This is a genomic window from Streptomyces sp. NPDC051243 (genome assembly GCF_044455405.1).
Classification (GTDB): domain Bacteria; phylum Actinomycetota; class Actinomycetes; order Streptomycetales; family Streptomycetaceae; genus Streptomyces.
On record NZ_JBITES010000017.1, the window covers coordinates 1 to 55099 of the forward strand.

The 55099-nt window shown below is 69.8% G+C and carries 53 protein-coding genes and 6 pseudogenes (1 of these 59 cut by a window edge); 16 read left to right on the top strand and 43 right to left on the bottom strand.

Annotation, left to right across the window (positions count from 1 at the left end):
* Positions 1-175: 175 nt before the first annotated feature.
* A complete protein-coding gene (locus ACIBAG_RS35370; protein ID WP_399110941.1) occupies positions 176-745 on the top strand; it encodes a MarR family winged helix-turn-helix transcriptional regulator in 570 nt (189 codons plus the stop codon).
* 34 nt (positions 746-779) lie between these two features.
* Here ACIBAG_RS35370 and ACIBAG_RS35375 read toward each other — a convergent pair whose 3' ends face one another.
* Positions 780-3140: a SpoIIE family protein phosphatase gene (locus ACIBAG_RS35375; RefSeq protein ID WP_399110943.1), complete on the bottom strand. Its 2361-nt coding sequence runs from the start codon at positions 3138-3140 to the stop codon at positions 780-782.
* A 37-nt stretch (positions 3141-3177) separates the two neighbouring features.
* Complete coding sequence (locus tag ACIBAG_RS35380) at positions 3178-3861, bottom strand: TetR/AcrR family transcriptional regulator (RefSeq protein ID WP_399110945.1); 684 nt, start codon at positions 3859-3861, stop codon at positions 3178-3180.
* A 119-nt stretch (positions 3862-3980) separates the two neighbouring features.
* Here ACIBAG_RS35380 and ACIBAG_RS35385 point away from each other — a divergent pair, with 119 nt between their 5' ends.
* Genes ACIBAG_RS35385 through ACIBAG_RS35395 form a run of 3 tightly spaced genes read left to right on the top strand, consistent with a single transcriptional unit; the run spans position 3981 to position 6842 of the window.
* Positions 3981-5102: an aminomethyltransferase family protein gene (locus tag ACIBAG_RS35385; protein ID WP_399110947.1), complete on the top strand. Its 1122-nt coding sequence runs from the start codon at positions 3981-3983 to the stop codon at positions 5100-5102.
* Between the two features lie 19 nt (positions 5103-5121).
* On the top strand, positions 5122-5967 hold the full coding sequence (gene purU / locus ACIBAG_RS35390; protein WP_399110948.1) for a formyltetrahydrofolate deformylase: 846 nt from the start codon (positions 5122-5124) through the stop codon (positions 5965-5967).
* Positions 5968-5987: 20 nt separating this feature from the next.
* Complete coding sequence (locus ACIBAG_RS35395) at positions 5988-6842, top strand: bifunctional methylenetetrahydrofolate dehydrogenase/methenyltetrahydrofolate cyclohydrolase (RefSeq protein WP_399110949.1); 855 nt, start codon at positions 5988-5990, stop codon at positions 6840-6842.
* Between the two features lie 35 nt (positions 6843-6877).
* Here ACIBAG_RS35395 and ACIBAG_RS35400 read toward each other — a convergent pair.
* The 10 genes and pseudogenes from ACIBAG_RS35400 to ACIBAG_RS35445 form a co-directional block, all read right to left on the bottom strand.
* Positions 6878-7183, bottom strand: a pseudogene (locus ACIBAG_RS35400) (alpha/beta fold hydrolase); the annotation flags it as partial.
* Positions 7184-7463: 280 nt separating this feature from the next.
* Positions 7464-8099 carry a CoA transferase subunit B gene (locus ACIBAG_RS35405; protein ID WP_399111251.1) on the bottom strand — a complete coding sequence of 212 codons (636 nt, stop codon included), beginning with the start codon at positions 8097-8099 and terminating at the stop codon, positions 7464-7466.
* A gap of 20 nt (positions 8100-8119) precedes the next feature.
* Positions 8120-8902: a CoA transferase subunit A gene (locus ACIBAG_RS35410; RefSeq protein ID WP_399110951.1), complete on the bottom strand. Its 783-nt coding sequence runs from the start codon at positions 8900-8902 to the stop codon at positions 8120-8122.
* 46 nt (positions 8903-8948) lie between these two features.
* Positions 8949-9698 carry an SDR family NAD(P)-dependent oxidoreductase gene (locus ACIBAG_RS35415; RefSeq protein ID WP_399110953.1) on the bottom strand — a complete coding sequence of 250 codons (750 nt, stop codon included), beginning with the start codon at positions 9696-9698 and terminating at the stop codon, positions 8949-8951.
* A complete protein-coding gene (locus ACIBAG_RS35420; RefSeq protein ID WP_399110955.1) occupies positions 9695-10666 on the bottom strand; it encodes a fumarylacetoacetate hydrolase family protein in 972 nt (323 codons plus the stop codon). The genes ACIBAG_RS35415 and ACIBAG_RS35420 overlap by 4 nt, the downstream gene beginning before the upstream one ends.
* A 114-nt stretch (positions 10667-10780) precedes the next feature.
* Positions 10781-11719, bottom strand: a complete 939-nt coding sequence (locus ACIBAG_RS35425; RefSeq protein WP_399110956.1) for a VOC family protein — start codon at positions 11717-11719, stop codon at positions 10781-10783.
* Positions 11720-11731: 12 nt separating this feature from the next.
* On the bottom strand, positions 11732-12742 hold the full coding sequence (locus tag ACIBAG_RS35430; RefSeq protein ID WP_399110958.1) for an amidohydrolase family protein: 1011 nt from the start codon (positions 12740-12742) through the stop codon (positions 11732-11734).
* A complete protein-coding gene (locus ACIBAG_RS35435; protein ID WP_399110960.1) occupies positions 12739-13875 on the bottom strand; it encodes an FAD-dependent oxidoreductase in 1137 nt (378 codons plus the stop codon). The genes ACIBAG_RS35430 and ACIBAG_RS35435 overlap by 4 nt, the downstream gene beginning before the upstream one ends.
* Positions 13876-14026: 151 nt before the next feature.
* Positions 14027-14989: a cyclase family protein gene (locus tag ACIBAG_RS35440; RefSeq protein ID WP_399110961.1), complete on the bottom strand. Its 963-nt coding sequence runs from the start codon at positions 14987-14989 to the stop codon at positions 14027-14029.
* The gene (locus ACIBAG_RS35445; protein WP_399110962.1) at positions 14986-15969 is read right to left on the bottom strand and encodes a fumarylacetoacetate hydrolase family protein; all 984 of its coding nucleotides are present in this window, start codon (positions 15967-15969) and stop codon (positions 14986-14988) included. The genes ACIBAG_RS35440 and ACIBAG_RS35445 overlap by 4 nt, the downstream gene beginning before the upstream one ends.
* A gap of 119 nt (positions 15970-16088) precedes the next feature.
* Here ACIBAG_RS35445 and ACIBAG_RS35450 point away from each other — a divergent pair, with 119 nt between their 5' ends.
* Positions 16089-17012 (top strand): LysR family transcriptional regulator, encoded by a 924-nt coding sequence (locus ACIBAG_RS35450; RefSeq protein ID WP_399110964.1) that lies wholly within the window; start codon positions 16089-16091, stop codon positions 17010-17012.
* Positions 17013-17128: 116 nt separating this feature from the next.
* Here the strand turns inward: ACIBAG_RS35450 and ACIBAG_RS35455 are convergent, their stop codons facing one another.
* Entirely contained in the window at positions 17129-18397 is a 1269-nt protein-coding gene (locus ACIBAG_RS35455; protein WP_399110966.1) for an MFS transporter, read from the bottom strand.
* 353 nt (positions 18398-18750) lie between these two features.
* The gene (locus ACIBAG_RS35460) at positions 18751-19209 is read right to left on the bottom strand and encodes a DUF6069 family protein (protein ID WP_399110968.1); all 459 of its coding nucleotides are present in this window, start codon (positions 19207-19209) and stop codon (positions 18751-18753) included.
* Positions 19210-19339: 130 nt separating this feature from the next.
* On the opposite strand from ACIBAG_RS35460, the gene ACIBAG_RS35465 reads away from it, so the two are divergent.
* Together ACIBAG_RS35465 and ACIBAG_RS35470 are read left to right on the top strand one after the other, a co-directional pair.
* On the top strand, positions 19340-19843 hold the full coding sequence (locus ACIBAG_RS35465) for a MarR family winged helix-turn-helix transcriptional regulator (RefSeq protein ID WP_399110970.1): 504 nt from the start codon (positions 19340-19342) through the stop codon (positions 19841-19843).
* A gap of 33 nt (positions 19844-19876) precedes the next feature.
* Positions 19877-20128 (top strand): annotated as a pseudogene (locus ACIBAG_RS35470) (transposase family protein); the annotation flags it as partial.
* 396 nt (positions 20129-20524) lie between these two features.
* Here ACIBAG_RS35470 and ACIBAG_RS35475 read toward each other — a convergent pair.
* The 3 genes from ACIBAG_RS35475 to ACIBAG_RS35485 all read right to left on the bottom strand — a co-directional run bounded on the left by ACIBAG_RS35475 (position 20525) and on the right by ACIBAG_RS35485 (position 23349).
* Positions 20525-20719, bottom strand: a complete 195-nt coding sequence (locus tag ACIBAG_RS35475) for a hypothetical protein (RefSeq protein WP_399110971.1) — start codon at positions 20717-20719, stop codon at positions 20525-20527.
* Positions 20720-21160: 441 nt separating this feature from the next.
* Entirely contained in the window at positions 21161-21862 is a 702-nt protein-coding gene (locus ACIBAG_RS35480) for a gamma-glutamyl-gamma-aminobutyrate hydrolase family protein (RefSeq protein ID WP_399110973.1), read from the bottom strand.
* Positions 21859-23349: an aldehyde dehydrogenase gene (locus tag ACIBAG_RS35485; RefSeq protein ID WP_399110975.1), complete on the bottom strand. Its 1491-nt coding sequence runs from the start codon at positions 23347-23349 to the stop codon at positions 21859-21861. The genes ACIBAG_RS35480 and ACIBAG_RS35485 overlap by 4 nt, the downstream gene beginning before the upstream one ends.
* A 111-nt stretch (positions 23350-23460) precedes the next feature.
* On the opposite strand from ACIBAG_RS35485, the gene ACIBAG_RS35490 reads away from it, so the two are divergent.
* A complete protein-coding gene (locus ACIBAG_RS35490; RefSeq protein WP_399110977.1) occupies positions 23461-24171 on the top strand; it encodes a type 1 glutamine amidotransferase in 711 nt (236 codons plus the stop codon).
* Between the two features lie 5 nt (positions 24172-24176).
* Here ACIBAG_RS35490 and ACIBAG_RS35495 read toward each other — a convergent pair whose 3' ends face one another.
* From ACIBAG_RS35495 to ACIBAG_RS35545, 11 genes are all read right to left on the bottom strand, one after another.
* A complete protein-coding gene (locus ACIBAG_RS35495; protein WP_399110979.1) occupies positions 24177-24335 on the bottom strand; it encodes a hypothetical protein in 159 nt (52 codons plus the stop codon).
* A 226-nt stretch (positions 24336-24561) separates the two neighbouring features.
* Positions 24562-26019 carry an APC family permease gene (locus ACIBAG_RS35500; RefSeq protein ID WP_399110980.1) on the bottom strand — a complete coding sequence of 486 codons (1458 nt, stop codon included), beginning with the start codon at positions 26017-26019 and terminating at the stop codon, positions 24562-24564.
* Between the two features lie 192 nt (positions 26020-26211).
* Positions 26212-26424 (bottom strand): ferredoxin, encoded by a 213-nt coding sequence (locus ACIBAG_RS35505; RefSeq protein WP_399110982.1) that lies wholly within the window; start codon positions 26422-26424, stop codon positions 26212-26214.
* 48 nt (positions 26425-26472) lie between these two features.
* Positions 26473-27654, bottom strand: coding sequence for a cytochrome P450 (locus tag ACIBAG_RS35510; RefSeq protein ID WP_399110984.1), 1182 nt, complete (start codon positions 27652-27654; stop codon positions 26473-26475).
* Positions 27655-27861: 207 nt separating this feature from the next.
* Positions 27862-28497: a TetR/AcrR family transcriptional regulator gene (locus tag ACIBAG_RS35515; protein WP_399110985.1), complete on the bottom strand. Its 636-nt coding sequence runs from the start codon at positions 28495-28497 to the stop codon at positions 27862-27864.
* Between the two features lie 82 nt (positions 28498-28579).
* Complete coding sequence (locus ACIBAG_RS35520; RefSeq protein ID WP_399110986.1) at positions 28580-29425, bottom strand: fumarylacetoacetate hydrolase family protein; 846 nt, start codon at positions 29423-29425, stop codon at positions 28580-28582.
* 10 nt (positions 29426-29435) lie between these two features.
* Positions 29436-30362 carry a 3,4-dihydroxyphenylacetate 2,3-dioxygenase gene (locus ACIBAG_RS35525; RefSeq protein ID WP_399110987.1) on the bottom strand — a complete coding sequence of 309 codons (927 nt, stop codon included), beginning with the start codon at positions 30360-30362 and terminating at the stop codon, positions 29436-29438.
* Positions 30355-31818 (bottom strand): aldehyde dehydrogenase, encoded by a 1464-nt coding sequence (locus ACIBAG_RS35530; RefSeq protein ID WP_399110989.1) that lies wholly within the window; start codon positions 31816-31818, stop codon positions 30355-30357. Before ACIBAG_RS35530 ends, ACIBAG_RS35525 begins: the two co-directional genes overlap by 8 nt.
* Positions 31819-31851: 33 nt before the next feature.
* Positions 31852-32658, bottom strand: a complete 807-nt coding sequence (locus ACIBAG_RS35535; RefSeq protein WP_399110991.1) for an acetoacetate decarboxylase family protein — start codon at positions 32656-32658, stop codon at positions 31852-31854.
* Positions 32659-32669: 11 nt separating this feature from the next.
* Entirely contained in the window at positions 32670-33890 is a 1221-nt protein-coding gene (locus ACIBAG_RS35540; protein WP_399110992.1) for an NAD(P)/FAD-dependent oxidoreductase, read from the bottom strand.
* A gap of 5 nt (positions 33891-33895) precedes the next feature.
* Positions 33896-34084, bottom strand: coding sequence for a ferredoxin (locus tag ACIBAG_RS35545; RefSeq protein WP_067252810.1), 189 nt, complete (start codon positions 34082-34084; stop codon positions 33896-33898).
* A gap of 355 nt (positions 34085-34439) precedes the next feature.
* On the opposite strand from ACIBAG_RS35545, the gene ACIBAG_RS35550 reads away from it, so the two are divergent.
* The 4 genes from ACIBAG_RS35550 (at position 34440) to npdG (ending at position 38997) form a co-directional block, all read left to right on the top strand.
* Positions 34440-35795, top strand: coding sequence for a glutamine synthetase family protein (locus ACIBAG_RS35550; protein ID WP_399110994.1), 1356 nt, complete (start codon positions 34440-34442; stop codon positions 35793-35795).
* 37 nt (positions 35796-35832) lie between these two features.
* Entirely contained in the window at positions 35833-37149 is a 1317-nt protein-coding gene (locus ACIBAG_RS35555) for a cytochrome P450 (protein ID WP_399110995.1), read from the top strand.
* An 80-nt stretch (positions 37150-37229) separates the two neighbouring features.
* Complete coding sequence (locus tag ACIBAG_RS35560; protein WP_399110997.1) at positions 37230-38168, top strand: TIGR03619 family F420-dependent LLM class oxidoreductase; 939 nt, start codon at positions 37230-37232, stop codon at positions 38166-38168.
* A gap of 100 nt (positions 38169-38268) precedes the next feature.
* Positions 38269-38997: an NADPH-dependent F420 reductase gene (npdG, locus tag ACIBAG_RS35565; protein WP_399110999.1), complete on the top strand. Its 729-nt coding sequence runs from the start codon at positions 38269-38271 to the stop codon at positions 38995-38997.
* A gap of 448 nt (positions 38998-39445) precedes the next feature.
* Here npdG and ACIBAG_RS35570 read toward each other — a convergent pair.
* From ACIBAG_RS35570 to ACIBAG_RS35585, 4 genes and pseudogenes are all read right to left on the bottom strand, one after another.
* Positions 39446-39682: pseudogene (locus tag ACIBAG_RS35570) on the bottom strand (transcriptional regulator NrdR); the annotation flags it as partial.
* Positions 39683-39741: 59 nt separating this feature from the next.
* Positions 39742-39831: a DUF3892 domain-containing protein gene (locus tag ACIBAG_RS35575; protein ID WP_399111000.1), complete on the bottom strand. Its 90-nt coding sequence runs from the start codon at positions 39829-39831 to the stop codon at positions 39742-39744.
* Positions 39825-40028 (bottom strand): hypothetical protein, encoded by a 204-nt coding sequence (locus ACIBAG_RS35580; protein ID WP_399111002.1) that lies wholly within the window; start codon positions 40026-40028, stop codon positions 39825-39827. Before ACIBAG_RS35580 ends, ACIBAG_RS35575 begins: the two co-directional genes overlap by 7 nt.
* Positions 40029-40134: 106 nt before the next feature.
* Positions 40135-40269 carry a hypothetical protein gene (locus ACIBAG_RS35585; protein WP_399111004.1) on the bottom strand — a complete coding sequence of 45 codons (135 nt, stop codon included), beginning with the start codon at positions 40267-40269 and terminating at the stop codon, positions 40135-40137.
* On the opposite strand from ACIBAG_RS35585, the gene ACIBAG_RS35590 reads away from it, so the two are divergent.
* Positions 40256-40858 (top strand): hypothetical protein, encoded by a 603-nt coding sequence (locus ACIBAG_RS35590; protein ID WP_399111005.1) that lies wholly within the window; start codon positions 40256-40258, stop codon positions 40856-40858. The two genes, ACIBAG_RS35585 and ACIBAG_RS35590, sit on opposite strands and share 14 nt — an antisense overlap.
* A gap of 88 nt (positions 40859-40946) precedes the next feature.
* Positions 40947-41936 (top strand): SDR family NAD(P)-dependent oxidoreductase, encoded by a 990-nt coding sequence (locus ACIBAG_RS35595; protein WP_399111007.1) that lies wholly within the window; start codon positions 40947-40949, stop codon positions 41934-41936.
* On the opposite strand, the pseudogene ACIBAG_RS35600 reads toward ACIBAG_RS35595, so the two are convergent.
* The 8 genes and pseudogenes from ACIBAG_RS35600 to ACIBAG_RS35635 all read right to left on the bottom strand — a co-directional run.
* Positions 41894-42052, bottom strand: a pseudogene (locus ACIBAG_RS35600) (hypothetical protein); the annotation flags it as partial. The gene ACIBAG_RS35595 and the pseudogene ACIBAG_RS35600 sit on opposite strands and share 43 nt — an antisense overlap.
* Before the next feature lie 66 nt (positions 42053-42118).
* Positions 42119-42316, bottom strand: a complete 198-nt coding sequence (locus tag ACIBAG_RS35605) for a hypothetical protein (RefSeq protein ID WP_399111009.1) — start codon at positions 42314-42316, stop codon at positions 42119-42121.
* A gap of 393 nt (positions 42317-42709) precedes the next feature.
* Positions 42710-43207 carry a hypothetical protein gene (locus ACIBAG_RS35610; protein WP_399111010.1) on the bottom strand — a complete coding sequence of 166 codons (498 nt, stop codon included), beginning with the start codon at positions 43205-43207 and terminating at the stop codon, positions 42710-42712.
* The gene (locus tag ACIBAG_RS35615; RefSeq protein ID WP_399111011.1) at positions 43204-44301 is read right to left on the bottom strand and encodes a hypothetical protein; all 1098 of its coding nucleotides are present in this window, start codon (positions 44299-44301) and stop codon (positions 43204-43206) included. The genes ACIBAG_RS35610 and ACIBAG_RS35615 overlap by 4 nt, the downstream gene beginning before the upstream one ends.
* A 248-nt stretch (positions 44302-44549) precedes the next feature.
* Positions 44550-45656: a ricin-type beta-trefoil lectin domain protein gene (locus tag ACIBAG_RS35620; RefSeq protein WP_399111012.1), complete on the bottom strand. Its 1107-nt coding sequence runs from the start codon at positions 45654-45656 to the stop codon at positions 44550-44552.
* Positions 45657-45916: 260 nt separating this feature from the next.
* Positions 45917-46078, bottom strand: a pseudogene (locus ACIBAG_RS35625) (hypothetical protein); the annotation flags it as partial.
* A gap of 366 nt (positions 46079-46444) precedes the next feature.
* Positions 46445-46597, bottom strand: coding sequence for a hypothetical protein (locus ACIBAG_RS35630; protein ID WP_399111014.1), 153 nt, complete (start codon positions 46595-46597; stop codon positions 46445-46447).
* 447 nt (positions 46598-47044) lie between these two features.
* Positions 47045-47326: a hypothetical protein gene (locus ACIBAG_RS35635; RefSeq protein WP_399111015.1), complete on the bottom strand. Its 282-nt coding sequence runs from the start codon at positions 47324-47326 to the stop codon at positions 47045-47047.
* 1102 nt (positions 47327-48428) lie between these two features.
* Between ACIBAG_RS35635 and ACIBAG_RS35640 the strand changes: the two are divergent.
* Positions 48429-48761, top strand: a pseudogene (locus ACIBAG_RS35640) (hypothetical protein); the annotation flags it as partial.
* A gap of 17 nt (positions 48762-48778) precedes the next feature.
* On the top strand, positions 48779-49276 hold the full coding sequence (locus ACIBAG_RS35645; protein WP_399111253.1) for a DUF6192 family protein: 498 nt from the start codon (positions 48779-48781) through the stop codon (positions 49274-49276).
* 339 nt (positions 49277-49615) lie between these two features.
* Here ACIBAG_RS35645 and ACIBAG_RS35650 read toward each other — a convergent pair whose 3' ends face one another.
* The 3 genes in view from ACIBAG_RS35650 to ACIBAG_RS35660 are tightly spaced (each overlapping or abutting the next) and all read right to left on the bottom strand, a layout consistent with a single transcriptional unit that may run on beyond the window.
* Entirely contained in the window at positions 49616-52900 is a 3285-nt protein-coding gene (locus tag ACIBAG_RS35650; protein WP_399111017.1) for an SAV_2336 N-terminal domain-related protein, read from the bottom strand.
* On the bottom strand, positions 52842-53771 hold the full coding sequence (locus ACIBAG_RS35655) for an AAA family ATPase (RefSeq protein WP_399111018.1): 930 nt from the start codon (positions 53769-53771) through the stop codon (positions 52842-52844). The genes ACIBAG_RS35650 and ACIBAG_RS35655 overlap by 59 nt, the downstream gene beginning before the upstream one ends.
* On the bottom strand, positions 53768-55099 hold the 3' portion of the coding sequence (locus ACIBAG_RS35660; protein WP_399111020.1) for a hypothetical protein. 738 nt of this gene lie beyond the right edge of the window; 1332 of the gene's 2070 nt are visible here — the last part of the coding sequence; its start codon lies off the right edge, out of view; the stop codon is at positions 53768-53770. The genes ACIBAG_RS35655 and ACIBAG_RS35660 overlap by 4 nt, the downstream gene beginning before the upstream one ends.

Sequence of the window (55099 nt, forward strand, 5' to 3'; positions counted from 1 at the left end):
CGCGCCGTACGTACAACAAGCCTCGAGTCTCTCCATGGGCCGGGTGGCGTAGAACACCACAAACGGCATAGCGACCACGACGCCGCTCGGCCAGGGGCAACGAGGCACCGTATAATTTGGGCCCGAACAATTCTCATGTCTCACGGCTTCTCAGGCGGCCCGAAGGAGCGTGCACGTGCCCGGCCATCGATCCATCACCGAAGCCGAGAAACTGGCAGCGGCCAGGCTCGGCGGTATCCCCATCAGGCATGACCAGATGGCAGTGGTCGCCAACATCTATCGCGCCGCCTCGGCGGTGCGCCAGCACCTGGAGAACTCCGTGCTGCGCGGCGTCGACCTGACCTGGACCGCCTTCGTGGTGCTCTGGGTCATCTGGATCTGGGGCGAGCCGGAGACGCGGCACGTGGCCGAAGAAGCCGGGATTTCCAAGGGCACGCTCACAGGGGTTGCCCGGACACTGGAAGGACGAGGGCTTGTGCAGCGAGCAGACCATCCCACCGACGGCAGGCTAGTGCTCCTGAGCCTGACCGACGAAGGGCAGGAGCTGATGCAGCGCCTCTTTCCGGCGTTCAACGAGGAGGAAGCCTTCGTCACCGGGCGGCTCAGCGACACGGACTGCCAGACCGTCGCCGACGGACTGCGCCGGGTGGTGCTGCAGGTGGAGGAGAACGGCGAGGAGCGCCGCCAGGATCTGTTGGGTGGTGCCGCCCCCGCGCCACGCCGCAGCGGCCGTCGTAAGGCCTGAGCCGCGACAGTCCCGGACGGCGGAGCCCGGATCGCTACAGGTCGAATTGCTCGCCTGCGAAGATTCCTGGCATCTGGGCTGGAACCGGCGACACCTCGGTCCAGATGGTCTTGCCCGTTGGCGTGTACCGGGTTCCCCACCGCTGCGTGAGCTGCGCGACCAGGAACAGACCTCGGCCGCCCTCGTCCTCCATCGCGGCCCGCCGCAGGTGGGGCGAGGTGTGCCCGCCGTCGGAGACCTCGACGATGAGGCCACGCTCCCGGATGAGCCGTAGACACACCGGAGCGCCGCCGTAGCGGATCGCGTTGGTGACCAGTTCACTGACGACGAGCTCGACGACGAACGACGCGGCTTCGTCGACTCCCCACGCGGCCAGCTGGTTGCAGGCCAGCGACCGCGCTCTTGCCACTTCTCCGGCGTCGGTGGCGACGTCCCACGTCGCCACCAGACTCTCGGCCAGGCCGTGGACGCGGAGCAGCAGCAGTGCGGCGTCGTCCTCGGGGGGCTGGGGCAGGAGTGTGGTGATGACCTTGTCGCATGTCTTGTCCAGTTGGCCGTCCTCGGGCCCAGCGAGTGCAGTACAGAGAGAGCTGACTCCGGCGTCGATGTCCGTGTGACGGTTTTCGACGAGTCCGTCGGTGTAGAGGGCGAGCGTGGCGCCTTCCGGAAGCTCGATGTCGGCGCATTCGAAGGGCAGGCCGCCCAGGCCGAGGGGCGGTCCGGCGGGAAGGTCCACGAGCTCGGCGTGTCCGTCGGGGGTGACGAGCACGGGCGGCAGGTGGCCCGCTCGCGCCATGACGCAGTGCCGGGAGACCGGATCATAGATCGCGTACAGGCAGGTGACTCCCAGTGCCTGGTCCTCGGCCTCGGCGGGCCCGGAAGGCGGGGCGCTGGTGCGCGCCACGAGGTCGTCGAGACGGGCGAGCAGTTCGTCCGGCGCGAGGTCGAGTGCCGCGAGCGCCGCGACGGTGGTGCGCACCCGGCCCATGGTGGCGGCCGCGCTCGTACCGTGTCCGGCGACGTCGCCCACCACCAGCCCGACGCGTGCCCCGGAGAGGGGGATGACGTCGTACCAGTCCCCTCCGACGCCGGCGGGCCCGGCCGCGGGCAGATAGCGGTGAGCGACCTCCACACCCGGTTGCTGGGGCAGAGTGCGCGGGAGGAGATCACGCTGGAGTGTGAGCGCGGTCGCGTGTTCTCGGGCGTAACGGCGGGCGTTGTCCAGGCAGACCGCGGTGCGGGAGACGAGCTCTTCGGCGAGCTGGATCTCCTCCTGGTCGAAGGGGTCGGCGTGTCGGGAGCGTGCGAAGGCCACCGCGCCCAGGGTGGCGCCACGGGCCTTGAGGGGAAGGGCGAGCGCATGGGTGGCCGCGTCGGTGGCCGGCGCGTTCTCGGCCAGGCACCGCAGGCGGACGGTGTCCAGTGCGTCGTACGCGGTGTCCTCGGCCGCGGCGTGATCGGTGCGGTGAGCCACCTGGCACAGGGTGGGGTGGGTGGCGAAGTGCTGTGGTTCCTGGCCGCTCAGGACGGCTTCGACGATGTCCACGGTGACGGCGTCGGCGAACTCGGGGACCACGAGTTCCGCCAGATCTTGGGCCGTGCGCCGAATGTCCAGGGTCCTTCCGATACTGCCGCTCGCCCGGCTGAGCAAGGCGAGACGCTGGCGCGCCACGTAGCGGTCGGTGATATCCAGGCCGGCCTCACAGACTCCGATCGGTCGGCCGTGCTCGTCCTGAAGTCGGAAGTAGGAACACGACCAGACGCGTTCGTGATGGGGGTCGAGGTGAGTGGAGCTGCGGTAGCGGACGTCGATCACAGGTGCGCCGGTGCGGGCCACGCGCTGGACGATCTCTTCAACGCTCGCGGCTGTCCCCTCCGCCTCCCCCAGCACCTCGCCCTGCGGCAGGATGTCCTTCAGGAACCTGTCGGCAGCGTCCTCCAGCGGGATTCCGAACTGTTTTTCGATCGCGGTGTTGATCCAGCGCACGCGGGCGTCCGTGTCGTAGACCACCAACTGGACGGGCGCTTCCCGGTCGAGTCCGTCAAGCATGGCCCGGCCGATGGCCTCCCGGTGCGCCAGCTCGGCGTCCATGGCCGTCAGCAGCCACCCGGTCGCGCCCGCCCCCAGGGCGAGCGGGGTGAGAGCCAAGGACACGGATACCGGGCGGCCGTCACCACGGCGGACCGGTCGGGGGCCGAGCGCCCCTGCCGCACCACCGTCACCAGCGGCTGAGGAGAGGCCGGCTCCCGTCTCGGCATCGGCCAGAACGGCGTCGGCGGACCGGCCGAGGACCTCTTCGGACGCCAAACCGAACAGCACCTCGGCTTCCCGGCTCCACCCCGCGAACCGCAGCTGCTGGTCCAGCACCGCGGTCGCGCCCAGAGGCGTCGGCATGGCCGAGGAAGACCTGCCGTGCGGCCGGACCGGCTGGTCACGCCCTTTGAAAATGCTCGTCATCGCCGCTCCCGAAGTGGGCGCAGGAGAGCTTCGGCTCATTCAATGTACCGCCGGTCGGCCTCGGTGACGCCTGCGCGCGATGGGCCGCCAGGAGCCGGCGCAAGGCGTCGACGCTCTCCTTGGTGCGGTCCGGTGCGCCGGACGTGACCTGGTGGAAGACCAGGCCGTCCAGAGCCGCGAAGACGATCTCCGTCATCTCCTGCGACACGTCGAAGCAGGCCAGTGCCTCGCGGACGGCATCGCGGTAGGCGTCGTAGAGCAGGTCGACGTGATGGCGCAGCTCCGGCCGCCGGCTGGATTCGAGCTTCAGCTCGTATTGGAACGCCTGCAGATCCGGATCGGCGGCGATGAAGGCGGCCAGCGTCGCGGCGAAGTCCTCCAGCCGGCCACTGGCGGGCACCAGCGACGACGTCTCGATGCTGCGCCGCACAGCCCAGCTCAAAACCTCTTCGAGCAGCGTGTCACGTGATCCGAAGTGGTGGACCACCAGGCCGTGGGTCACACCGGCCTCGGCAGCCACGGACCGGTACGTCAGCTTCCGCAGGCCCCCTCGCGCGACGACCTTGATGGCCGCGGCCATCAAGGCTTCCCGTCCCTGACCGTATCCGGGCCGATGGTCCTGGCCGCCGGTCCCCTCCTCGACCGCCGTCTCGGTCATGCACCCCCCTTTCCTCTCCACGTACGCACTCTCACAAGGGAATCTATCCTATTGACAAGTTATCCGAATGGATAGATTCTCGGGCGGTACCTCGCTTCCTCCGCCTCACTGGAGTTCCTATGGCCCTGCCCGAAGGACTGCGCAGCACCCCGTTCTCCCCGCGGTACGACGACCGCGTCGAGGAGTGGATGGACGTCTACGGCCATGCCGTGCCCCTGTTCATCACGGACCCGGCCGAGGAGTACGAGGCATTCCGCACCGCCGCCGGTGCGCTGGACTACTCGATGCTCTACAAGTGGCACGTCCAGGGCGAGGACGCGCTCGCCACCGTCGACGCCGTCTTCTCACGGAGCGTCCGCGGGCTCGGCGAGGGCCGCATCGCCTACGGCGTCGTCGTCGACACGGACGGCTTCATGATCGACGACGTGACCGTGGCCGTCCTCGCGCCCGGCCACGTGGTCGTCACAGGCGGCAACCCCGCCACCCAGCAATCTCTGACCGCGCACGCCCCCGACGGCACCACGGTCACCGAGCGTCGCGACGAATTCGCCGTACTGACCCTGCAGGGACCGCGCAGCCGCGAGGTTCTCCAGCGGCTCACGCACGTCGACGTCTCCAACTCCGCCTTCCCCTACTACACCTTCGTCCGGGACGTCCTGGTCGCCGGCATCAGTGCGCAGGTCAGCCGGATCGGGTTCACCGCCGAACTCGGCTACGAGATCCAGGTACCGCGCGAGCATGCGCTGGACCTGTGGGACGCGGTCCTCGACGCGGGAGCCGACCTCGGCGTGAAGGCCGCCGGCGCGCTCGCCCTCCTGACCTGCCGCACCGAGGCCGGGATGATCATGGGTGAGCTGGAGTACGACCACACCGTCACCCCGTTCGAATGCCGGATGGGCTGGGCGATCGACTTCGACAAGGGCCCCTTCCAGGGCCGCGACGCACTCCTCGCCAAGAAGAGCACCGCACAGGGGCGTGTGGTCAGCCTCGTCGTGGACGCCGCCCCCGAGGCGGCCGAGGGCTCGCGGCTGGAGCTGGACGGGCGCGCCGTCGGCTACGTGACGATGGCCGTGCCCTCGCCCGCACTCGACGGCGCCACCCTGGGGCTCGCCCGCGTGCACCGCGAAGCGGCGAAGTCGGGGACCGCGCTGACCGCGATCGGCACCGACGGTTCCAAGGCCGACGCCACTGTCCGGCCCACGCCCGTGTACGACCCCGAGCGCACTCGCGTACGGGCCTGAGCCGGAAGGCACCGCAGCCATGCAGCGCTACATCCTGACCGTCAGCTGCCCCGACCAGCCGGGCATAGTGCACGCCCTGTCCGGTGGCATCACCGAGGCCAAGGGCAACATTGTGGAGAGCGCCCAGTTCTCCGATCCCGGCACCGGCACTTTCACCATCCGGGTGCTCCTGGAGACCCCGCAGGCCGACGTCGAGAGCCTGCGGGACGAGCTCTCCCTGCGCCTGGCGCGCTTCGACCCCGTGCTGTCCCTGCGGCCGGAGCAGCAGCGACGCCGGGTCCTGCTGATGGTGTCGAAGTTCGACCACTGCCTGGTCGACCTCCTCTACCGCTGGCGTCTGGGCGAACTGCCCGTCGACATCCCGCTCATCGTCTCCAACCACCCCGACCTGGCGCCCGTCGCGCAGAGCTACGGCATCCCCTTCGTCCACCTCCCCATCACCCGCGACACCAAGCCGGAGGCGGAGGCCGAGCTGGTGCGGCTGGTCGCCGAACACCGGGTCGACTTCGTGGTCCTCGCCCGCTACATGCAGGTGCTCTCCGACGACCTGTGCCGCAAGCTGTCGGGGCGGGTCATCAACATCCACCACTCGTTCCTGCCGGGCTTCAAGGGCGCCAAGCCGTACCACCAGGCCCACGACCGGGGTGTCAAACTCATCGGCGCCACCGCCCACTTCGTGACCGCCGACCTGGACGAGGGCCCGATCATCGAGCAGGACGTCGTGCGCGTCGGACACCGGCACACCGCGCCGGAGCTGGTCGCCATCGGCCGCGACGTCGAACGGGTCGTCCTGGCGCGGGCGGTGCGCCTGCATGCCGAGGACCGGGTCGTGCTGACCGGCTCCCGCACCGTCGTGTTCTCCTGACCCGAGAGGTTCGTACGACCATGACCACCGCGACGCTGCTCGACGGCAAGGCCGCGGCAGCCGAGATCAAGGCCGAACTCGCTGTCCGCGTCCAGGCGTTGAAGGCAGGGGGCGTCACCCCGGGCCTGGGGACCATCCTGGTCGGCGACGACCCGGCCAGCCACTCCTACGTCGGCGGCAAGCACCGCGACTGCGCCCAGGTCGGCATCGCGTCGATCCGGCTGGAGCTGCCCGCCACCGCCTCCCAGGCCGACGTCGAAGCCGCCGTGCTCCGGCTCAACGCCGACCGGGCCTGCACCGGCTTCATCGTCCAGCTGCCGCTGCCGGCCCACATCGACACCCACGCCGTACTGGAGCTCGTCGATCCCACCAAGGACGCCGACGGGCTCCACCCGGCGAACCTCGGGCGCCTCGTGCTCGGCATTCCCGGGCCGCTGCCCTGCACGCCCCGCGGCATCATCGACCTGCTCCGCCGCAACCAGGTGGCCATCACCGGCAGACAGTTCTGCGTGATCGGCTGCGGCATCACGGTGGGCCGTCCGCTGGGCCTGATGCTGACCCGAAGCACCGAACACGCCACGGTCACCCTGTGCCACGAGGCCACCCAGGACATCGCGGCCCACGCCCGGGTCGCCGACGTGGTCGTGGCCGCGGCAGGCGTGGCCCACCTCGTCGGGCCCGACTGGATCAAGCCGGGCGCCACGGTCCTGTCCGTGGGAATCACCCGGACCGTGGAGGGCATCCTCGGGGACGTCCACCCGGACGTCGACCGGGTCGCCGGCTCCCTGGCCCCGCCGGTGGGCGGGGTGGGGCCGATGACCCGGGCCATGCTGCTGACCAACATCGTCGAAGCCGCCGAGCGCGGCCGGCCCTGACGGGAAAGCTGTGGGGCCGTGCCTGTCTGGGCTGTGCCGGACTGCGTGTGAACGTACGTCGTGACGAGTTCCCGTATCTTCCCGGTCACCAGCTCGGGCGCCTCGACCGGCGTCATGTGCCCGAGGCCGGGCACTTCGGTGACGCCGAGGCAGTTCGGCAGCGCGGCCGCCAGCGAGCGGGCGTGCACCGGCGGGGTCAGCCGGTCGGCCGTGCCGACGACGACCGCGGTCGGTGCCGCCAACTCCCGTACGCCATGGTCGAGATCGAGCAGGTCGAGCACATGCGACCAGGCGTACCGCACCTTGCGCGGGCAGGCGTGCACGATCCGCGCGCACGCCTCGCCCGTCGGCAGGGAAGGCACCGACGGCGCCGGGGCCGGTCAGGCAGTACGCGCGCATGCCCGCCGTCTGCCCCAGCCCACAGGGCCCGGCGAGCCGTACGCACGATCACAGAGGGCCGGCGTGGAAGGTTATCGGGCAGGCGGGCCGGTTTTCCCGGCCCGCCCCCCGAGGGGTGCGCAAGCTGCTCATCCGGCACGTGTACTCCTGCCAGGTGCCGGCTGATCCACCACGATCCGGCGGGCAGTAACCGTGGTCCCTGCCCGCCCGACGCGTCCAGGTTCACGACTTCCGGATCACAGGTGCATCGGTGCGGGCGGCGATGTCCTCGGCGGTGACATCCGGAGCGCATTCCACGAGAGCGAGGCCCTCGGGTGTGACGTCGAGGACGCCGAGGTCGGTGATGATGCGGTGGACGCACCGTTCGCCGGTGAGCGGCAGGGTGCATTCGGTGAGGATCTTCGGGCTGCCGTCCTTGGCGGTGTGTTCCATCAGGACGATGACGCGGCGGGCGCCGTGGACGAGGTCCATCGCGCCGCCCATGCCCTTGACCATCTTGCCCGGGATCATCCAGTTGGCCAGGTCGCCTGCGGCGGAGACCTGCATCGCACCGAGCACGGCAGTGTCGATGTGGCCGCCCCGGATCATGCCGAAGGACAGGGCCGAGTCGAAGAAGGAGGCCCCGGGCAGCACCGTGACGGTCTCCTTGCCCGCGTTGATCAGGTCGGGGTCGACCTCGGCCTCGGTCGGGTACGGGCCTGTGCCCAGGATGCCGTTCTCGGAGTGCAGGACCACATGGACGTCCGGGGGCAGGTGGCCGGGGATGAGGGTGGGCAGGCCGATGCCGAGGTTGACGTAGGAGCCGTCGGTGAGTTCGGCGGCGGCGCGGGCGGCCATCTGCTCCCGCGTCCAGCCCAGCTGCGTTCCGAGGGTGGTGCTCATGCGCGTACGGCCCCTTGTGTCGAAGACGCGGAAAGGGAAAGGTGCTCGATCTGCTTGTCGGCGGCCTCGGTCGGGGTGAGGACCACGATCCGCTGGACGAAGATGCCCGGCAGGTGGATTTCGTCCGGGCTCAGCGCGCCGGGCTCGACGAGCTCCTCCACCTCGGCGACGGTGATGCTGCCCGCCATCGCGGCCAGCGGGTTGAAGTTGGCGGCGGACTTACGGAAGACCAGGTTCCCGTGGCGGTCGCCGCGCCAGGCCCGTACGAGGGCGAAGTCGGTGGTGATGCCGTGCTCCAGGACGTACGCGCGGCCCGAGAAGTCGCGGGTCTCCTTGGGCGGGGAGGCCACCGCGACCGTGCCGTCGGGCCGGTAACGCCAGGGCAGCCCTCCCCTGGCCACCTGGGTGCCCACCCCTGCCGGGGTGTAGAAGGCGGGGATGCCCGCTCCCCCGGCCCGCAGCCGTTCGGCCAGCGTGCCCTGCGGCACCAGCTCCACCTCCAGCTCGCCCGACAGGTACTGACGGGCGAACTCCTTGTTCTCGCCCACGTAACTGCCCGTGACACGGGCGATCCGGCCGTCGGCCAGCAGGACTCCCAGTCCGCGCCCGTCCACACCGCAGTTGTTCGACACGACCTCCAGGCCGGTGGTGCCCTGGGCGTGGAGTGCCTGGATGAGCACGGCGGGGATGCCGCTGAGGCCGAAGCCGCCGACGGCCAGCGACGCGCCGTCGGGGATGTCGGCGACCGCCTCGGCGGCGCTCGCGCGGACCTTGTCCATGAGAGAGAGGGCCTTTCTGTCGTGGCTGTCCTGCGTGGTCGCCGGTTCAGGCGTCCGCGCGCAGGGCGTCGGAGATCGACTTGGCGCCGCCGTGCGCGGTGAGTCCGCCGTCGACCGGTATCTCGGCCCCCGTGATGAAGGACGCCTCGTCGGAGAGAAGGAAGACGACGAGCGGGCTGATCTCGTCGACGGTTCCGGTGCGGCCGAGCGGTGTCTCGCGGACGTTCGCCTCTCGGAAGCCGGGCGCCGCGGAGGCGGTCATGTCCGTTTCGATGAAGCCGGGGTGGACTATGTTCACGCGGATGCCGACGGGCCCCAGTTCCATGGCCGCGGTCCGCGACAGGCCGCGCAGCGCCCACTTGCCGGCCGTGTAGGCGACCGGGTAGTGGCCGGTGAGCGCCGCGGACGAGCCGACGTTCACGATCGAGGAGCCGGGTGGCATCAGTGGGGCAAGGTGCTGGATGCCCAGCAGCGGTCCGGTGACGTTGACCGCGTGGACCCGGGCCATGTCCTCGGGGCGTACGTCGTCGATCCGGGCCCGCCAGGTGATGCCCGCGTTGTTGACCAGGCCGTGCACCTGCCCGTACGCCTCACGCAGGTCGGCGGCGAGTTCCGCCCAGTGCTTCTCGTTCGTGACGTCGAGACGGCGGCAGCCGGGTGACTCCGAGAGGTCGGTGGCGATCACCCGGGCGCCCTCGCGGGTCAGCGCCTCGGCCTCCGCTGCGCCCTGGCCACCGGCCGCGCCCGTGACCACGACGACCCGGCCGAGGAGCCGTTTGGCATGGAGATCGGTCACGGCCGCTCCCTCGTGCGGCGTCGCGCGACGGGAACGGTCACGGGCTCCGGGCCGACCACCACGGTGTTGGAGACGGAGCCGATGCCCTCGACGGTGAGGGTGACCGTGTCGCCGGGCTTCAGGGGAGGCGGGGACTGCTCACCCCGTACACCCCACAGCTCGGCGAGGCAGCCGCCGTTTCCGCAGGTCCCGGAACCGAGGACGTCGCCGGGGCGGACGACGGTGCCGCGCGAGGCGTAGGCGGCCATCTCCTCGAAGGTCCAGCTCATGTTGGACAGCAGATCCTTCCCCACGACCTCGCCGTTGATCTCGGCGGTGAGCGCCAGGCGCAGGAAGCCGTCAGCGTCGCGGTACTTCTCCAGCTCGTCGGCGGTGACGAGGTACGGACCGAGCGTGGTGGCGGTGTCCTTGCCCTTGCAGGGGCCGAGGCCGACCTTCATCTCGGCGGACTGCAGGTCCCGGGCCGACCAGTCGTTGAAGACGGTGTAGCCGACGATGTGGTCGCGGGCCTGCTCGGGCGTGAGGTCGCGGCCCTCCTTTCCGATCACGGCGGCGACCTCCAGCTCGAAGTCGAGCACGCTCGACCCCGGCGGCATGGGGATGTCGTCGTGCGGCCCGTACATCGCGTAGGGGTTGCCGAAGTAGAACGTCGGGGCCGCGTACCACCGCTCCGGTACGCCGGCAGCCCCGTCCACGGACCGCCGTACGCCCTCGACGTGTTCCTCGAAGGTGACGAAGTCCCGCACGGTGGGCGGCTGGAGCGGCGCCAGCAGTCGTACGTCGGAGATGTGGGGGCCGGCCGGGAGGTCGAGGGTCGCGGAGCCCGCGTCGAGCAGTTCGGGCAGGCCGCCGCCCTCGGTGAGCAGGCCGGTCAGTGAGCTGACGCCGGGCAGGGGGTGGAGCGTGCCGTCCTCTGCGACGACGGCCACCTGGCGTCGGTTGTGGTACTCGTACGCGGCGAAACGCATGGCGGTTTCCTGTCGGCTGTCGGCGTGATTGGCGGCACGAAGGCCGGGGGTGCGGCAGGGGAGTCAGGGCAGTTGACAGGGCAACCGCACCCCCGGGGCTGAAGGCTGCGCCGATCAGACCGGCGGGGCGACGAAGACGCCGCGGTCGACGTCGTTGAAGGACTCCTTGGTGACCAGTTCGTTCATGGGGTTGGCGGTGCCCCACTGGTCGGTGACCTCGGGCTGGGAGAAGTCGTAGACGTGCGGGTGCCAGGTGTCCTCGTCCAGCAGCTCCAACTCCGTCGTGTACTCCACCGTGTTGCCGTGCGGGTCGAGGAAGTAGGTGAAGGTGTTGTCGCCCGCCATGTGCCGGCCCGGCCCCCAGATCTTCCGGAAGCCGGCGCGCATCACACGGCCGGAGCCGCGCATGTACTCGTCGATGCCGCGCATCTCGAAGGAGATGTGGTGCAGGGAGGTGTGCGGGCCCTTGGCGATGGCCATGGAGTGGTGCTGGTTGCTGATCCGCATGAAGTGCATGACGTCGCCGATGTGCGGATGGCCGAGCGTGTCGGAGAGCCGGAAGCCGAGGTGCTCCTCGTACCACGCCTTGGTCTTGTCCAGGTCCGGGGAGTTGAGGACGACGTGCGACAGCTTGACCGGGATCGACTCCTTCTCCTCGATCTTGCGGTGCTGCCGTACGTCGACGTCGGCCGAGACCTCGATGGTGCGGCCGTCGATGTCGAAGAAGCGGAAGCCGTAGCCGCCTCCGGGGGTGTCGACCTTGCCCGGCTGGGAGATCAACCGCACCCCGCCCGCGAGGAGTTGCTCGGCGAGCGTGTCCACGTCGGCGGCGCTCGCGGCGCCGTAGGAGACCAGGTCGAGGCGCTTCTCGTCGGCCTTGCGCAGCCGTACGACGTACTGCTCGGGCGAGCCTTCGGCGGCGAGGAAGGAGATGCCGGAGTCCTCGGCGACCTTGGTCAGGCCCCAGACGCCGGCGTAGAAGTCGAGTTGCTTGTCGTAGTCCGGCACGGCTAGGTCGACGTGGCGGAGGTGGGTGAGCAGGCGGTTATTCATGGGGGGTCCTCCTCAGACAAGGTTGAGCAGAGCGGCGGCGTTTCCGCCGCGGACGGAGTGGAAGTCGGTGTCGGGCAGGTCCGCGGCGCGCAGCGCGCCGAGCGGGTCGTCGGTGCCCATGTCGAAGGGGAAGTCGGAGCCGAGCAGCACCCGTTCCGGGCCGACCGCTCGCAGCAGCTCCCGCAGCACGCGAGGGTCGTGGACGAGGGAGTCGAAGTACAGCTGCCGCAGATAGCTGCTCGGTTCCCGCTCACAGCCCCGGGCGTCGGGACGGGCCCGCCAGGCGTGGTCGGAGCGGCCGATGTGGGTGGGCAGGTAGCCGCCGCCGTGCGCCGCGATCAGCTTCAGGCCCGGATGACGGTCCAGGACGCCGGAGAAGATCAGGTGGGAGAGGGCGACCGCGTTCTCGGTGGGCTGGCCGACGGTGTTGGACAGGTACCACCGGTCCAGCCGCTCGTCGAGGGAGCAGCCGAACGGGTGCAGGAAGACCAGGGCGCCTGCCTCCTCCGCACGGGACCAGAAGGCTTCGTACGCCGGGTCCGACAGTTCGTGGCCGGGCGCGTGCGAGGAGATCTCCACCCCACTCAGCCCTTGCTCCAGGGCGTGGTCGAGCAGGCCGACCGCGAGGTCGGGATGCTGGAGCGGGACCAGGCCCAGGCCGTGCAGGCGGTCGGGAGCCTTCGCACAGTGTGCGGCGGTGCCCTCGTTGGCCAGTCGGCAGACCTTCTCGGCCAGTCGGGGCTCGGCCCAGTAGTGGTAGTGGGACGGCGAGGGGCTGACCAACTGGATGTCCACGCCCTGCGCGTCCATGGCCGTCAGGCGCACCGCGGCGTCCGTCAGCTTCGGCACGCGCGCGCCGACCATCGGACCGTTCACGGCGAGGGCCGCCGGGCCGTTGCGGCGCGCGTCGAGGGCGCGGGCCTCGGCGAGACCGGGATGACCGGCCACGGCCTCCTCGATCTCCGGGAGCAGGAGGTGGGCGTGGACGTCGATGGTCGGCGCGGAGGATGCGGTGGTGGTCACGGGCGCTCCTTGAGGACGTTCATGGTGCGGCCGACCAGCCCGGCCATGTCGGCGTCGCGCACACCGTCCAGCTGCCACTGGCCGATCTGCACCGACGCGTCGACGACGGTGCGCACCCGGGGGACACGGCGGTCGTAGTAGCTCTGGAGCAGCTCACCGTCCCACTCCCGACCGCTGGTCAGCAGCTCGGCGAGCACCAGGGCGTCCTCCAGGGACATCGCAGCCCCCTGGGCCAAGGTGGGCGGGCAGCAGTGCGCGGCGTCGCCGATCAGTACGACCCGGCCCCGGTGCCAGGACCCCTCCACCAACAGCCTGTCGAACCAGGTGTAGTTGACCTTCGCCGGGTCGGTGATGTGCTCGGTGATCTCCGGCCAGACCCCGCCGTAGGCCTGCGCCAGGCGGCGCATCTCGTCGGCGTAGGTGGCCGGGTCGATGGAGGCGCGGTCGCGGCACCCTTCAACGACGTACGCGTAGATGGTGTTCTCGCTGGTGGGGCAGTAGCCGGCGATGTAGGCGGGGCCGCCGTAGGCGAGGTCGGTGCGGGTCACGCTCTCGGGGCGCGGGGCGGCGATGCGCCAGATGGCCATGCCGGTGGGCTCGGGTCTGTCGGTGATGCCGATCGCGGCGCGGGTGGCGGAGCCCAGGCCGTCGGCGCCGATCACCAGGTCGTAGTGGCCCTCGCTGCCGTCGCTGAAGCGGACGGAGACACCGTCGGCGTCCTGCTCCAGCGCCTCGGCGGTGGTGCCCAGCCGGACGGTGGCGCCGGAGGCGCGGACCGCGTCGATGAGGATCTGCTGCAGCTGGGGGCGCTGCATGCCGAGGGTGGCGGGCAGGTCTTCCCCGCCGGTCTGGATGTCCTCGGCGACGAACAGAACGGTGCCGTCGGGAGCGGTCACGCCCAGCGACCCGAAGCCGTATCCGGAGGCTTCCACCTGTTTCCACACACCCAGTTCGCGCAGGACCCGCAGGGCGTTGCCCTGGAGGGTGATGCCGGAGCCGGTGGTGGCGTTCCAGTCCGGCTTGGCCTCGATCAGGTCTACGGCGATGCCGGCGCGGCGCAGCAGAATGGTCACGGCGTTGCCGGCGGCGCCACCGCCGATGACGAGGACTCTGCGTGTCGGGCTGTGTGCCATGTCGGGATCCTCCCGAGGTTGGGCCGCGCGACTTCGGGCGGCGGGGGCTGCGGCTCGCCCGCTGCGAGAGCGGGCCAGAGGTGGGGACGGGGGTGCGGGGCCGGATGCGCCGCTGCTGTCCGGGGAACGGCGCATCCGGCAGTAGTACGGGCTACTTGACGGCGATCGGGTTGACCGGGGAGCCCACGGCGCCGGTGATGGGGAGGGGAGCGGCGGTGAGCCAGAACTCGTACACGCCGTCGGCGGCGCAGTCGGCGGCGAGTGCGTCGAGGTCCCACATCTCGCCGATCAGCAGGCCCATGTTGGGGATGACCACCTGGTGCAGCGGCTGGAAGGCGTTGTCGAATTCGTTGGGGCGGACCTCGAAGCCCCAGGTGTCGGTGGCGATGGCGGCGATCTCGGTGCGGTGCAGCCAGCCGGCGGTGGTGAACGACAGGCCGGGCGCGGGTCCGCCCGCGTAGTCGCCCCAGCCGTCGCGCCGTGCGCGGGCGAGGTGTCCGGTGCGGACGAGCACGATGTCGCCGCGGCCGACGGTCACCCCGTGGGCCTCGGCGGCCCGGGTGAGGTGCTCCTCGGTGATGGCGAACCCGTCGGGCAGCTGGCCGTCCGTGCCGACGACCTGGCCGACGTCGAGGAGCACGCCGCGTCCGGCGACGTGCGGCGCCATGTGCTCGATGCCGGTGACGAGGTCGCCTTCGGAGGTGACCACCTTGTGAGCGCGCCGCCCGTTCCAGGCGAATCCGTGGTCGAAGATGTGCCCGAGTCCGTCCCACTGGGTCGAGCACTGGAGCGGCATGGCGATCACGTCGTCGGCGCCGCCGATGCCGTGCGGGAAACCCTGGTTGCCCAGCGCCGCGTCGGTGCCCGTGTCGAGCATTGTGTGCACCGGGTTGGTGCGGCGCCGCCAGCCCTTCTGCGGGCCGTTCATGTCGAACCGCTGCGACAGCGAGAAGCTCACGCCTCGGCGCACGAGCGCCGCGCCCTCGCGCCGCTTGGCCTCGGTGAGGAAGTTCAGCGTGCCGAGCACGTCGTCCTCACCCCAACGCCCCCAGTTGGAGTACGCCTTGGCGGCCTCGGCTATCGCGCCCTCCGGGTCGCGGCGGTCCAGGCTCATGCCGTTCCCTCCGCGACACAGCGGGTGCGCTGCACGCCCAGACCGGTGATGGAACCCTCCATGACGTCGCCGTCGCGCAGCAGGCGTCCCCAGTGGATGCCGTTGCCGGCCGGGCTGCCGGTCAACACCAGGTCACCGGGCAGGAGTTGAGCCGTGTGCGAGGCGTACGACACCAACCGGGCGACTCCGAAGAGCATGTCCTTGGTGGACTCGTCCTGCATGGTCTCGCCGTTCAGCTTGAGCGTGACCCGCAGGTCACCGGTGTCCGCGATCGACTCCGCAGGTACGAGCCACGGGCCGAGCGGTGTGAAGCCGGGCGCGTTCTTGCAGCGCAGCCAGTCGGTGCCGATGGCCTTCATGTCCCGGCGGAAGACGGTGGCGCGGTCGGTGAGGTCGTTGGCGATGGTGTACCCGGCGACGTACTCCAGGGCCTCCTCGACCGTCACCCGGTAGGCGGGCCTGGCGATGACGGCCGCCAACTCCAGCTCCCAGTCCGGCTTTTCGGCCCAGGCGGGCAGGACCACGTCGTCGTAGGGGCCCGTGATCGCGCTGGGCAGGCCGATGAACACGTAGGGCAGGTCCTCGGCGGCCCGGCGGTCCATGACCGCGGCGATCTCCGCTCGTGCCTCCTCGACGGTGCGGGGGTCGTCGGGGGAACGGTGGGCGACCTCCAGATCGATCACGTGCTGCCGGTAGTTGGCGCCGGACTGGAAGATCTGCCGCGGCTCGATGGGGGCGTGCACGCGCAGGCTCTCCAGTGGCAGCCGGCCGAGGGAGTCGTCGTCCGCCAGGGTGCGCAGGACGGGGAGGGTCTCCTCCCACCGCTCCAGGACTGCGCGCAGATCCGACGGTGCCCAGTCCAGGGCGCTGCGCAGATCGAGTACCCGGTCATGGGCCAGGAGGCCGGGAAACGGCTCCCCGTCCTGAGCGGAGAACGTGCCGAGCGCGAACGGGCCGGCGGGTTGCGGGAGCATTGCCATCAGATTTCCTCCTGCGGGGTTGGGGTCTACTCTGACCCCGATCAGCTGATCACGGAAATTAATCCTGTGGATGTGTCAAATCCACGTCATGGATGACTCTCGTTGCTAGGTGGTTGCCGGTGAACCTGTCCCGACTCGACCTCAATCTGGTCCTCGCCCTTCGTGCGCTGCTGGAGGAGCGCAATGTCACCCGGGCCGGCGAGCGCATCGGACTCAGCCAGCCGGCCATGAGCGCCGCGCTGTCCCGGCTGCGGCGCCATTTCGACGACGAACTGCTCGCCCGCACCGGCAACACCTACGAGCTCACTCCGCTCGGCGCCGCCCTGCGCGACCGCAGCGCCACCGCGTGCGACCTGCTGGAACGCGTCTTCTCCAGCCACGCCGACTTCGACCCGGCGGCGGAGGCACGTGAGTTCACCCTGCTCGCCTCCGACTACGGGGCGGCCGTGTTCGGTGCCGCACTCGCCCGCAGCCTGCACGAGGAGGCGCCCGGCATCCGGCTCACCTTCCAGCACCCGGCACCGTCCGTCGTGGAGAACACCGCCGCGGTGCTGAGCACCGTCGACGGACTGCTGATGCCGCACGGCGTCATCGACGGCTTGCCCGCCGTCGACCTCCACCAGGACCGCTGGCTGTTCCTGGTCGCCGACGATCACCCCGAGGTCGGTGACGAACTCTCCCTGGACCAGCTGGGGCGTCTGCCCTGGGCCGTCTACCAGCGCCCCTACGACGCCCCGGCCGCCCGCCAGCTCAGCATGATCGGCATCAGCCCCAGGGTGGAGGTCTCCGTGCAGACCTTCCAGTTGCTGCCCCACATGGTCGAGGGCACCCGCCGGATCGCGATGATCCAGGAACGCCTGGCCCGCAAAGCGGTCCGCGCCGCCGCGGTGCGCGTCCTGCCCTGCCCGTTCGAGGCGGTACCGGTGCGGGAGGCGATGTGGTGGCACCCGGTGCACGCTCAGGACGCGGGCCACATCTGGCTGCGGCAGAAGGCCGCGGAAGTGGGCGCGACGCTGACGGGCAACGGCTACAGCTACGGCTAGGGGCCAGGGAAGGCCGTGCCCGTCGACCAGAGCGCGGGGTTGCCGCGGGGCCGGCTCTGACCGGGCCCGGCGCCAGCCCGTGATCGACGCGCTCTCGGCGGTCTTCCCGCACACCCTCAGGCCAACTGCTCCGGCAACGGCCGGGTATCGACGGCGCCCACCCGGCGGCGGGCCGCCCACAGCACCGCCGCGACGAGGGCAGCGGCCAGCCCCAGCACGCCCACCGCACCGGCGAGACTGCCGACCGCGGACTCCCCGGCGAGCAGCACCAGCGGGCAGATGAACTCACCGCCGAAGAAGGCCGTCATCCACAACCCCGTCCCGCGGCCGCGGTCCTCGAACGCCAGGCGGGACATGGCACTGGTGAGAAGGGCGGGCAGCAGCATGCCGGTGCCCACACAGTTGACGACCGCCCCGATGACCAGCAGCGGGGCGTTGCCCGCGAGGAACATCATCCCGAAGCCGACCGCGCAGAGCGCGAAGACGGCGGGCAGCATCGGGTCGGGAGAACGCTTGAGCCGGGCGAAGGTGACCGCTCCGCCCACGGTCGCGGCACTGGCGATCGCGGTGGCCAGTCCGATCACACCGGTGTTCTCCACCCCGAGGTCGTCGAGCAGGTACGACATCTCCACCGGGACGGTGTAGAAGACCATCGCCCCGAAGAAGGTGAGGGCACAGATGCCGCCCAACTGTCGCCAGGGGAACGAGCGGCGGGCCTCCGTCTCGGCCGGAGTCTCCTCGCCGTCCGCACGGGCCGCCGGGTTGGGCAGGGCGGTTGCCATCAGCGGGGCGAGCGCCAGGCTCACGGCGTAGACCCAGAAGGGCACGCGCCAGCCCGCCGATCCGGCGGCGCCGCCGATCACGAAGAAGACGGTGGCTGACGCGGAGGCGCACATGGTCTGCAGGGCGAGGTACTTCACCCGTCGGTGACCGCTGTAGTAGTCGCCGATCAGGGTCGTGCAGCAGGTCATGATCGCGGCCTCGGCGACTCCGACCAGGGCGCGGCTGGCGATGATGCCGCCCAGCGAGTCCAGCCACAGCGGTGCCGTGCCGAACAGCGCGTACAGGACGGTCGCCACGAGCAGCAGGCGCTTGCGGCCCACCCGGTCCACGATCACCCCGGCGAACGGGGCCAGCAGCGCCAGCGCCAGCGCCGGGACGGTCAGCGCGAGGGGCACCACCGCCATGGCCCCCGGGACCGACGCGAAGTGGTCCTGCATCTTCGGCAGCACCGGGGCGATCAGCACCGCTCCCAGGATCGGCAGACAGCTGCCCGCCATCAGAAGGGTCACCCATAGCAGATGGGCCGGGCCCGAGACGGCGACGGCTGACGGAGTGGTGGCATCGACCGTCGCGTGAGGCGGCGGGGGCACGGAACCGGGCATGGCGACTCCAGGGGGCGGTGTAAGGGAGTGGGCATGCCTCACGGGCGCCGACGGCGCACGGCATGCTGGGGAAGCTCGCACGCCGGCGGCGTCCGGACAGCGGTGTGCGGTAGCGACGACTATGGGGGCGCCGAAGCGCCGGTGCCATCCCCTGCGCGATCCGAATCCCGTATCCGGGCTATCCACGCTGTGGATGGGATGGGCAACCGTCACGCAGACGAAGACGCGCACGACCGTTCCTGCGCGCGAACAGCGGTGTCCCGGAGCTGGGTCGTCCCGGCCTCCGGACTGCCGGCTGCCACCTTCCGGCAGCCGGCAGCCGGCAGCCGACACGTCGCGCTCGCAGGGCAGCGTCAGCGGACAGGCAGCGGCAGGACGCGCCGATAGGCGGCGACGGCGACGACCGCGACCACCACATGCATCACCATCAGCGCGGCGACGGCCAGCGGCCCACTGCCGGGCGTACCGCCACCGAGCAGGGACAGGTCGGGCCCGAACGACACGACCACGAGCACGGGCACCAGCCACCGCAGCAGCCCCGCCGGATTCTTGGCGACACGACGGACGACCGCCCAGCCTATGGCGCCGAGGACGACGCCGAACACCGTCAGCGGCCCGTACGCGGAGGGGTGCAGCGGAGCGAAATCGCCCGACGCCCCCGCCGCGCTGGCGAGCAACGCGACCACCACGTTTCCGAGGACGGCCACGACAGCCGCCGCGAGAAGCCCCGCGACCACGGCCAGGCCGCGGGAGCGCGGCGCGGGCGGGGCGGCCGGGGCGGACGATACGGCTTCGGGGACGGAACCGGACATGGGGACCTCCTGCGGAGAGCTCAAGAACGACAGGTGCAGCACCGGAAAGGCAGACGTTTGATTCCTCAAACATGCGGGACGCTACTCCGAAGTGTTTGATCAGGCAAACATCTCGGTTAGGGTGGCCACCATGACATCCCCCCGGTGGCTCGCTCCCGAAGAACTGCGAGCCTGGATCAACTACCTCGACTGCTCGACGCTGCTGAACGACTACCTCGATCAGCAGTTGCGGCGCGACGCGGCCCTGACGCACGCGGACTACAGCCTCCTGGCCCGCCTGTCCGTGGCTCCCGACCGCGCCCTGGGGATGTCCTTGCTCGCCGAGCAGTTGAAGTTCACCCGCAGCCGCCTCACGCGCGCGGTGATCCGCCTGGAGGAGTCGGGCTACGTACGGCGCCGGGAGGATCCGGCCGACGGACGCGGACAGCTGGCCGAACTCACCGATGCCGGCATGGAGTTGATGACCAAGGCCGCCCCCGGCCACGTTGCTGCCGTACGCCGCGTGGTGTTCGACGCCCTCAGCCCCGAACAAGTGGAGCAACTCGCCACCATCACCGCCACCGTGGTCGCCTCCCTCAAGCAGGCCGGCGAGGAGGACGCCTACCCGGCGGCCCTGCCGTGGCATCGCCGCTGACTCCGAGAACCTGTCCCGTTCACCGGGCCAAGCCTGCGTCAGTTCGGCAAGCTGATCACCGCGTTGCGGCGCGAGGGTGCGGATCCGGTGCGCAAGGGCCGGCCGTGGAGCATGCCGATCGAGGGCCGCGTGCTGCTGGTCGCCGCATACTGGCGGACTGACCTGACCCTGCGCCGGCTGGCCCCGCTGTTCGGGATGTCCAAGTCCGCAGCCGACCGCATCATCGACCACCTCGGACCTGCGCTCGCCGTCCAGCGACGCAAGCGGTTCCGCAGGGACACCGTGCCCCAACTGGCCGCGCTCGGCGCCGCAGACACGGTGCGGCTGCGCCGTGGGGTGCCCCCGGTTCGGGTGCTGCTCCGTTTCGACCACCGAGGCCGTAGCTGGATCCAGCGGCCGACGACAGCAGGGGGGTTCGCCGCTGTTCTCCTGCTTCGGCGAGCCCGCCCCGCTGGTCGAACCGCCCGTCAGGGCAAGCAGCAGGCACGACACTGGCAAAGCTGACCTCGGCGAGGCCATCTCCGCCACCGACACGCGCCTGCGTCAGGCAGTCATGTAAGGCGAGCCGTACGAGCGCGGGGGGCTCGTTCTCTGTTCTGCACAACAGCACCTCAGTCGACGCCCTCTACGAACGAAAACAAGTCAGCCAACGGGGTGCTATGGGCGCGTAGGCCGCTTCCATCAGGAAGAATCCGTCCTCGCCGACCTGCCGGCCCATTCCTCTCGGACCTCTCCGCCCTCGGGGAAGCGCCAGTCGTCCACGCGCGGTCCGTAGCACTCGGCCCACTCGGCCGTGACCAGTCCGGACAGCGACGTCGGAGCCACGACCGCCAGCGCCTCAGGCGCCGCCCGCAGCGTCTCAACGACGAACTCCATCCGGTTCAGGATCCGCACCGCCGCAAGAACATGCGTGGAATCGGTCCGCTGCCGGACCCCGCCTTCTGCAGCCCCAGTTCCCGCAGGCATTCCAGGACCAGCTCCAGCGTCTTCTGCTCCAGACCGTGATTGATCAGACGGACCCAGCGCGCCCATCCGGCGAGAACCAGCACGGAAGGGGTCGCGCGGCCGGCGCTCGTGCCACCCGCGGGCCAGCGCGGAAGCAGCCTGCGCGAGCACCGAGATCCGGTGGCAGCGGCGGTCCCCGTCGGGCCCGGTGTCCCGCAGGAACTGCTCGATCCGGGCGATGGCGAGGTCCTGGGGGCCCGGGCCCCGCAGGGAGGCGATCTCTGAGCACCCGGCCAAGGGCGGCATCGTCGAGTTCCGGGGCCAGCCGGGGCCTTGGCCGCCTGATGCTGCCGAAGAATGTCACCTGCGGTGTCAGCGTCTGTCGTGGGCGGCTCGGACCAGGGCATCGAACAGTCCCTGCTGGGCGGGGTCCTCGTGGGCGGTGTCCTCCGCGTGCCACTGGACGGCGGTGAACCATCCGTGGACACCGGGGAGTTCGAGCCCCTCCACGGTGCCGTCGGCCGCGCGTGCGCTGACCGCGAGTCCCACGCCGGCACGGTGGACGCGCTGGTGGTGGTAGCAGGACGCCTCGACCTTCTGCGCGCCGGTGGCCTGCTCCAGCAAGGTGCCGCGCTGGATCGCCACAGGGTGGACGACATGCCGGTGCTCGCGTTCCGGGCCGCCCATGTCCTGTTCCAGGGTGCCGCCGAGGGCGACGTTGACAACCTGGAGTCCTCGGCAGACCGCCAGCAGCGGCAGGCCCGAGTCGATGGCCTGGCGGGCGACCTCGATGTCGAAGTCGTCCTGGAGGTCGTCCACGTCGTAGACGCTCTCGTGCATGTCTGCTGCGCCGTAGCGGTGCGGGGCGAGGTCTCCGCCGCCGGGGAGCAGGACACCGTCGAAGCGAGCGAGACGCCCGGCCACGTCTTCGGAGGCGGGGTGGATGCTCGCCGGTTCGCCGCCCGCCCGCCACACCGCCTCGATCAGCGCGCGGGCGTTGACCTCGGCGGCGTAGCGCAGCGCGGAGGTCGTCGCGGAGAAGCGGGCGGGTATCGCGATCAGGGGTCGGGTCACAGCTGGATCCAGGTGGTCTTCAGTTCGGTGTACTTCGCGATGGCGTGGGCGGACTTGTCGCGGCCGTTGCCGGACTGCTTCATGCCGCCGAAGGGGACGGTCAGGTCGCCCTCCTCGTAGCAGTTGACCCAGACGGTGCCGGCCCTGAGCGCGCGGGAGACCTGGTGGGCGGTGGACAGGTCGGAGGTCCACAGGCCCGCGGCGAGGCCGTACTCGGTGTCGTTGGCCAGCTGGACCGCCTCGTCGAGGTCGTCGAAGGTGAGGACGGACAGGACGGGGCCGAAGATCTCCTCGCGGGCCAGTTGCATGCCGGGGCGCACGTGGTCGAAGACGGTGGGGCGCAGGAAACTGCCGCCGGTCTCGGCCAGGGTGCGGCCGCCGCCGACGCGCAGGCGGGCGCCTTCCTCGAGTCCGGTCTCGATGTGGCCGAGGACCCGTTCGAGGTGGCTCTCACCGGCTATCGCGCCCATCTCGGTCGCCGGGTCGAGCGGGTCGCCGACGACCAGTTCCCGGGCCCGCGCCACGATCGCGTCGGTGACCTGTTCGGCGATGGAGGAGTGCACCAGCAGCCGGGAGGGGGCGGTGCACATCTCGCCCTGGTTGAAGAAGATGCCCCAGGCGGCGGTGGCGGCGGCCTTCTTCAGGTCGGGCGCGTCCGGAAAGATGATGTTGGGGGACTTGCCGCCGAGTTCGAGCCAGACCCGCTTGAGGTTGGAGTCGGCCGCGTAGTGCAGGAAGTGACGGCCCACGGCGGTCGAGCCGGTGAAGGCCAGGACGTCGACGTCGGGGTGGAGACCGAGGGCGCGCCCGGCGACGGGGCCCTTGCCGCCCACCACGTTGAGCACACCCGGCGGCAGGCCGGCCTCGGTGGCGAGCCGGCCGAGCAGCAGGGCGGAGAGCGGGGAGTTCTCCGACGGCTTCAGTACGACGGTGCAGCCCGCCGCGAGTGCCGGAGCCACCTTCCAACCGGCGAGTGTCAGGGGGAAGTTCCACGGCACCACCGCGCCCACGACGCCGGCCGGCTCCCTGGTGACCAGCGCCAGGGCATCGGGGGCGGTGTGGGGCGACTCGTCGGTGAGTTTGTCGGCCAGTTGCCCGTACCAGCGGAACGTGTTGATGACGGCGCGCAGCTCGATCGCGTACGCGTCCGTGATCGGCTTGCCCATCTCCAGGCTGACGGTCAACGCCAGTTCCTCGCGGTGATCTTCGAGCAGGTCGGCGATGCGCAGCAGGATCCGGCCGCGGTCGGCCGGTGCGAGGCGGGGCCAGGGGCCGGAGTCGAAGGCCCGGCGGGCGGCGGCCACGGCCACGTCCACCTCTTCCGTGCCCCCGTCGGCGACCTGGGTCAGCACCTGGCCGTCGCGGGGCGAGACGGCGGCGAAGGTCGCCCCTCCCCCGCCCTCGTCGGCACCGTTTATGTGATGCGCGCCGGCCAGGTCCAGTGCCTTGGCCCGGCGCAGCCATTCCTCGTGGGTGATGTCCAGCATGCAGAACCTCCGGATACTTTATTTGATCCCAAACGATATGCTGTGGGCTCAGCCGTCACAAGAGTTCACGGATCGATCCCACGGGTCCGTGAACACGGGAGGGAGCCCACCGTGCGCGCACTCGTCATCCAGCACGACCACGTGACCGATCCCGGTCCGGTCGGGGCCCGGCTCGTACAGCGCGGATACGACCTGAGCGTCGTGACCGTCGTACCCGAACACCGCCACCACGCGCCGGACGTCGCCTTCGGCTTCCCGGCGGCCGACGGCTGGGACCTGATCGTGTCGCTCGGCGCGCCCTGGTCGGTCTACGACGAGACGGCCGTGGGTTCCTGGATCGGCGGAGAGCTGGCGCTGTTGCGCAAGGCCCACCACCTCGGTGTCCCGGTGCTCGGGGTCTGTTTCGGCGCGCAGGCGCTGACCACCGCGCTCGGCGGCTCGGTCGAGGCGTCGCCACGCCCGGAGATCGGCTGGGTCCGGGTCGACACCGACGATCCGCGACTGATCAGCCCGGGCCCGTGGTTCCAGTGGCACTACGACCGCTGCCTCCTGCCGCCCGGAGCCGAGGAGGTGGCCCGCACCTCCGTGTGCACCCAGGCGTTCCGGCTCGGGCGGAGCCTGGGGGTGCAGTTCCATCCGGAGATCACGCCCACCACCGTGCGCCGGTACCTGGAGGTCGGCGGCGCCGAGCAGTGCCTGCAGCACGGCGTGGACCCCGGGGAGCTGCTCACCCGGACGACGGACCTGGCGGCGACGGCCCGCGCGAACGCCCGCCACCTGGTCGACGGATTCCTCGACCGGGTGGCGGGCACGGCCGGCTGACCGTCTCATGCGGGCAGCACCAGCGCGGCGACCTCGTCGACCAGCGCCTTCCGGTGCGGCGCGAGGTCGCGTCCCGTCCTCCCGCCGACCACCGGGAACAGCGCGTCGTCCAGCACCTTCACCCCGGTCTGGGTCTCGATGACGGCGTGCCCGCAGAACGGCACATACAAAGGGTGGCCGCCCTCCTGCACCATCGACGATCGACTGGAGCCAGGCGGCCGGATCGGCGGGCGGCAGCCCGCCGCTGCCGCTGTCGGCCCGGCCGAACAGCTCGTGCCACACGTATCCCGTGCTCAATGAATCCTCCGTGGGCGGGTGGGAGCAGGACGTGGCCGGCCCGGTCCCGGGAGAGCGGGGACCGGACCGGTCACACCGCGAGAAGCAGCCTCCTCAGACCTGGTCCGTCGCCCGGTCACGCGTCACGCGAGCGGCGACGACACCGAGGACCAGGACCGCCGGGACGGCGAGTTCGAGCCAGGTCGCCGTGGTCGAGTCGCCGCCGATGAGGGTCGTGAAGTTGGCCATGATCAGCCAGATCGCACCGGCGATGCCGAGCGCGCCCAGGACGGGGGCGATCAGAGTGTTCCAGGGGCGGGTGTCCAGCCGCTCGCGCCGGAAGAACACCACCACCGACACGGAGGTCAGCAAGTACAGGAGCATGATCGCCAGCACGGCCACCCCGCTGAACCACGAGAAGAGGGTCAGCACCGGGTCCTTGCCCAGCAGCGCGAAGGGCATGACGAGCAGCAGGGAGATCACGGTCTGCACGCTGCCCGCCACCCACGGGGAGTGACGCCGGTTGATCGCGGTCAGCCCGCGGGGCAGCAGGCCGTCGCGGCCGAGGGAGAAGAGGTAGCGGTTGGCGGAGTTGTGGAAGGCCAGGATGCCGGCGAAGAGGGAGGTCGCCAGGAGGATCGGCAGGACGTCGCCCACCCATGTGCCGAACTGCGCGGTGATCGGTGCGAAGACCCACGCCGTGGCGTCGCCGTTCGCCAGCGCCTGGCCGGCCTCGGCGGTGGCGCGGGAGGCGCCGTGGGCGGAGACCAGCATCCACGAGGTGAAGGCGAAGAAGCCTGTGATCACGGCGACGGAGAGGTACGTGGCCCGGGGCACCGTCCTGCGGGGCTCGCGCGCCTCCTCGCCGTAGATGGCGGTGGCCTCGAAGCCGAACATCGAGGCGACGGCGAACATCAGGGCCACGCCGGGAGCACCCTGGAGCGCGGCGTGCGGCGAGAAGCTGTCGGTGAAGCCCAGCCCCTCGGGGCCGCCGCCCTTGACGAGGGTGACCAGGGCGAAGACGAGCAGGATGCTGAACTCGGCCAGGACGAACACGGCCAGCACCTTGGCCCCCATCTCGATGCCGGCCGCGCCGAGGACCTGGACGATCGCCATGGTGACCAGCGCCCAGACCCACCACGGGGCGTTCAGACCGGTGTACTGCTCCACCAGGCCGCTGACGATCGATCCGTACAGCCCGTACATGGCCGCCTGGACCGCACAGTAGGCGAAGAGCGCGACACCGGCGCTGCCGGAGCCCGCGGGACGGCCGAGCCCTTTGCCGATGTACGTGTAGAAGGCGCCGGCGTCCACGACATGGCGTCCCATGGCGACGAAGCCCACGGAGAACAGCAGGATGACGATGCCGGCCCCGGCATAGGCGGCGGGCGCGCCCGCGCCGTTGCCGATGGCGACGGCGATGGGCACGGCCCCGGCGATGCCGGTCAGGGGGGCCTGTGCGGAGAGGACGAAGAAGAGGATGCCGAGGACACCCAGGGAGTTGGGCTTGAGTCGGCCAGCGGTGGGTTCGTCCTGCACGGTCTGGTTTCTCTGGACCGTTTGACTGTCCACGGGGATCACCTGCCAGGGGAGCGGAGCGAAGGGAGGTTTGTTTTGGAGCCAAACGAGTTGCCTCATAGTGAGGCTGAACTATCCACATGACAAGGGGGTGGGCGATGTTTTTCCGCTGCCGCTCCCGCCCGGGAGGACATCCCCAGGGAACTGGCGCCGCGGTAGCGGCGCCAGGACAGCAGCGATGTCCGGCTACTCGTGGACGGTGATGGCCTGCAGCGGGCAGACGTCCGCGGCTTCCCGCACCTCGTCGAGGTTGGCCGCGTCCAGCTCCGCCGTGTACAGCTCGGTGGCCTCGTTCCGCAGGGACAGGCGTCCGTGCTCGTCCAGGGCGAAGAGTTCGGGGGCGGCGTAGACGCACTGGCCGTGGTCCTGGCACTTCTTGAGGTCGACTTCGACGCGCATGATGACTCCTGGATGTGGTGCTGTGCTGGGGGAACGGCCGGCGTGCGGTCAGCGCAGCCGGATCGGCAGGTGGGCGATGCTGCGCAGGAACTCGGTGTGGGTGAAGGTGGGCTCACCGGCGAGCTCGATCATGCTGAAGCGGTTGACCAGCGCGGTGAAGACGACGTCGGCCTGCGCGCGGGCGAGCACCTGTCCAGCGCAGCCGTGCTGGCCGGAGCCGAAGGCCAGGTGCTGGCTCGCGGCGGCCGGACGGTTGTGGTCGAAGCGGTCCGGGTCGGGGAAGGCTTCCGGGTCGCGGTTGGCGGAGCCGATGAGCAGGACGAGGACCTCGCCGGCGGGCACGGTCGTGTCGCCGATGACCGTTTCCTGGGTGGTGAGGCGCGAGACCATCTGCTCGGGGGTCTCGATGCGCAGCACCTCGTTGATGAAGCCGGGCCGGATTTCCGGCTGGTCGCGGTAGATCCCGACGTACTCGGGGTGTTCGGCCATGTGCCGGATGCCCTGCACGATGAGGTGCTTGATGTCCAGGTGACCGACGGCGAAGAAGAGCAGGATCGAGAAGACGACCTCGTTCTCGGTCATGTTCCCCGCGTCCTGCTCGGCGAGGAAGTGGTCGATCAGTCCGCTGCCGGGGTGGGCGCGCTTGTGGGCGATCAGGGCGCGGATGTGCCGCTCGAACCACTCGAAGGCTTCACCGGTGACCCGCCAGTCGTCCTCGTCGGACCCGGGCCCGAGGCTGACGCCGATGTCATAGGTGGCCTTCTGGATCTCCAGCATTTTGGTGGGCTCGACACCGAAGATGCGACAGATGGTTTCGAACGTGGAGCGCAGGGCGAGGTCGTCCACCGCGTCGAGCGTGCCGCCCGCCTCGACCGCCTTGTCGAGCACGGCGTCCACGGACGCCTGCATCACCTTGGACCACTCCTCGACCGCCTTGGGCGTGAACCAGCGATTGGTGATGCGGCGCAGCCGGGTGTGGTCAGGGGCGTCCTGGCCGAGCACCGTGTCGTGCAGCGGATCGGCCACGCCGAAATCGAGCTTGCGGACACTGAGGGTGGGGTTGCGGATCAGCTTCGCGACGTCCTCGTAGCGGGACACCACGTACACGCCGATCGGATGCCGGTAGACGGGCGCCTCCGCACGCAGCCGGGCGTAGTACGGAGCGGGGTTCGCCCGGTAGCCGGGGTCGCGGAACGGAAGCAGCTCGGCTGCGGGAGCCTCGATGGTCATGGGGATCTCCTAGGGATGCATGGCGGCCGCGGACGGTCCCTGCCATGCAGGCGAGAATTATCCATCTGGAAAGCTGCGTCAACGTTTCCGGCGGCCGTAACCAACTCTTTACTCGTACGGAATCAAACGAGATCATGGCGCCGAACAGCGAAAGGCTCCGGACACAGACTGTCCGGAGCCTTGGAACAAGCAGGTCACAGGTGGTTGTCAGCCGTCCTCGGCGGTACGGTCGCCGGCAGCGTCACCGCCTGCGTCAAGGAACCGCAGCAAGGAGCGCAGCTCTTCCAGTGCGGCATCCGTGACCTCGGGCTCACCGAGGACGAGCTGGTGCAGTACGAGGCCGTCGAGCGCGGCGAAGACCAGCCGGGTGAGTGCCTTGTCCGCGCCTGCGGGCAGCATGCGGGTCAGTTCGCGCTGGGTGGCGTCGAAGTACTCGTCGTACAACGCGCGGATCTGGGGCAGCAGCTCCGGGCGGCGGCGCGACTCCAGCAGCAGCTCGTACTGGAACGCCTGGACGTCCGGATCCGCCGTGACCATCTCCGACAGCCCCACCGAGAAGTCCGCGACCCTGCCGGTGCCCGGTTCGAGCGCACTGGTGCTCAGCGAGGTGCGTATGGTGTGGGCGAGGGTCTCCTCGATCAGGGCATCGCGCGAACCGAAGTGGTGCACCACGAGGCCGTGGGTGACCCCGGCCTCCTCCGCGACGGCCCGGTAGGTCAGCCTGCGCAGGCCGCCCCGCGCCACCACACGGACGGCGGCGTTCAGCAGGGCTTCCCGGCCCTCGCCGTACTGCAGGCGCTTGCGTGAGGGCCGGCTCTTGGGGGCGTCGGTGGACTCGGTCATGTTGGCGACCCTACCTGGGCGGGCGGCCGCACCGGACGCCTCGGTCGGCAGGTCCGGTGCGGCGCCGTCTCGTGGGCGTCCGTCAGCGCCTGGGCGGGCGGATGCCGCGGAACTCCCAGTCGCCGCCGAGCGCGGTGGACAGGACCTCCTCGGACTCGGTGGGCTGGGCGCCGACGTCGGTACGGATGGGGGTCGGGCCGGTCACGATGTGGTTCGTCAGCCGGCCGAGCCCCTCCACCTCCACCTCGACCACATCCCCCGGCTGGACGGGCCGGGAGTTGGCGGGGGTGCCGGAGAGCAGCACGTCACCGGGGTAGAGGGTGATGGTGCGGGCGATGTCGGCGACGAGGTAGTGCATGTCCCACTTCATCTCGTCGGTCGAACCGTCCTGCACCACCTCGCCGTTGACGTAGGTGCGCAGGCTCTTGCCGTGGAAGTCCCAGTCGGTGACGAGACCGGGGCCGAGCGGGCAGAGGGTGTCGGAGCCCTTCACGCGCAGCATGGACCCGGCGTCGGTGTCGCGGAAGTCGTGCAGGCCGTAGTCGTTGGCGATGGTGTAGCCGGCGATGTACTCCCCCGCCTCGGCCGGGGAGATGTTCCGCGCGGTCTTCCCGATGACGATGGCGACCTCGCCCTCGTAGTTGAGCCACTTGCAGCCCTCGGGGCGGACGATGGCGCCCTTGTGGGAGTTGAGGGAGGAGGTCGGCTTGTGGAAATAGGTGGGGGTGTCGGGCAGGTCGATCCGGAACTCGTCGACGCGGCTGCGGTGGTTGAGGTGGACGGCGATCACTTTGGACGGCACGATCGGCGGCAGGTGCTGCGCGTCCTCGATCTTGACGCGGCGGCCGTCCCCGGCGACGAGCTCGCCCTCGTCGACGGTGACCTGGACGGCGGCGCCGTCGAGGAGGATGCGGCGGTACTCGGGCATGACAGGACTCCTAGATACGGCTGTGAGGGTTGTGCGGGGAGGGCAGGCCGGCGCCGGTCCAGCCGTCGGCCGGGCGGTCGAACCAGAGGTGGACCTGACCGGTGCCGATGGAGTTCTCGTACTCGCCGTACTGGCGGGCCTTGGCGACGCACGCCTGTTCGCCGAGGGCGCCGCCCATCATCAGGTAGTGGAAGAACTTCGCCTCGGGCCTGTACTTCGAGAACTCCGGCATGGTGTCGAGGACCTTGTCGTGGCGGCCCTCCTTGAACCAGGCGATCCGCTCCTGGTCGGCCTCGCGCGCCTCGGGCGTGAAGATGTGCACCGGGTCGCTCGACTCGTGGTCGCGCAGCTCGCGCAGCGGCCAGAAGGTGTGTGACAGCGCACCGGAGGCGATGAGCAGGACCCGGCGGCCCGGGGTTGCGGCGATGCCGTCGGCCAGCGCGCGGCCGAGGCGCAGGTGGTCCTCCATGTCGCCGGTCTGGCAGACGCCGATGGTCACCCACCGCTTGTCGGGCAGCCCCTCGCCGAGGAACTTCCAGAGGTTGATGGTGGCGTAGTAGATCGGCAGGTACTCGTCGTCGATCGCGGTGATCCAGGTGCCGTGCTTGTCGGCGAACTTCTCGATGTTCCGGGCGAGGTCGGGGTCGCCCGGGAAGTCGTACGGCATCCGGCACATGCCGCGCGGCAGCTCCTCGGAGGTGAAGAGGCCAGCTCTGCGCTGCTGGGCGGTGACGACGAATTCGACCGTCGTGGCCCAGTGGGAGTCGAGGACGACCACGGTGTCGTAGTCGTCGCGCTCGAAGACGTCCTTGCGCAGCTGGTGCAGGCCGGTGACGAGGGTGATTTCCTTTCCCTCGTTGAGCTCCAGCCGGGTCTCCTGCGGAAGCACGATGGTGGGGACGTGGGCGAGCAGGCCCGCCCCGACGATCTCACCCATGGTTCCTCCAACCGTTCGGCGCGGTCACGGTGTTCTTCACGTCGCAGTAGAAGTCGAAGCTCCAGGTGCCGCCCTCGCGGCCGACTCCGGAGTGGCGGGAGCCGCCGAAGGGCGCCTGCAGGTCGCGGACGAAGAAGCAGTTCACCCAGACCGTGCCCGCGACCAGCTGGGCGGTGACGCGTTCGGCGCGCTCCGGGTCACCGGTGGCGAGCGTGGCGGCCAGCCCGAAGCGGGTGTCGTTGGCGAGGCGGACGGCCTCGTCCTCGTCTGTGAAGGTCTGCAGGGTCAGGACCGGTCCGAAGACCTCCTCCTGCACGATCTCCGAGTCCTGGGCGACATCGGTGAGGAGGGTCGGCGCGTAGTACTGGCCGTCCCTCCGGTGGCCGCCGATGACCGCGCGGGCCCCGGCCGCGATTGCCCGCTGCACGAACCCGTCGATCTTCTCCAGCTGGCGCGGGTGGATGTTCGGGCCGATGTCGGTGGCCTCGTCACGCGGGTCGCCCTGGGTGAGCTGTCCGGCCTTCTCGACGAAGCGGCGGGTGAACTCCTCGGCGACCGACTCCTGGACCAGGAAGCGCGTTGCGGCCAGGCACACCTGCCCGGCGTTGTCGTACTGCTCCACCGCCAGGTCGACAGCGAGGTCCAGGTCGGCGTCGGCGAACACCAACAGGGGTGACTTGCCGCCGAGTTCGAGACTGAGCGGGGTCAGGTTCGCGGCAGCCGAGGCCGAGATCCGCTTCGCCGTCGGCACCGAACCGGTGAAGCTGATCCGCCGCACGTCAGGGTGCGAGGTCAGGGCGTCACCGATCTCCGAGCCGTACCCCTGCACGACGTTCAGCGCCCCGGCCGGCAACCCGGCCTCGGCGGCGATGTCGGCCAGCAGGGAGGCGGTCAGCGGGGTCCACTCGGCGGGCTTGAGGACGACCGTGTTGCCTGCGGCGAGAGCCGGGGCCACCTTCCAAGTGGCCAGCATCAAGGGGGCGTTCCAGGGGGTGATCAACACGCAGGGGCCTGCCGGGTCCCAGCTGACGTGGTTGGTGTGCCCGCGCGTCTCGAAGTCCTCGTGCTCCAGCTTCAGCAGCCAGTCCGCGAAGAAGCGGAAGTTGTGGGCGACGCGGGGCATGACGCCCCGGCGGTGGGAGCGGAGCAGGGCGCCGTTGTCGCAGGTCTCCACGATGGCGAGCTCTTCCAGCCGCTTCTCGACGCCGTCGGCGACGGCGTGCAGGATGCGGGCGCGTTCGGCACGGGGGGTGGCGGCCCAGGCGGGGAAGGCGGCCTTCGCCGCGGCCACCGCGGCCGCAGCCTCCATGGCAGTGCCCCGGGAGATCTCCCCCAGAACGCTGCCGTCGATCGGCGAGACATCGGTGAACGTTTCGGTGGAGGCGACGCGCTCGCCGCCGATCCAGTGCCGGGTGTCGACGGCGACCCCGGCCACCGTGAGGGTGTGCTCGGTCATGTCCGGTCTCCAAGTCCTGTGGTGCGTACGGGGTTACTCGGCGCCGGACGTGCCGGACTCCAGCAGTCGGCCGCCGTCCCAGACGACGCCGACCTGCCGGTAGTAGGCGGCGATCGGTTCGCGGATCTCCAGGCGTGCCAGTTCCTCGGTGGGCGCCTGGAACAGCTCCAGCTCGGCGTCGCCGCGCCAGGCCTGTCCCGCCTCGAAGGAGGCGGCGCCGGACTCGATCAGCTCGTCGAGCGCCAGGCCCTTGCCCTTCTCGATGGAGGGCAGCCAACGGTGGTGGGCCATGGGGTGGGCGTTGACGAAGCCGTTGGTCTCGGACGGCTCGCGCAGGGTGACCACGGCCTGGGCCAGGCGCCGGTCGGCGGCGGCGAGGGTTGCCCCGAAGCGGGCGCCGGCCTCGATGCGCGGGGCGGGGCCGTACGGGTGCGGGCGGGTCTGGTGGATCGAGCCCAGCTTCTTCGGGTATCCCTGGTGCAGTCCGCGGGCGATAGCGAAGTCCTTGTCGACCCAGATGTAGACGCAGCGGCTGTAGGTCTGGCCCCGGTACTTGCAGCGGACGACCGCGAAGGCCTCCTTGTACTGGGCGAGCACCGGGTCCAACAGCTCCTGGCCCGATTCCGAGCAGGACTGCCAGTCGGCCCAGATCAAAGCGACCGCGCCAGGGTCCTCGTCGGCCAGCTCCAGCGGCTCGGGCAGCAGTTCACGCACCCGCGCGGGATCCGTGCGGTACTCGACGGTCAGCAGGTCGCCGGAGTAGCGCCACGGCGGGGACGGGATCAGCGAGGAGGCACCGCTCGCCGTCTTGGGGTGGAAGTAGCCACGGACAGTGGACATGAAGGGATTCCTTACGCGGTGAGGGCGGGCTGCTTGAGCAACTGGGTGCGATACCGGGCGGCCCCCATCGCGGCGGCCTGACCGCCGAGCGCGACGACGCCGACGAGCCGGCCACCGGTGTGGTATCCGACCAGGACGTCACCGTCGGGGTCGCCGTCCAGGACCCGTACGTCGTCCTTGCCCAGGACGGGCGCGCCGAAGGACTGCAGCCGGAAGTCGTGCTGGTCGCTCCAGAACGTCGGGAGCGGGGCGAAGGGCACCAAGTCCCCGTCTGTGCCGGTGAGATGGGCGACGAGGGCCTTCGCGGCGTGCTTGGCCGTGTCGGTGGGCATCGACCAGTGCTCGACACGCCGGGGTACACCGTCGTAGCGGGCGTTGGGGAAGCGGGCGACGTCGCCGACCGCGACGACCTCCAGCCGTCCCCCGACCCGCAGCTGCTCGCAGGTGAGGACGCCGTCACTGAGGTCGAGGCCGTTGCCCTCCAGCCACTCGTTGTTGGCCACGGAGCCGACCGACTCCACGACCACGTCGGCGGGCAGCACGCTGCCGTCGCTCAGCACGACCCCGGTGACCCGGTCCTCGCCCTCGAAACCGGACACTCCGGTGCCGAGCGCGAAGCGCACCCCGCGCTCCTCATGCCGCTTCAGCAGCGCGCGACCCAGCAGTTCGCCGAGCGGGCCGACCATGGGCAGGGGGAGCGGATCGACGACAGTCACCTCGCGGACGCCGAGGCCCACGGCGGTGGCGGCGACCTCGCAGCCGATGAAGCCGGCGCCGACCACGACCACGCGGGCACCAGGGCGGGTCAGCTCGTCGCGCAGGTCCTGGGCGTCGGCCAGGGTGCGGACGGTGTGGCGGCCGGTGAGCGGTCCGGGGCAGCGCAGGCGCCTGGGCCGCATGCCGGTGGCGACGACCAGTCCGTCGTACGAGATCGCCGAGCCGTCGTCGAGTGCGACGACGCGCCGGTCGAGGTCGGCTGCGACGACCTTCGTGCCGAGCCGCCACTCCACGTCGGCGGCGGCTGCCTTCGGTGTGAAGGCGAGCGACTCGAAGGGTGCTTTGCCGGCCAGCACCTCCTTGGACAGCGGGGGCCGGTTGTAGGGCATGTGGGGCTCGTCGCCGATGACCGTGATCGTCCCGGTCCAGCCCGCGGCGCGCAGTTGTTCGGCGGCGCGCAGGCCGCCCATCGAGCCGCCGGCGACGACGACACGTCCGGTCGTGGGTGCGTTCATGGCGGTCATCCCTCGATCCGGATGGCCTGCAGCGGACACACGTCGGCGGCCTCTTCGACCTCGTCGCGCAGCGCGTCGTCGGGGTCGGACACGTACACCAGGTGTCCGTCGTCGTCCATCGAGAAGACGTCGGGGGCGGCGAAGACGCACTGGCCGTGGTCCTGGCACTTGTTCATGTCGACGACGACCTTCATGGCGGTCCTCCTGAGGGGTGAGGCGTCGGAGCAAGGAAGAGGGGAGGAAGAGACGGGCCCGGCCCGGGTTCAGCCGGGCCCGTCGGCCAAAGGGGGCGAAATCCAGCGGATGCCGCATCCCTTACTCGTTTGGCTTCAAACAAGATAGGAAGCCGCTCGACCCTGGTCAATACCTGTCCAGATGGATAACTTTTTTCTACCAGCCCCTTGCGGGACGGCAACCCCCTCCATATCGTTCGGGATCAAATGATTAGTCCGGGGCGCGCTTCTTCCCCGCCCCCGCTTCCCTCCTCCGCACCCTCTCCCCCAGTGCCCCCGGCACCGGGAGTCCCTTCCTTCCGCCAAGGAGACACTGGTGAGCGCATCCGACACCTCAGACATCCGCCGGCACATGGAGCGGCTCGCCGCCGCGGGCGTCGACGTGGTCCGCGTGGTCTACCCCGACCTGATCGGCACCGACCGCGCCCGCGAAGTGCTGCTGGACCATCTGCCGTCGGCCTGCGAGCACGGCCTCGCCTTCTGCCGCGCCGTCTACCACACCACCCCGCAGGGCGACGTGGTCCCGGTCGCGGGCGGTCTGGACGCCGGCCTGCCGGACGTGACCGTACGCCCCGACCTGTCCACCCTGGCCGTCCTGCCCTGGGAGCCCGGTGTCGCCGCTTGTCTCGGCGAGGTCACCGACCCGGCGACAGGTGCCCCGGCGCCCGAGTCCTCCCGCGACCTGCTGCGCACCGTCCTGGCCCGCTGCGCCGAGCAGGGACTGCGCCCCGTGGTCGGCCCCGAGCTGGAGTACTTCCTGCTGGAATCCGCCCCCGGCTCCCCCATCGGCTGGCGCCGCTCACCGGAGACCACCGGCGCCGTCTACACCGCAGGCCTGCGCGCCGACCCCGACAACCACCTGCTGCGCACCCTGCGCGCGCTGCGCGACCTGGGTCTCGGTGTCGTCACCGGCAACCACGAGTTCGACGGCGGCCAGTACGAGATCAACCTGACCCACTCCGCCGCCCTCGACGCCGCCGACCGCGCCTTCCGCTTCAAGGCCGCCGTCAAGGAACTGGCCCGCAAGGAGGGCAACCTCGCCACCTTCATGGCCAAACCCTTCGGCGACGCGGGCGGCTCCGGCTTCCACCTCCACCTGTCCTGCAACGACCCCGAGGGCCGCAACGCCTTCGACGACCCGGCGGGCTCCTACGGACTGTCCGCCACGGCCCGGCACGCCATCGCTGGCATTCTCGCCCACGCGCCCGCGCTCGCGGCCCTGGCCAACCCGACCGTGAACTCCTACAAGCGCTTCGGCCCGGACACCCTCGCCCCCTGGCTGATCGACTGGGGGCTCGACAACCGCAGCTCCATGGTCCGCATCCCGCCGGAGCGCGGTGGCGGGGCGCGGCTGGAGCTGCGCCTCGGCGACGCCAGCGCCAACCCGTACCTGCTGATCGCCGGCACGATCGCCGCCGCGCTGCTCGGCGTCCGGGCTGGCGAGGAACCGCCCGCCCCGCTTCAGGGCTACGGCTACGACACCTCCCGTGCCGCCCTGCTGCCCCAGAGCCTCCCGGCCGCGCTCGACGCGCTGGAGTCGGACACCGCCCTGACCGACCTGCTCGGCAAGGACTTCACCACGTCCTTCCTCACCTACAAGCGGGACGAGCTCGAACGCTTCCGGCGGCACGTCACCGACTGGGAGTTCACCGAGTACGCCTACCACCTGTAAGCCCGCCCCCGAAACCCTCGCCCGAAGGAATCGCCCCATGACCAGCCCCACCGTTCCCGCCGTCCCCACCACCCGGGCCGAGCTGCGCGCAGCCCTCGACGAGCCGCTGCCGCTCGACCGGGTGGACCTCGCCGACCTCGACAACTTCGCCGACGGCATCACCCCGTGGCGCATGTTCCACACCCTGCGCCACCAGGACCCGGTCCACTGGCAGCCCGAAGAGGCCCCCAACTCCGGCTTCTGGTCGGTGACCCGCCACGCCGACATCGCCACCGTCGACCGCGACCCCGAGACCTTCACCTCCACGCGCTTCGTCAACCTCGAAGAACTCGACGACGACCAGATCAAGAAGCGCGCCTCCATCCTGGAAATGGACGGCGTCCGCCACCGCGCCCTGCGCAACGTGATCCAGCGGCAGTTCGGCGCAAGCGTCATCAACAGCTACAGCGACTTCCTGCGCGGCCTGACCGCCAAGACGCTGGATGCGGCCCTCGCCAAGGGCACCTTCGACTTCGTCGCCGACGTCTCCGCCGACTTCCCCATCAACGTCCTGGCCCGGCTCCTCGACGTACCCCCGGAGGACAACCAGCAGCTCATCGACTGGGGCAACCGCATCATCGGCAACACCGACCCCGACTACGCGGACGTTCTCCTGCACAGCGCGGAGAGCGAGAAGTACCGCGACCTGCCGTTCCGTTCCCCCGCCTCGATCGAAGTCTTCGAGTACGGCAGGGAGCTGGCGCGGCAGCGGCGCGGCGGCGACGGTACGGACCTGGTCTCGAAGCTGGTCAACACCACGCCGCGCGACGGCATCCCGCTCTCGGCCGAGGACTTCGACAACTACTTCCTTCTCCTGGTGGTGGCCGGAAACGAGACCACCCGCCACACCATCTCCCACTCCATGCTGGCCCTCCTCCAGCACCCCGAGCAGCTGGCGAGACTGAAGGACGACCCGTCGCTGATCCCCACTGCGGTCGAGGAGTTCCTGCGCTGGGCCTCCCCCGTCTACCACTTCCGCCGCACTGCCACCCGCGACGTCGAACTCGGCGGCAAGCACATCAAGGAAGGCGACAAGGTCGTCATGTGGTACGCCTCCGGCAACCGCGACGAGCAGGTCTTCGGCAACCCCTACGACTTCGACGTCACCCGGCAGAACAACGACCACGTCACCTTCGGCAAGGGCAGCCCCCACCTGTGCCTGGGCAACCTGCTCGCCCGCACCGAGATCCGCATCATGTTCGAGGAGCTCATCCCGCGCATCGCCGACATCAAGCTCGCCGGCGACGTCCCCCGCGTCCGCTCCAACTTCGTCAACGGCATCAAGCACCTGCCGGTCGAGGTCACCCTCGCCTGACCGCCGGCCGCAGCCGTCCGGACGGCTGCGGCCACCCCTCACTTCTGCCCTCAAACACTCCCGCCTTGAGGATCGCCACGATGCCCATTCCCCGCATGCAGCTCGTCCTGAGCGAGAACTGGACCATGACCGCAGGCCGCGCGGACCTGCCGACCGTGGTCCGCTGGGCCCGCGAGGCCGAGGACGCCGGATTCGACTCCGTCATGATCAGCGAACACATCGTGCTCGGCCCGGACGCCGGCGCGGGCGGCGTGATGGGCAACCCCCGCGACTACGCCCTGCCGGGCAACCAGGACCCCCACACCCCATGGCCCAACTCCCTCATACTGCTCAGCGCGATCGCCGCCGTCACCGAGCGCCTGCGCCTCGCCGCGTCGGCGGTCATCGCTCCCCTGCGGCACCCCCTGCTCCTGGCCCGTGAGCTCGGCACCCTCGACCTTCTCTCCGAGGGCCGTCTGATGGTGCTGCCCAACGTCAGCTGGAGCCGGGACGAGTACGCGGCACTCGGTGTCCCGTTCTCCCGGCGCGGCAAGCTCCTCGACGAACATCTGGAGATCTGGGCGAAGTTGTGGGGCCCCTCCCCCGTGTCCCACGAAAGCGAGTACTACACCTTCCAGGACGTCTACTTCGAGCCCAAGGCATACCGCCCGGACGGCCCCCGACTGTGCTTCGGTGGGGCGGGCATGCACGACGCGATGGTCCGCAGGATCGTCCGGTACGGCCACGCCTTCAACCCGCTGGGCGAAGTGACGCCCGAGCAGATGCAGATGCTGAAGACCGCGATGGCCGCCGCGGGCCGCGACATCGCCGACCTGGAGATGATCGGCGGCACCCGCGCCGTGTTCCCCGACGACGACTCCTGCGCCGACCTCGCCCAGGCCCTCGAGCCCATCCCCGCGCAGATCGCCCAAGGATTCACCACCTTCTGCATCAAGCCCTCGCAGTTCACCGACGACCCGAACGCAGTGGGCGCCTTCTGCCGCGAGGTGATGCGCCGCGTGGAGTCGCTGACCGCCTGACGGCGCGGGCCGATGTCCCGCATCGCGGCCCGAGCAGCCCGCCGACGACAAGCGGCACCGGGCCGCGGAAGAACGAATCGAACGAGCCAAGGACCAGAGCATGACGACTCCCGACGAAGCCGCCGGCCCCCGTCCGTCCACTCCCACTGAATCCACTCGAAACGATCCCCACCGCCTTCCCGATGTGTCCGGCCTGGTCGTCGGCATCCTCGGCGGAACCGGCCCACAGGGGCGCGGCCTCGCCTACCGGCTCGCCGACGCGGGCCAGCAGGTCGTCATCGGGTCACGGAACGCCGCACGGGCCGCCTCCACGGCAGCAGCCATCGGCAATGGCGTCCGCGGCGCTGACAACGCCACGACCGCGCGGGAGAGCGATCTGGTGATCGTCGCCACTCCCTGGGAGGGGCATGCCGAGCTACTGACCACGCTCCGCGATGAACTCGCCGGCAAGATCGTGGTCGACTGCGTCAACCCGCTCGGCTTCGACAAGAAGGGGGCCTACGCCCTCAGGCCCGAGGAGGGCAGCGCCGCCCAGCAGGCTGCCGCGCTGCTGCCCAACTCCCGGGTGACCGCCGCGTTTCACCATCTCTCCGCCGTCACTCTGGAAGACCGGCAGATCGAGAAAATCGACACCGACGTACTCGTCCTGGGCGACGAACGCGCCGCCACCGACACCGTCCAGGCACTTGCCTCACGCCTCCCGGGCGCACGCGGCGTCTACGGCGGACGACTGCGCAACGCCCACCAAGTGGAGTCGCTGGTGGCCAACCTGATCTCGGTGAACCGCCGCTACAAAGCCCACGCCGGCCTGCGCCTCAGCGACGTCTGAGAAGACTCCCAGCGTCTTTCACCGAGCCCCGCCCCCCACGTTTCGCCTCCGATCCGGTACAGCCATGGGAGGCACCCCGAGACTGTCATCGACACCAGACGGCACCGTCCCCAGTCATGCCCCACGGGTGGTGTAGCCGTGTGGACGGCGCGCTGGCACATAGCCTGTGACCGGGCCGCGCGGTGGAGCTTCCTGTGCGGCCGGCCGGCTGGTCACAGCGGTATGACCCACAAGCCCGGGTGCCGGGCGCATCCCCGCCGCGATCTGCGGCATCACGAAGGCGGCTCGACTACACCACACCACCCGCCAGGACACCATCTCTCCGTGGTCGCCGCGCGCACCGTGAACGGCCACCGCCACTGCACGCCACCGATCCCCACTACTGCTCGACCCGCCAGGTGGGGCCGACCGGGGCGACGGGGTAGTGCCACGCGTGAGGCCAGATGTATCACGCGCCACTGACAACAACGCCGCCGCGATCGGACAGCGGAGCGTTCAGGCGCTGCTCCCGGGGCTCGGCGATCGCCGCTTCGATGTCCTCGAGCGTGTCGAACGCCCGGTAGCCGGACGCGAATCGCAGGGGCGGGGAGACCGGGCACTTGCCGCGGGCCGGGCATGGTCGGCCCCACGTCGTGGGTGGCCGACTCGGTCCTCCGATGGCCCGCCCCGCCTCCACGATCCGCCGCCGCCCCGGGGTGAGCGGGAGCGCGTCGGCCGTTCTTCTGCTCACCGGGGCGGAACTGCTCAGCGACGGGGAAGGGCCAGCAGGTTGTCGGTCCACACGCCGTCGGCGCGGGTCTGCAGGTACTTCTCACCGTGCGGCGGGGTCACCACGGCGACCTCCGCCCGGTGCCCACCTGCGTCGCTCGTGTAGGCCTGGCCCTTTCATCCTCGATCCAGGTGACGATCTCCGCCCGGGTGTTGTCGCCGGTCTTGGCGGTCGCCGGGTTGGTCCACCACAGGCGGGTGATGTGCTGGTGCGTGGTGCCGCCGGACAGGCGTACCGCGGTGATCTGGATGGCCGCGGCCATTCTCCGGGGCTCCGCGAGTGTGCGGGGGGAATCACCACAGCTCAGAGGCGGTCTAGGTGATCATATCGGGTGCAACACCTGTGGTGCACGGAGCCCGGCGCAAGATTCATTCGGTGGGTGGCTGCCCGGGTTCGGGCCGCCCGTTCAGGCGCTCGCGAATCGCGCGACGTTCGGCCTCTTCGCGGGCGAGTGCCTGCTGGTGGACCACGGGGTCGCGGTGAGCCTCGATGGCTTCGCGCACGATGGAAGCGAGGATGTCAGGTGGCAGTGCCTCGGCCTGGGTGGTTGTGGTGCCGGAGAACGATCTGCGGTCGGTCGTCTTCGGCGGGCGGTCGGCAGGTTGTAGGTGGCGATTTGCTCGGGGTGGACGCGACGCGCTCAAACGCCACCTCGGCGCCTGCGGCCTCGGCGAACGCGATCACGTCCTCCGCGAGCGAGCTGAACATGTGCTCGCCGCTCAGGTCGTAGTCACCAAGGTGCAAAATCCGGGTTCTCGTCCCGATTTCCATGGCCCGGACGGCTGCGTCGTGCTTGCCGGCCAGGCCGTCGAAACCACCGCCGGAGAAGCAGGCGATGCCGTACTCCTCACGGATCCGTACGTGGTCGCGCCGGTGATCAGCCAGCCGGCGGCGTTGGGTGTCCTGCCGACGCTGCGGGCGGCCACCGACCCGGGTGTCGTCGGCGGCCAGTACTACGGTCCCAGCGGGACGGGCCAGCTCCGTGGTCACCCGGGCGTGGTCACCTCCGGTGCCCAGTCTTACGACGCCGCCGACCAGGACCGCCTGTGGGCCGTGTCCGAGGAACTCACCGACGTGAAGTTCTCCGTCTAGCACACCACCCCCGTATCACGGCCCCACAGCTTCAACTTCGACGCGGATCACGTCCGCGTACGACACCACCTCCCGAGAGCGGCCAGCAATGACACAAGACCTGAAGGGCAAGACCATCGTGATCACCGGAGCCGGTTCCGGGATCGGTGCCGCTGCGGCACGGAGACTCGCCCGGCGGGGAGCCACGGTGGTGCCGGTCGGGCGATCGGCCGACGAGACGGCGGCCATCGCCGCGGAACTCGGAACGTCTCCGCTGGTCGCCGACTACTCCCGGCTCGGCGAGGTCCGCGCGCTCGCCGACCAACTGCTCGCTCGCCACCGCACCATCGACGTACTGGCCCACAACGCCGGCGGCTTCTTTCCGGACCGCCGCACGACCGAGGACGGCCATGAACGGACGCTGCAGGTCAACTACCTCGCCCCGTTCCTGTTGCAGTCGCTGTTGCACGAGAGGCTCAGCGTGTCCAGAGCTCACGTCATCGTCACGAGCAGCTTCGGCCATTGGACCGGCCGGATCCGGCTCGACGACCTGTCGTACGAGAAGCGCTCGTACTCGACAAGCGCCGCCTACTCCGACTCGAAACTCGCCGGTCTGCTCTTCGCGCGGGAGATCGCCCGGCGTACGCCGCAGTCCGGAATCACCGCTGTCGCCTTCCACCCCGGAGTGGTCAACTCCAACATCGGCACGGGGGCGGCCGGTATGACCAACCTGATCTACAACACCCGTCTCGGCCGGGCAACGATGATCTCCAACGACAAGGGCGCCGCGCCGCTCGTACACCTCGCCACCCTCCCCGACCCCCACAGCGTCAACGGCCAGTACTTCAACAAAATGAAGGCCAACTCCCGGACGTCGAAACAGGCCCGCGACGGCGACCTCGTCGCAAACTCTGGGACCACACGGAATCCCTGCTCGGCGCGTCTTTCAGCGGCACCAGAGGCGCCGGGTCTGCTTGAGTTGGCTGCCCTGCCAGGGTTGCAGGTATCCACTGGTGGATCGGCGCAGGTCCACTGCTGGACCGTGATGCCGTCCGCAGTGGACGCTCCGTTGACATCGAGGCATTTGCCGCTCTCCTGATTGCTAGGGGGCTCGCCGGGCAAGACCCAGGCGCGAGCCCAGTTCGGCGGCACGCCGGACGAGGGCGTCGTCATCTTCCGGAACGCCACCATGTTCGGCGCCACCGCGCACGTCATGGTGTTCCCACCCCACGCTTGCGGTGCACTTCCCAAAGTCTCCAGCTGCACCCGCCAGAGACCGTCCTACCAGCACGAAATGCCCCAGGGGATCCGTCCGGAGCGACGGGCCATGCCGACGTACTCACACATTCGCATTCGCTTGTAGTCACGCTCGGTCTTCTCCAGCACGCCGTCGCTCAGGAGCACGTAGAACAGCTGGCGAAGCGATACGGGCAGGTGGTCGCGGTAGCGGTCGAGGATGTCGTCGACCGTCAGCCGCATACGACCAGGCGATACATGAGGAGTTGACGAGGAACCTTCGCAGAGATCGGCCCGCAGACATCGAAGCAGACCCCCGCATGACAGGCGGCAGCTTCGTGCCGGGCAGGTCACACGCCGATACAAGCCTGCCGGGTGTCCCAGTTGGCGAAATGCTGGTGAAGGCCATGCCGGTGCAGGCTCGACGGCGGGAGCCGGGCAGCTGTCATCTGCCGTCCGAACCGGCACAACCGCGGTCACCACGGCGGCCGGCCTTGGGGACGAGGACTGCTTTCAAACCGACTCAAGGGCTTCTGCGGCATCGCCATCAGATACGAGAAGACCGCCGCCTCCTACGAGACAGCGGTCACACTCGCGTCATGTCTGCTCCGGGCAGGATCCGCTTGCAGACGGACGCTAGTACCAGGCGGTCTCCGCCAGACGCTGATTGTCGCAGAAGAGCACCGCCTTGCTCAGCCGGCCGTCGAGGTTGTTGATCACCTTGGTGTAGGCGTAGTTGATACCCGGGTCGACTGTTTCGAGCACCCACACGGTGCTGGTGTCCGTGAGGCGGTTGCTGTGTGCGGCGCAGCCCTGAGGCGCGTTCTCGATGCGGGCGAACGAGCCGCACCCGGGGCTGTAGAAGTACTTCAGGGTGATGGTGCGCCCGGCGTAGACCGCCGTCTTCGTCGCCCCGCCGGGCACGTTGGGCTGATAGTAACGTCCCGAGCAGGAGGTCTGCTCGGGATAGAGACCCTCGTTGGGGAGGGTGCCGTAGTTGGCGCTCTCGGCGGGGGCCGCCTGAGCCTGCAGCGGCGTGACCGCCGCCAGCCCGAAAGCGAAGCCGACGCCGAGCAGCGCACGCCGCCCCCGACGGCCACTCCGGCCGGTTTCCCTCTTCCGCTTCCAGATCACGTCCGTCGCCCTCCTAAGGTTGAGCCCCGCGATGCGTCGTGGGGCCGTTCTCCAGGCGCAAGACTAAAAACCCGCAGACAGGAAAGGACCCTGACAAATGTCAGGGTCCCCCGGACCACATCCACCCCGCAGATCAAACACTGAGCCTTTTCCAACCTCTTGCCGATGATGGCCAGTTGAGCTGACAGCGCAGTGAAGCCCCTGGTAGATGAATTTTCGACCAAGAGAACCATCTCCACCAGAGGCTTCGCATGCTTCTCTATCTGGCTGGGATCGACGTGTCCTGCGCGTCGGGTGAGCAGGCCATGGCTGCCCTGAAGCAGTGGCGCCTGCTGCGCCCGCTTTTCATCCGACAGGGCGGCGGGCAGGCCGTAGCGCTCCAGCGCGGACGCGGTCAGGACGAGGATCGGGTCAGCGTCGCGGCCGTTACGGTGCAGTCGGGCCTGCCCGAGCTTCGCTTCCGTGAGGGTCCAGTCGACCAGCGCCGGAATCGACTTGGCGGGCACGTCCAGGACCAGGCCCCGGACGCAGTGCGCCGACACCTGCCCGTCCTCGCAGCCGATGACGGAGAGCGGGCCGTTCTCGAAGCGCGGGTCGACGGCGGCCGCCGCCGGGGTGGCTTTCTTCGCCGCAGTCTTCTTCTTCGCACCCGGGAGCCGCGACGACGCGGCGGTCCTGGCGGAGCTGCTCGCCGCCGCCTTCGGGCGCGACGGCGGGACGGCGGCGGGCGCCGGGGCCGAGCTCGGCTCCGGCCCGGTGAACGCCTCCGGGACCGAGGCCTGGGTGGCGGCGGGCGCGTCGGAGGCTGGGGCGGGGAAGCGGGCGGCGAGGCCCTCCAGCAGCCGGGCGTACGCGGCGCCCTTCTGCGGCCGCGGCTCGGTCTTACCGGTCTCCCAGTTCCCCGCCGCCTCACGGCGGGCGTCCAGCGCAAGGGCGGGTAAGCGGTCGCAACGTCCGTTCTCGCAGGTCAGGACCGCAACAGGGGTGAGTTGCAGTTCTCTGTTGCACCACGTGTTGCGCCCGGCGGCGGCAGCGTCCGATGCGGCGGCATGGCGACGCTGCAGGACGCGGGCCGGCTTCCAGGCTGGGCACATCTGACCCGCAAGGTGATCGGGAGCTCTACCGTGTGCCGTCGACGAGGCCGGGTGCTACGGGGCAACGACCGCCGGGTGGTGACGCCGCGGTGTTCCTCTTGACTCCCCTGCAGCAGAGCTGAGAACCGCGAGCGGCCCGCCGTACCGGTGTTCATGGTGCGGCGGGCCGTTCCCTGTTCGGGTGACCGGCCCTGGGTCGGCCTCACGCGAGGAGAACCCGGAAGGGGTTCAGACCCGGGGAGTGGGGGTCATCCGGTGGCGAGGGTGGTCCACTTCTGGTTTGAGCCGCCGTTGCAGTCCCACAGCACGAGCTGAGTGCCGTCGGTCGTGGAGGCGCCCGGAATGTCGAGGCAGCGGCCGGAGGCGGGGTTGCGATAGCCGCCGTTGTAGGGCTGCCACACCTGGTTGGCGCCGCCGTGGCAGGCCCAGAGCTGCACCTTGGTGCCGTTGGCGGTGGCCCCGCCGGCGGCGTCGAGGCACTTGCCCATGGAGCGCAGGGTGCCGTCGGTGTAGGCGGACCAGTACTGGTTGGCGCCGTCGCCGCAGCTCCACGTCTGGACGGCGGTCCCGTCGGCGGTGCCGGCGCCGTTGACGTCCAGGCACTTGCCGGTGATGCCGGACTGTACGCGGGCGGGGGCGGGGGCGGGGTTCCTCAGCCACCCGGCGCTGTCCGCGGCCTGGACGCCGCGGTGGAAGGCGTCGGCCATCTTCTGGTAGCCCGAGTCGTTCGGGTGCAGGACGTCGTCCAGGTCGGCCGTGGTCAGGCCGCTCATGTCGACGAAGCCGACCTTCTTGCCCGCGGCCTGTGCGTCCCTCACGATCTGCGGGATGGCCTGGTTGTACGCGCCCCGGTACTGCTCCTCCGAGCCGCTGGTGGACACGACCAGGGAGGCGACGAGGACGGTTGCGTCGGGGGCGGCGGCGGTGATCTGGTCGACCAGCGACCTCAGCCGGGCGGTGGCGGTGGAGACCTCGTAGCTTTCGTTGAGGTCGTTGGTGCCGATGTGCAGTGTCACGACGTTGGGTCGGTAACGGGTCAGCGAGGCGTCGGTGAGTGCGGCAACCTGGTGGATCTTGTAGCCGGAGTGGCCTTCGTTGTCGGGGTCGGACATCGAGCCGCTCCGTCCCGTGCCCACGAAGTCCAGCGGATGGCCGTCCGCCGCGAGCCTGTCCCACAACGGCGCGCGGTAGCCGTTGCCGGTACTGCTTCCCACGCCCCAGGTTATCGAGTCGCCCAACGGCATGACCCGCAAAGGGGTGTCGGAGGCGGCGGAGGCAGGGGCCACACCCGCCGCCGTCACCCCGAGTACGGCGGCGACAAGCGTGACCAGGGGGAGAAACCAGGGCTTTCTCATACAGGCGTCCTCTTCTGCGAGTGATGGTGAATTAGCGGGTGGGGGGACAGCCATTGGTGCCAGCCACTCGGCACCTTTTGCTACCGATCTGGGCCGGACAACTCCGCCCTCACTGAGCGCCCCGGCGGCTCACACCGCGAGGGTCTGCCAGTCCTGGTTGGAGCCACCGGTGGAGGGCCACTGGGTGACCTTGGCACCGTCCGCGGGGGAGGCGTGTCCTTGACGTCGGCGCACCAGCCGTTGCGGACGTTGACGAACTGGTAGCAGCCGTTGGTCGAAGGCATCAGCCTCCACGACTGGTTGTCGCCGCCGTCGTCGGTCCACTGGTTGAGTCCGTCGCCCTGGCCGGAACCGCCCGGGCTCTGCTGGTTCGCTCCACGGCCACTGGATGACCGCGCCGCCGTCGGTGGTCGAGGCGCCATTGACGTCCATCACCTTGCCGCTCTCGCGGTTCACCAGCCGGACGGTCCCGGCGTCCGCGCCGAAGGGACGGTCGTGGACCCCGAAGTTGCGGATCGAGGCCCGGACGCCGGGGGGCAGCCCGCTGACCGTCACCCGTGAGCAGCGCGCCTGAGCGCGGGGGCGAAACAGCTGCGGCAACCGTCATGGCGGCCACGCCGGGCAGCACGCCGCGGCGACTGATCGGTCGGACAACGTTCCTCTCCTGACTCTTCCCAGAACAGCACGGACGGTGTGAGCTTCTGGTTCGGAGCAACGTGTGGAGGGCCGTCGTGGTGGTGGACCGCATACCGACACATACGCGGGTACACCGGATGTATTAGGGGGCTTTAGTGATACCTGCTGTCCACCGCATCGCCCGCAAGGGCGGCGATGGCCGGGGACTTCTTGGGATCGTCCTCCTGCCGGAACGTCTCCCAGTACTGGGAGAACTGCCGCAGGGTGGTGTCGGCCCGGCCGATCACGACCACTAGCCGCGGCACGCCGTCGAGGTCACCACCGCGCAGAGGAGTTCGGCACCGTGCGTGCCGCTGAGAAGCTGTGGCACATCTCCTTTCCATAGGTGCCGGCGCCATGAGGCATGGTGGTACCTCGGTTTGCCGTTCGGGCGGGCATCGAGTGGGCGGGCTGCCGAACGGGCAGTGGAGACGGCTGCCGCGAGGGTGTCCGGGACCGCCTCAGTGCGGCGGAGCTGCCGGGCCGGACGGCGGGAGATGAGGGTGATGAACGCCCTCTGGATGTGGGCTTCGGCGTGGGGCATCAGGCGTTCGTAGTGGCTCGCGTTGCGCCTCGCCCGCATGGTCCACGCATCGAGCCGATGCGCCCGTATGGGGGTGGGAGGAGTGGCGCGAGCCATTTTACGGTGACCTCTTCTCCGTGCCGGCACCCCTTGCTCAGGCCAGCGAGCCGCCGACGCCAGGGGTTGACCCTCACCAGTTCGCTCGGATGTAGCTGACCACCGCCCAGACGCCGCCGCTCAAGAACAGGGCGATGCCTGCGAGAAGGGCAACGTGTCCTGGTGAACCGGTCGTGTCCCCCTTCGGGTTATAGGCCTCGTTCGGATCACCGTGCTCAGCGCCGATTGCGTACACGAGATGCCTGATCTCGGCTCTGTCCTCACCGGACAGCCCATCCGAGTCGCTTCCCAGCTTCCGCGCCAGCGCCGCGACGCGCCCTACTTCCTCACGGCTGAAAGGAGTGTCTCGTCTCATCGAGCGCCCACCTGGAGCACAGCAGCCGGTCTGCCGTCGTGGCATCCAGATTGATCACGTCGGGGGCGCAGCCCTGGCCAGGATCGCCGAACTCGACCCGGTACGCACTCGATTGGGAGATCAGGTTGGCTAAACCGCCGACTGCCAGCACGAGACCGGCGAACAAACAGACAAGCGCGGCCCGACGCGGACCTCTGGACCGCCTCCGAGCCTTCCGCTGGGCAGGAAGGTATCTGTCACCGGACGGATCTTCCCCACCCCACCTCATGGACCTCCCCCGCTCCGGTACAGCAAACCGCACGTCTCTTCGGCCAGTTGGCGCCCTCCGAACGGCGTACCTCCGTGGACTCGCCCGCCTGACGTCGCCCATGACTCGGAACTGTAGTGCCTCCGGGCCGGGAGGGGCCCGTGCGCCGACGGCCGTGACAGGCGGCTCTGAACCCCCTCTTGCAGTCTAGTGACGTGGCGTTACGAGCCCTGGGCTGTTGACCCCTCGTGTGGCTGCGGCGACTTCGGGGCGGCCTTTGCCATGGCGGGCTCAGTAGGTTTTTTTTGATCCCTGGCCGTGAGGTGGCTACGGCTGGATGATCTGGGTTGTGGGGTTGGCGGGACGGCTCGGCGGTACTGCCGAAAGTGCGGTGATCCGCCGCCGCAGACGATGGCGGCGGAGGCTGGGTTCTGCTCAGGGCGGTGCAGGTCACGGCGGTGGTGGAGGCTTCAGCGGACCCGGGAGCGGGTCATCGCGATGCAGCGGGGTGAGCAGGCGGAGTGCCCGGTTTGTGGCCGGACGTGGACGGTGGGAGTGGAGCAGTCGAAGGCGGCGGTGACTGCTCGGACCGTTGCCGGGTAAGGGCCTGTCGTCGGCGGCGGGCGTCACGGAACGACGTTACGGAAACGCCGTAGCCGAACGTCTCAGGACCTCGAACCCCCTTGATTTGCAGGGTAGTTGGGAGTTACTGCGGGGTGCTCCGAGCGCCCCTGGTTCACGCTCTGCCCCGGCGTGACGCGCCCGCGTCACGGTGGACGGTGACCGGGGCCGGCGTCCCCTTGACCGGTCACGTCACGATGACCGGGCCGGGCCCGGGCGAGGGCGGTGGTCATCATGACCGACGTGGCCGACCGGATCAGGAACGTCACCCGGCAGCGTTACGACCAGCTCGTCACCCAGGCGAAGGAGCGGATCACGCAGGTCACGAGGGCACAGTTCCCTTGGGTGACATGGCTTTGGAGACCGAGCCGATGCGGCCGTGGGCGGGTCGATGCCGAACGGCACGGACGACCTGTTCACGGTGACGGAGTCGTTGCAGCTGTTCGCGGACGACATCGGCGTCGAGCGCCGGACGGTGGAGGACTGGCGTTACACCGCAAACCGGTGGCCGAAGGAGCGCCGCAAGGAGGGGTGTCGTTCACCGTCCACCGCATCCTGGCCTCGGTGGCGGTCGAGGACGAGCGGTGGGCGGCGATCGAGGACGCGCCCCGTTCAACCCGCGCACCGGGGCGAGGCAGTGGACGCCGGACGGGGCGAAGAGGGTCGTCGGGCAGCGGGCCGACCGGCCGTTCACGGTGGATGAGAAGGTCCAGGCCGTCGCCAACCTGCCTGCGCGTCTGGTACATCGCCGTCACCCGCGCCCGCCGCCTGGCCGCTATCGCCCTGCCCGAGGAAGAGACCGACGCGCTGGCCCAACCACTGGCCAGCCACCAGGTACCGGTCCGCGTCGCATGACCCTTCGTACTAGTCCCGCATCTGGGCGGGGCAGCAAATTCTGCGCGCCGGCCCTCGTGATCCGGTGCGCGGACGTCGAGCCGCATGCGGACCTGATGATCTGTTCGTGGGATGCTGTGGTGCGTGCGCAGTTGATGCAGCACCGCTGTGCCGTGACACGGGCACCTTTACCGTGTGGGGCCGTTCATGGGCCGACCCTGGCTTGGGCCGATGCACTCGGCCTGTAGACAGGCTAGCGCTTGCAGGCTGCCGTTCGGGCTGTTTCCCGCCGTGTTGCCCGCTCTGTCAGTGTGAGGATCTGCCGGATGGAGCGGGTGGGCCATACAAACGCCAGGGCCCCTTCGTGCATGCGGTGTTGGTGGGTCGGTCTGGGGCTTTTGCCAGTGGGTATCACTGCTCACGTCGCTGGCGGCCGTAAGCAGGTTCCTCTCCCAGCCCATCGCCAACCCGACGTTCCGCGACAGCCCGGCACGTGCGCTGACTGTCGCGGCCTGCGGTCACAGTGGTGGCGCAATGCCTTTGCCCGTGCTGGGTGCTGCGGCCCAAGCGCTATACCTGCTTGAAGGTCACGGAGTGGTCTCCGAAACGTCCGGAAGGGAGCATTCAAACCACACCATCTTGCCAGTACTGAGCCGAGTGCTACCCCAACTCCTGGCCAGTTTGCTGACCAGGTAAAGGCCGCGCCCCCCTTCATCAACGGCCCGGGGCTGCCGCAGTCGCGGCAGCTGGGGCACATCGTCGCCGACCTCGCAGCGTAGGACGTCGGTGCGCAGCAGCCGGAAGGTGACCGGCCGTGTCGCGTAGCGCACGGCGTTGGTCACGACCTCACTCACGAGCAGTTCGACCGAGTCGCTGAGGGCGTCGAGGCCCCATCGGGTCAGCGCGCGCCGTGCGAGTTGGCGAGCCCTGCGGGGTGCGGCGTCCTCCGGTTCCAGGAACCAGTACGCCACGTCTTTGGGTGCGATCCCCTCGAAGCGGGCGGCGAGCAGCGCAATGTCGTCGTCCCGGTCGCCCGGCCCGAGCATGTCGAGTACCTCGTCGCACATGGCTTCCAGCGGCGGCGGATGTCCGGGCCCGGTCAGTTGTGCGGTCGAAGCGAGCTTTTCGCGCAGCCGCTCTATGCCGGTCCATACGTCCTGCAGCCGGGACTCCACCAGCCCGTCGGTGTAGAGGAGCAGGGTCGCCCCGGCGGGTGCATCAAGCTCTACGGCCTCGAAGTCGACGCCGCCCACACCGATCGGCGCCCCCGATGACACCCGCAGCACCTCGGCCCGCCCGCCCAGGTGCAGCAGGACCGGCGGGGGGTGCCCGGCATTGGCGATGGTGAGGCGGTGCGAGACCGGGTCATAGACCGCGTAGAGGCAGGTCGCCGTGCGGTCGGTACCGAGCCGCTGGGCCTGTTCGTCGAGGTGGTGCAGAACCTCCTGAGGAGGCAGATCGAGGCCGGCCAGGGTCTGTAGGGATGTGCGCAGCTGGCCCATGATCGCCGCTGAGGCCATGGAGTGCCCCATGACGTCGCCGACAACCAGGGCGATTCGGCTGCCGGGCAGCGGGATGGCGTCGTACCAGTCGCCGCCCACCTGTGCGGTCTCCGCGGCGGGAAGGTACCGGGCGGCAAGCCGGACTCCGCTTGTCTGCGGCAGTGTCTCAGGCAGCATGGTGCGCTGCAGTTCGTCGGCGATGTGCGCCTCGTGGCCGTACAGCACCGCCTTGTCGATACCAAGAGCGCTGTGCGTAGCGAGCTGGCCAGCGATCAGCAGGTCCTCGGCCTCAAAGGAGCTACGCTCCGCACGGCGTAGGAAGAGCGCGACGCCCATCACACGGCGCCGTCCCCGTAGCGGGGCGAGAATCGCCCGTTGCCCATCGGCAACGCCGAACGCAGCGCTCTCGCCCAGGAGCTGGGGCAAGGCGGCATGGGCTATGGGTGTGTCCGTGAAGGCTGGGCGTACCGCGCGCAGCGTCTCGGCGAGCTCACTGCCGGGCTGCACCTCGCAGATCTCGGCAACTCCCTGGAGGCCGGGCTCCGAAACGAGCAGCGGCGCCAGGAAGTCCTGCACGTCGTCTTCCTCCCAGCTTCGCTCCTCCCGCCACAGCCGCAGCACGACCGGGCCGGTGGGCCGCTGGTCGCCGATCGGCAAGGGCTCGCGCAGGTAGAGGATAAGGCTGTCGGCGAAGACCGGGACCGCGGTGTCGAACAAGGCGTGGATGATCTCGTCGACGTCGAGTTCGCCGGCGATCCGGGCCGTTGCCGAGGCCACGATCGACGCCATGCCGTCCGGCCCCTGTTCGCCGTCGCTGGCGCCAAGTGCCCGCACAACGTTATGGGCGGCCTGACCGAACGGCCGCACTTCGGCGGGAAGATGCTGCAGTGCATCGGGATTGTGCAGAACTGCGGGCACGCTCACTGTGCCGTGGGCGTGGGCGCTCACATACCCCTCCAGCATCCCGCACAGTCGCCACGCTTCGTGTTGGGGCAGGAGTCGCTTCAGTTCTTCTTCGGAGTCGCTGTGGAAGGTCACCACAAACGTGCCGTGGTCTTGCGGTTGCAGTGACACGATGTCACTCGTGATCAGCTCGGCGATGTCGGCGACCGTGGCCTCGGGCACAAGTTCCTGCCGGATCAGTTGAAGTACGGGCAGGCCGATGCGACCGACCAGGGCACACAGAACAGCGAGTTTGACGGCATCTGGCGAAGCCGTCCGGACAAACGCTTGGACCGGGTCATGTGCGGCACGGACGTGAGGGGTGCTGCCGCGTCGGATGCGGCCCGTCGCAGGAATGAGGACCGCGTCGCAGCCGCCTGGATCGCCGCGCATCTGGGCGTGTGCCCAGCGGCCGAGGGAATGCGGGCTCAGCGAGAGGACGGGCACGGGGAGCCACGGCGTCCGGCCGTCCGCGAAGTCCTCCAGTAGCAACGGCATGTCGAAGCGCAGTGTGGTGCTGCCGTTGCCCGGTACGGCTTGGGTGGCGGTGACGCCGGGCAGGTCCAGGGCGCTGCGCCGCCAGAGTTTCGGGGGCAGGGGATCGAGCAGCGCCACCGGCGTCGACTGGGCCCAGGTGCGCAGTTGTTGCCAGATCTCCGGGTGGTACCAGCCAGGGGTCGAGCAGTCCGAGATGAGGAGGACCAGGCGCCTGCCCTGCGGGGAGAGCACATGGTCGGGGCCGGCCGCTGCTCCCTGGTGGTCGTGGAGTAGGGGCTTTGAGTCTTCGAACGTCAGCCCCCAGGTGCGCAGGAGACGGAAGGCTCCGAGGTGGTCCAGCACGCGCTCCAGCTCGGTGATCGTTTCCTTCCATACCTGCATGGACAGCGACCGGTCAATGATCAGCAGCAGATCGAACCATCGCTCAGGAGCGGCCCGGAACGCTGGGATCAGTTCACCGCTGCGCGCGTAGCCGTCGATCGTCTGCTCTATATCGAGTTCCGTGTGCAGGCCGGCTACCCACGGCCGTTTGTAGGCCCTCAGCGCGCGTAAGAGGTCCAGGGCCTTGGGGAGTGCCCGCCCCCGCCGGACGGCAACGGACTCGCCGGGCACACTGCCGGGGCTGTCGGGCAGTTGCTCGTGCATCGCCGCGCCGTGCCGGGGTGACTGCACCGCCGCCCGGCCGCTGTGCGGTCGGTGCCCGTGTCCGCCGTTGGCCCCCGGTGGTAGTGGTCGGGGTTCATTGGTGCCGGGCTGCCACTGGCTGGTCCCCGCGCGCAGCGTAGCGGCCAGCCAGACGGCTTCGGCCAGCGCCGTGGCGTCCAGGTCCGTCCCGGCTGCGTGCAGGCCATGCAATACGTGCGACAGGTGGTCAGGCACGTGACAGCTCTCGCATGAGCAGTTCGACGACGTGCTGCCGTCCGGCGCCATCTGGCGCGGTGGTTCCGGACATCACATAGACGGCGTTGAGCAGTTGATCGATGGCCAGACTGTCGCCGCCTTCCAGCCGGGCGACGAATTCTTCGACGAGATCTCGCACTGGCCCTGCGTCCTCGATGTCGATCTGCAGATGAGCCATGATCATTTGCCGGAGCAGAGGAACTGTCGGCGGTGCCATGGTGTAGCGGATGCATCGGCGCAGGAAGGCGGCCGGGAAGTCGCGCTCGCCGTTGCTCGTCATCACGATGAACGGAAACTGCGTGCAGCGCACGCGGCCCCGCTTGATGTCGTGGTGTTCGTCGCCGCCCCACTGCCGCACGGAGACGATGTCCTCCTGGTAGCGGGCGAGTTCGGAGATCTCGTATTCACCGCGTTCCAGAACGTCGAGGAGATCGCTGGGGAGATCGAGGTCGCTCTTGTCCACCTCGTCGATCAGCAGCGCGCGAGGCCGATTGGACGGCAGCAGCGCGGTGCCGAGCGGCCCCAGTTGCATGAACGGCGCGATATCGTCCACACCGCCGGCCTGGCCGAGGCGCTGCGCGTGGATGCGGCCCAGGGCGTCGTACCGGTACAGCGCGTCCGTGAGAGTACTGCGGGAGGTGATGTGCCAGCGCAGCACCGTTCCGAGTTTCAGTTCGTTGGCCACCTGCTCGATGACGGTGGACTTGCCCGATCCGGCCGGGCCTGTCACAAGCAGTGGCCGCCGCAGGTGCAGCGCCGCGTTCACGGACTCTACGAGTCCTGCGGGCGGCTGGAACTCCTTGGCCATCGCAAGGCGGGGAAAGGTCCGCCACGGCGGTGGGGGTGCGAGTTCCACGTCTCGTGGGACGCCGTCCCCGATGTAGTACGGACTCCAGGTCATCGAACGCTCCCGTGTACGGCACCGTCACTGTCGAACCAACTGCAGAAGTCAAGCCATTCGAGGTCGTGCCAGACGGACCTCAGATCGGCGAGCCGGTCGGAGGAGACGAGGGAGCTGCCCTGCCAGCGGCGCCGGTAGGCCTCCGCCAGTTCGGTCGGCAGGCGGTCCCAGAACATGTCCAAGAGTGCCTGCTCCGCCGGCGAGAAGTTCCGGTTCGTGTCGGGCCATAACACGACGGGCACGTACGCCAGTACGAGTTCCATCAGTTGCTTCAGATGGGCCGGGCGGTGCGAGAACGCCACCGCACGCGTGTACCTGCCGTTGCGCAACCGGTCTCCGAGGTCCTGCGGTTGCCCCGCGTCGTGTTCGGCCAGCCAGTCGATGGGAGCCTTGGCCACACAAGTACTCATCCGCTCCAGGCCCGCCCGCGCATGATCGTTGATCCACCACAGGTGGGCGGGTGGGTTCAGACGCATGCTCCAGCGCACCACCACATCGTGGTTCACGCCCAGACGCACGCCGAAGTCGGTCTCTTCGGGCTTCCAGCGCACGAGCAGCGAGGTGGGAACGGCGACGTCCACATGTCGGAGCGGCGCCTGGCGCAGCCGGGCGTGCCTGCGGGCCCAGGCGATGGCTTCTCCGAGCTTCGCCTCGGCCGCCGCCTGTGTCGGGGCGCAGGCGACCTCCGCACGCTCGCACACCTGGCCGCCGTCCAGCAGCCACAGGCCCAGCGACTCGGGCCAGTCGTCCGCCACCGTGGCATGCAGGCTGACGACCAGCCGGAGCCGTCGTGCGGCCTGGCCGCGGAAGAGGTCTTCCTGGGCGTCGTTGAGCTCGATCCGGGCCCCACAGGCATCGGCCCATGCCGTGATCTCGGGAGCGGCGAGGTCCAGTCCGGCGTCGGCGCCAAGCGCTGCGACGAAGCCAGTGAGCAGCACCGTCCGGCTGTCGCCGACGCGCGGTGCGCGCAGGACCAGCAGTTCGAGGAGGTCCGTGAGCAGGGCGGTGCCCGTGGTGTCCGGCACCAGCGCGTACACGTCGGCGGGCAGCGCGGGCAGTGCCTTACGCAGCCGTGGGGTGGTGAGCTTGTTGCCCATCCAGGAGGTGAGGAAGGATTGGGTGACGAGGCAGGTGCGCAGGCCGTCCACGACGTGGACGGCCCGATGGACGAGGGCAGCCGGGCCGACTCCCGTACCGGTCTCTTTGATCGTTTGGATCTCGTGCCGTACCCGGTCCAGCTCGTGCAGGGACCACGGCTGCGGCCAGCCCACGGCAGGACCGACCGCTTCCAGTGCCGATCGGAGGTCCTGGGCGCCGAGTGTGCCCGG

Bases quoted from the DNA above. Each gene is read 5' to 3' on its own strand.
- ACIBAG_RS35375 (WP_399110943.1), bottom strand. From the start codon at position 3,140: ATGCCGACGCCTCTGGGCGCGACCGCGGTGCTGGACCAGCAGCTGCGG.
- ACIBAG_RS35380 (WP_399110945.1), bottom strand. From the start codon at position 3,861: ATGACCGAGACGGCGGTCGAGGAGGGGACCGGCGGCCAGGACCATCGG.
- ACIBAG_RS35385 (WP_399110947.1), top strand. From the start codon at position 3,981: ATGGCCCTGCCCGAAGGACTGCGCAGCACCCCGTTCTCCCCGCGGTAC.
- purU (WP_399110948.1), top strand. From the start codon at position 5,122: ATGCAGCGCTACATCCTGACCGTCAGCTGCCCCGACCAGCCGGGCATA.
- ACIBAG_RS35395 (WP_399110949.1), top strand. From the start codon at position 5,988: ATGACCACCGCGACGCTGCTCGACGGCAAGGCCGCGGCAGCCGAGATC.
- ACIBAG_RS35410 (WP_399110951.1), bottom strand. From the start codon at position 8,902: ATGGACAAGGTCCGCGCGAGCGCCGCCGAGGCGGTCGCCGACATCCCC.
- ACIBAG_RS35420 (WP_399110955.1), bottom strand. From the start codon at position 10,666: ATGCGTTTCGCCGCGTACGAGTACCACAACCGACGCCAGGTGGCCGTC.
- ACIBAG_RS35425 (WP_399110956.1), bottom strand. From the start codon at position 11,719: ATGAATAACCGCCTGCTCACCCACCTCCGCCACGTCGACCTAGCCGTG.
- ACIBAG_RS35435 (WP_399110960.1), bottom strand. From the start codon at position 13,875: ATGGCACACAGCCCGACACGCAGAGTCCTCGTCATCGGCGGTGGCGCC.
- ACIBAG_RS35440 (WP_399110961.1), bottom strand. From the start codon at position 14,989: ATGAGCCTGGACCGCCGCGACCCGGAGGGCGCGATAGCCGAGGCCGCC.
- ACIBAG_RS35445 (WP_399110962.1), bottom strand. From the start codon at position 15,969: ATGGCAATGCTCCCGCAACCCGCCGGCCCGTTCGCGCTCGGCACGTTC.
- ACIBAG_RS35455 (WP_399110966.1), bottom strand. From the start codon at position 18,397: ATGCCCGGTTCCGTGCCCCCGCCGCCTCACGCGACGGTCGATGCCACC.
- ACIBAG_RS35460 (WP_399110968.1), bottom strand. From the start codon at position 19,209: ATGTCCGGTTCCGTCCCCGAAGCCGTATCGTCCGCCCCGGCCGCCCCG.
- ACIBAG_RS35465 (WP_399110970.1), top strand. From the start codon at position 19,340: ATGACATCCCCCCGGTGGCTCGCTCCCGAAGAACTGCGAGCCTGGATC.
- ACIBAG_RS35475 (WP_399110971.1), bottom strand. From the start codon at position 20,719: ATGGAGTTCGTCGTTGAGACGCTGCGGGCGGCGCCTGAGGCGCTGGCG.
- ACIBAG_RS35485 (WP_399110975.1), bottom strand. From the start codon at position 23,349: ATGCTGGACATCACCCACGAGGAATGGCTGCGCCGGGCCAAGGCACTG.
- ACIBAG_RS35505 (WP_399110982.1), bottom strand. From the start codon at position 26,424: ATGCGCGTCGAAGTCGACCTCAAGAAGTGCCAGGACCACGGCCAGTGC.
- ACIBAG_RS35510 (WP_399110984.1), bottom strand. From the start codon at position 27,654: ATGACCATCGAGGCTCCCGCAGCCGAGCTGCTTCCGTTCCGCGACCCC.
- ACIBAG_RS35515 (WP_399110985.1), bottom strand. From the start codon at position 28,497: ATGACCGAGTCCACCGACGCCCCCAAGAGCCGGCCCTCACGCAAGCGC.
- ACIBAG_RS35520 (WP_399110986.1), bottom strand. From the start codon at position 29,425: ATGCCCGAGTACCGCCGCATCCTCCTCGACGGCGCCGCCGTCCAGGTC.
- ACIBAG_RS35525 (WP_399110987.1), bottom strand. From the start codon at position 30,362: ATGGGTGAGATCGTCGGGGCGGGCCTGCTCGCCCACGTCCCCACCATC.
- ACIBAG_RS35530 (WP_399110989.1), bottom strand. From the start codon at position 31,818: ATGACCGAGCACACCCTCACGGTGGCCGGGGTCGCCGTCGACACCCGG.
- ACIBAG_RS35535 (WP_399110991.1), bottom strand. From the start codon at position 32,658: ATGTCCACTGTCCGTGGCTACTTCCACCCCAAGACGGCGAGCGGTGCC.
- ACIBAG_RS35540 (WP_399110992.1), bottom strand. From the start codon at position 33,890: ATGAACGCACCCACGACCGGACGTGTCGTCGTCGCCGGCGGCTCGATG.
- ACIBAG_RS35545 (WP_067252810.1), bottom strand. From the start codon at position 34,084: ATGAAGGTCGTCGTCGACATGAACAAGTGCCAGGACCACGGCCAGTGC.
- ACIBAG_RS35555 (WP_399110995.1), top strand. From the start codon at position 35,833: ATGACCAGCCCCACCGTTCCCGCCGTCCCCACCACCCGGGCCGAGCTG.
- ACIBAG_RS35560 (WP_399110997.1), top strand. From the start codon at position 37,230: ATGCCCATTCCCCGCATGCAGCTCGTCCTGAGCGAGAACTGGACCATG.
- npdG (WP_399110999.1), top strand. From the start codon at position 38,269: ATGACGACTCCCGACGAAGCCGCCGGCCCCCGTCCGTCCACTCCCACT.
- ACIBAG_RS35580 (WP_399111002.1), bottom strand. From the start codon at position 40,028: ATGGCCGCGGCCATCCAGATCACCGCGGTACGCCTGTCCGGCGGCACC.
- ACIBAG_RS35590 (WP_399111005.1), top strand. From the start codon at position 40,256: ATGGCTTCGCGCACGATGGAAGCGAGGATGTCAGGTGGCAGTGCCTCG.
- ACIBAG_RS35595 (WP_399111007.1), top strand. From the start codon at position 40,947: ATGACACAAGACCTGAAGGGCAAGACCATCGTGATCACCGGAGCCGGT.
- ACIBAG_RS35605 (WP_399111009.1), bottom strand. From the start codon at position 42,316: ATGCGGCTGACGGTCGACGACATCCTCGACCGCTACCGCGACCACCTG.
- ACIBAG_RS35615 (WP_399111011.1), bottom strand. From the start codon at position 44,301: ATGTGCCCAGCCTGGAAGCCGGCCCGCGTCCTGCAGCGTCGCCATGCC.
- ACIBAG_RS35620 (WP_399111012.1), bottom strand. From the start codon at position 45,656: ATGAGAAAGCCCTGGTTTCTCCCCCTGGTCACGCTTGTCGCCGCCGTA.
- ACIBAG_RS35635 (WP_399111015.1), bottom strand. From the start codon at position 47,326: ATGAGACGAGACACTCCTTTCAGCCGTGAGGAAGTAGGGCGCGTCGCG.
- ACIBAG_RS35650 (WP_399111017.1), bottom strand. From the start codon at position 52,900: ATGGCGCCGGACGGCAGCACGTCGTCGAACTGCTCATGCGAGAGCTGT.
- ACIBAG_RS35655 (WP_399111018.1), bottom strand. From the start codon at position 53,771: ATGACCTGGAGTCCGTACTACATCGGGGACGGCGTCCCACGAGACGTG.